General features: G+C 33.6%; 76 protein-coding genes and 1 tRNA gene (2 of these 77 running past the window's edge). 49 read left to right on the top strand and 28 right to left on the bottom strand.

Annotated elements, in window-relative coordinates; translation table 11 throughout:
* Positions 1-131, top strand: partial view of an HIT family protein gene (locus ACQY2P_RS03200; protein WP_428326964.1) — the 3' portion only. Its footprint begins 274 nt before the window's first position; only the last 131 of its 405 coding nucleotides appear in the window; its start codon lies beyond the left edge, outside the window; the stop codon is at positions 129-131.
* Here ACQY2P_RS03200 and prf1 read toward each other — a convergent pair.
* The 3 genes from prf1 to ACQY2P_RS03185 are packed head-to-tail and all read right to left on the bottom strand — an operon-like array spanning position 124 to position 2652.
* Positions 124-1404 (bottom strand): peptide chain release factor aRF-1, encoded by a 1281-nt coding sequence (gene prf1, locus ACQY2P_RS03195; RefSeq protein ID WP_428326963.1) that lies wholly within the window; start codon positions 1402-1404, stop codon positions 124-126. The two genes, ACQY2P_RS03200 and prf1, sit on opposite strands and share 8 nt — an antisense overlap.
* A 58-nt stretch (positions 1405-1462) precedes the next feature.
* On the bottom strand, positions 1463-2107 hold the full coding sequence (locus tag ACQY2P_RS03190) for a DsbA family protein (protein ID WP_428326962.1): 645 nt from the start codon (positions 2105-2107) through the stop codon (positions 1463-1465).
* A 35-nt stretch (positions 2108-2142) separates the two neighbouring features.
* Positions 2143-2652 carry a DUF4443 domain-containing protein gene (locus ACQY2P_RS03185; protein ID WP_428326961.1) on the bottom strand — a complete coding sequence of 170 codons (510 nt, stop codon included), beginning with the start codon at positions 2650-2652 and terminating at the stop codon, positions 2143-2145.
* 203 nt (positions 2653-2855) lie between these two features.
* Here ACQY2P_RS03185 and ACQY2P_RS03180 point away from each other — a divergent pair, with 203 nt between their 5' ends.
* The 7 genes from ACQY2P_RS03180 (at position 2856) to phnE (ending at position 7364) form a co-directional block, all read left to right on the top strand.
* Positions 2856-3071, top strand: a complete 216-nt coding sequence (locus tag ACQY2P_RS03180; protein WP_428326960.1) for a CbtB domain-containing protein — start codon at positions 2856-2858, stop codon at positions 3069-3071.
* Between the two features lie 12 nt (positions 3072-3083).
* A complete protein-coding gene (locus ACQY2P_RS03175; RefSeq protein WP_428326959.1) occupies positions 3084-3812 on the top strand; it encodes a CbtA family protein in 729 nt (242 codons plus the stop codon).
* A 65-nt stretch (positions 3813-3877) separates the two neighbouring features.
* Positions 3878-4210 (top strand): ArsR/SmtB family transcription factor, encoded by a 333-nt coding sequence (locus ACQY2P_RS03170; RefSeq protein WP_428326958.1) that lies wholly within the window; start codon positions 3878-3880, stop codon positions 4208-4210.
* A gap of 4 nt (positions 4211-4214) precedes the next feature.
* The gene (locus tag ACQY2P_RS03165) at positions 4215-4565 is read left to right on the top strand and encodes a helix-turn-helix domain-containing protein (protein ID WP_428326957.1); all 351 of its coding nucleotides are present in this window, start codon (positions 4215-4217) and stop codon (positions 4563-4565) included.
* A gap of 86 nt (positions 4566-4651) precedes the next feature.
* The gene (gene phnD / locus ACQY2P_RS03160; protein ID WP_428326956.1) at positions 4652-5740 is read left to right on the top strand and encodes a phosphate/phosphite/phosphonate ABC transporter substrate-binding protein; all 1089 of its coding nucleotides are present in this window, start codon (positions 4652-4654) and stop codon (positions 5738-5740) included.
* Between the two features lie 18 nt (positions 5741-5758).
* A complete protein-coding gene (locus tag ACQY2P_RS03155; RefSeq protein ID WP_428326955.1) occupies positions 5759-6589 on the top strand; it encodes a phosphonate ABC transporter ATP-binding protein in 831 nt (276 codons plus the stop codon).
* Positions 6573-7364, top strand: a complete 792-nt coding sequence (gene phnE / locus ACQY2P_RS03150; protein WP_428324170.1) for a phosphonate ABC transporter, permease protein PhnE — start codon at positions 6573-6575, stop codon at positions 7362-7364. Before ACQY2P_RS03155 ends, phnE begins: the two co-directional genes overlap by 17 nt.
* A 2-nt stretch (positions 7365-7366) precedes the next feature.
* Here phnE and ACQY2P_RS03145 read toward each other — a convergent pair whose 3' ends face one another.
* The 3 genes from ACQY2P_RS03145 to ACQY2P_RS03135 are packed head-to-tail and all read right to left on the bottom strand — an operon-like array spanning position 7367 to position 8863.
* A complete protein-coding gene (locus ACQY2P_RS03145) occupies positions 7367-8392 on the bottom strand; it encodes a DUF1297 domain-containing protein (protein WP_428326954.1) in 1026 nt (341 codons plus the stop codon).
* Between the two features lie 27 nt (positions 8393-8419).
* Entirely contained in the window at positions 8420-8629 is a 210-nt protein-coding gene (locus ACQY2P_RS03140) for a hypothetical protein (protein ID WP_428326953.1), read from the bottom strand.
* Between the two features lie 48 nt (positions 8630-8677).
* Entirely contained in the window at positions 8678-8863 is a 186-nt protein-coding gene (locus tag ACQY2P_RS03135) for a hypothetical protein (RefSeq protein ID WP_428326952.1), read from the bottom strand.
* Between the two features lie 112 nt (positions 8864-8975).
* Between ACQY2P_RS03135 and aspS the strand changes: the two genes are divergently transcribed.
* The 7 genes from aspS (at position 8976) to ACQY2P_RS03100 (ending at position 17071) form a co-directional block, all read left to right on the top strand.
* Positions 8976-10286 carry an aspartate--tRNA(Asn) ligase gene (gene aspS, locus ACQY2P_RS03130; RefSeq protein WP_428326951.1) on the top strand — a complete coding sequence of 437 codons (1311 nt, stop codon included), beginning with the start codon at positions 8976-8978 and terminating at the stop codon, positions 10284-10286.
* Between the two features lie 10 nt (positions 10287-10296).
* Entirely contained in the window at positions 10297-10563 is a 267-nt protein-coding gene (locus ACQY2P_RS03125; RefSeq protein ID WP_012215253.1) for an Asp-tRNA(Asn)/Glu-tRNA(Gln) amidotransferase subunit GatC, read from the top strand.
* Complete coding sequence (gene gatA / locus ACQY2P_RS03120; RefSeq protein WP_428326950.1) at positions 10563-12008, top strand: Asp-tRNA(Asn)/Glu-tRNA(Gln) amidotransferase subunit GatA; 1446 nt, start codon at positions 10563-10565, stop codon at positions 12006-12008. Before ACQY2P_RS03125 ends, gatA begins: the two co-directional genes overlap by 1 nt.
* Positions 12005-13408 (top strand): Asp-tRNA(Asn)/Glu-tRNA(Gln) amidotransferase subunit GatB, encoded by a 1404-nt coding sequence (gene gatB / locus ACQY2P_RS03115; RefSeq protein ID WP_428326949.1) that lies wholly within the window; start codon positions 12005-12007, stop codon positions 13406-13408. The genes gatA and gatB overlap by 4 nt, the downstream gene beginning before the upstream one ends.
* Positions 13409-13410: 2 nt before the next feature.
* Positions 13411-13674 (top strand): hypothetical protein, encoded by a 264-nt coding sequence (locus ACQY2P_RS03110; RefSeq protein ID WP_428326948.1) that lies wholly within the window; start codon positions 13411-13413, stop codon positions 13672-13674.
* 43 nt (positions 13675-13717) lie between these two features.
* Complete coding sequence (locus ACQY2P_RS03105; RefSeq protein WP_428326947.1) at positions 13718-15643, top strand: AMP-binding protein; 1926 nt, start codon at positions 13718-13720, stop codon at positions 15641-15643.
* A 69-nt stretch (positions 15644-15712) separates the two neighbouring features.
* The gene (locus ACQY2P_RS03100; protein WP_428326946.1) at positions 15713-17071 is read left to right on the top strand and encodes a pyridoxal phosphate-dependent aminotransferase; all 1359 of its coding nucleotides are present in this window, start codon (positions 15713-15715) and stop codon (positions 17069-17071) included.
* Here the strand turns inward: ACQY2P_RS03100 and ACQY2P_RS03095 are convergent.
* The 3 genes from ACQY2P_RS03095 to ACQY2P_RS03085 all read right to left on the bottom strand — a co-directional run bounded on the left by ACQY2P_RS03095 (position 17068) and on the right by ACQY2P_RS03085 (position 19357).
* Positions 17068-17586, bottom strand: coding sequence for a hypothetical protein (locus ACQY2P_RS03095; protein WP_428326945.1), 519 nt, complete (start codon positions 17584-17586; stop codon positions 17068-17070). The two genes, ACQY2P_RS03100 and ACQY2P_RS03095, sit on opposite strands and share 4 nt — an antisense overlap.
* 143 nt (positions 17587-17729) lie before the next feature.
* Positions 17730-18953, bottom strand: coding sequence for a TIGR00300 family protein (locus ACQY2P_RS03090; protein WP_428326944.1), 1224 nt, complete (start codon positions 18951-18953; stop codon positions 17730-17732).
* A gap of 56 nt (positions 18954-19009) precedes the next feature.
* Positions 19010-19357 carry a hypothetical protein gene (locus tag ACQY2P_RS03085; protein WP_428326943.1) on the bottom strand — a complete coding sequence of 116 codons (348 nt, stop codon included), beginning with the start codon at positions 19355-19357 and terminating at the stop codon, positions 19010-19012.
* 77 nt (positions 19358-19434) lie between these two features.
* Here ACQY2P_RS03085 and ACQY2P_RS03080 point away from each other — a divergent pair, with 77 nt between their 5' ends.
* Entirely contained in the window at positions 19435-19734 is a 300-nt protein-coding gene (locus tag ACQY2P_RS03080) for a hypothetical protein (protein WP_428326942.1), read from the top strand.
* Here ACQY2P_RS03080 and ACQY2P_RS03075 read toward each other — a convergent pair.
* A complete protein-coding gene (locus ACQY2P_RS03075; protein ID WP_428326941.1) occupies positions 19731-19955 on the bottom strand; it encodes a hydrolase in 225 nt (74 codons plus the stop codon). The genes ACQY2P_RS03080 and ACQY2P_RS03075 overlap by 4 nt on opposite strands.
* A complete protein-coding gene (locus ACQY2P_RS03070; protein WP_428326940.1) occupies positions 19955-20491 on the bottom strand; it encodes an HD domain-containing protein in 537 nt (178 codons plus the stop codon). The genes ACQY2P_RS03075 and ACQY2P_RS03070 overlap by 1 nt, the downstream gene beginning before the upstream one ends.
* 77 nt (positions 20492-20568) lie before the next feature.
* On the opposite strand from ACQY2P_RS03070, the gene ACQY2P_RS03065 reads away from it, so the two are divergent.
* The gene (locus ACQY2P_RS03065; RefSeq protein ID WP_428326939.1) at positions 20569-21105 is read left to right on the top strand and encodes a cob(I)yrinic acid a,c-diamide adenosyltransferase; all 537 of its coding nucleotides are present in this window, start codon (positions 20569-20571) and stop codon (positions 21103-21105) included.
* 43 nt (positions 21106-21148) lie between these two features.
* Positions 21149-21222, top strand: a tRNA-Phe gene (locus tag ACQY2P_RS03060).
* A 59-nt stretch (positions 21223-21281) separates the two neighbouring features.
* Here ACQY2P_RS03060 and ACQY2P_RS03055 read toward each other — a convergent pair.
* Positions 21282-21569 carry a hypothetical protein gene (locus ACQY2P_RS03055; protein WP_428326938.1) on the bottom strand — a complete coding sequence of 96 codons (288 nt, stop codon included), beginning with the start codon at positions 21567-21569 and terminating at the stop codon, positions 21282-21284.
* A 244-nt stretch (positions 21570-21813) separates the two neighbouring features.
* On the opposite strand from ACQY2P_RS03055, the gene ACQY2P_RS03050 reads away from it, so the two are divergent.
* The 4 genes from ACQY2P_RS03050 to ACQY2P_RS03035 are packed head-to-tail and all read left to right on the top strand — an operon-like array spanning position 21814 to position 23053.
* Complete coding sequence (locus ACQY2P_RS03050) at positions 21814-22122, top strand: hypothetical protein (protein ID WP_428326937.1); 309 nt, start codon at positions 21814-21816, stop codon at positions 22120-22122.
* Between the two features lie 34 nt (positions 22123-22156).
* On the top strand, positions 22157-22396 hold the full coding sequence (locus tag ACQY2P_RS03045) for a hypothetical protein (protein WP_428326936.1): 240 nt from the start codon (positions 22157-22159) through the stop codon (positions 22394-22396).
* On the top strand, positions 22390-22608 hold the full coding sequence (locus ACQY2P_RS03040; RefSeq protein WP_428326935.1) for an Lrp/AsnC ligand binding domain-containing protein: 219 nt from the start codon (positions 22390-22392) through the stop codon (positions 22606-22608). Before ACQY2P_RS03045 ends, ACQY2P_RS03040 begins: the two co-directional genes overlap by 7 nt.
* A 34-nt stretch (positions 22609-22642) precedes the next feature.
* On the top strand, positions 22643-23053 hold the full coding sequence (locus ACQY2P_RS03035; protein WP_428326934.1) for a VOC family protein: 411 nt from the start codon (positions 22643-22645) through the stop codon (positions 23051-23053).
* Here ACQY2P_RS03035 and ACQY2P_RS03030 read toward each other — a convergent pair.
* Positions 23050-23436, bottom strand: a complete 387-nt coding sequence (locus ACQY2P_RS03030) for a hypothetical protein (RefSeq protein WP_428326933.1) — start codon at positions 23434-23436, stop codon at positions 23050-23052. The two genes, ACQY2P_RS03035 and ACQY2P_RS03030, sit on opposite strands and share 4 nt — an antisense overlap.
* Positions 23437-23495: 59 nt before the next feature.
* Entirely contained in the window at positions 23496-23867 is a 372-nt protein-coding gene (locus ACQY2P_RS03025) for a hypothetical protein (RefSeq protein WP_428326932.1), read from the bottom strand.
* A 137-nt stretch (positions 23868-24004) separates the two neighbouring features.
* Between ACQY2P_RS03025 and ACQY2P_RS03020 the strand changes: the two genes are divergently transcribed.
* Positions 24005-24151, top strand: coding sequence for a hypothetical protein (locus ACQY2P_RS03020; RefSeq protein ID WP_428324194.1), 147 nt, complete (start codon positions 24005-24007; stop codon positions 24149-24151).
* Between the two features lie 14 nt (positions 24152-24165).
* Here the strand turns inward: ACQY2P_RS03020 and ACQY2P_RS03015 are convergent, their stop codons facing one another.
* Positions 24166-24957 carry an adenylate/guanylate cyclase domain-containing protein gene (locus ACQY2P_RS03015; RefSeq protein WP_428326931.1) on the bottom strand — a complete coding sequence of 264 codons (792 nt, stop codon included), beginning with the start codon at positions 24955-24957 and terminating at the stop codon, positions 24166-24168.
* Positions 24958-25160: 203 nt separating this feature from the next.
* On the opposite strand from ACQY2P_RS03015, the gene ACQY2P_RS03010 reads away from it, so the two are divergent.
* Together ACQY2P_RS03010 and ilvA are read left to right on the top strand one after the other, a co-directional pair.
* Positions 25161-26000, top strand: a complete 840-nt coding sequence (locus ACQY2P_RS03010) for a hypothetical protein (protein WP_428327264.1) — start codon at positions 25161-25163, stop codon at positions 25998-26000.
* Between the two features lie 183 nt (positions 26001-26183).
* On the top strand, positions 26184-27392 hold the full coding sequence (gene ilvA / locus ACQY2P_RS03005; RefSeq protein WP_428326930.1) for a threonine ammonia-lyase: 1209 nt from the start codon (positions 26184-26186) through the stop codon (positions 27390-27392).
* Here the strand turns inward: ilvA and purE are convergent, their stop codons facing one another.
* Positions 27393-27968 carry a 5-(carboxyamino)imidazole ribonucleotide mutase gene (gene purE, locus ACQY2P_RS03000; RefSeq protein ID WP_428326929.1) on the bottom strand — a complete coding sequence of 192 codons (576 nt, stop codon included), beginning with the start codon at positions 27966-27968 and terminating at the stop codon, positions 27393-27395.
* Positions 27969-28067: 99 nt separating this feature from the next.
* Between purE and ACQY2P_RS02995 the strand changes: the two genes are divergently transcribed.
* The 4 genes from ACQY2P_RS02995 to ACQY2P_RS02980 all read left to right on the top strand — a co-directional run bounded on the left by ACQY2P_RS02995 (position 28068) and on the right by ACQY2P_RS02980 (position 30749).
* Positions 28068-29210, top strand: a complete 1143-nt coding sequence (locus ACQY2P_RS02995; RefSeq protein WP_428326928.1) for a 5-(carboxyamino)imidazole ribonucleotide synthase — start codon at positions 28068-28070, stop codon at positions 29208-29210.
* Positions 29211-29243: 33 nt separating this feature from the next.
* Entirely contained in the window at positions 29244-29633 is a 390-nt protein-coding gene (locus ACQY2P_RS02990; protein WP_428326927.1) for a hypothetical protein, read from the top strand.
* A gap of 138 nt (positions 29634-29771) precedes the next feature.
* Positions 29772-30044 (top strand): hypothetical protein, encoded by a 273-nt coding sequence (locus ACQY2P_RS02985; protein WP_428326926.1) that lies wholly within the window; start codon positions 29772-29774, stop codon positions 30042-30044.
* 36 nt (positions 30045-30080) lie between these two features.
* Positions 30081-30749 carry a nucleotidyltransferase family protein gene (locus ACQY2P_RS02980; RefSeq protein ID WP_428327263.1) on the top strand — a complete coding sequence of 223 codons (669 nt, stop codon included), beginning with the start codon at positions 30081-30083 and terminating at the stop codon, positions 30747-30749.
* A 9-nt stretch (positions 30750-30758) separates the two neighbouring features.
* Here ACQY2P_RS02980 and ACQY2P_RS02975 read toward each other — a convergent pair whose 3' ends face one another.
* Complete coding sequence (locus ACQY2P_RS02975; RefSeq protein WP_428326925.1) at positions 30759-30908, bottom strand: hypothetical protein; 150 nt, start codon at positions 30906-30908, stop codon at positions 30759-30761.
* A gap of 99 nt (positions 30909-31007) precedes the next feature.
* On the opposite strand from ACQY2P_RS02975, the gene ACQY2P_RS02970 reads away from it, so the two are divergent.
* From ACQY2P_RS02970 to ACQY2P_RS02960, 3 genes are read left to right on the top strand one after another with little or no spacing between them, the layout of a single operon-like run.
* Positions 31008-31970 (top strand): LLM class flavin-dependent oxidoreductase, encoded by a 963-nt coding sequence (locus ACQY2P_RS02970; RefSeq protein WP_428326924.1) that lies wholly within the window; start codon positions 31008-31010, stop codon positions 31968-31970.
* A 6-nt stretch (positions 31971-31976) separates the two neighbouring features.
* Positions 31977-33086 (top strand): thiolase family protein, encoded by a 1110-nt coding sequence (locus ACQY2P_RS02965; RefSeq protein ID WP_428326923.1) that lies wholly within the window; start codon positions 31977-31979, stop codon positions 33084-33086.
* On the top strand, positions 33083-33391 hold the full coding sequence (locus tag ACQY2P_RS02960) for a zinc ribbon domain-containing protein (protein WP_428326922.1): 309 nt from the start codon (positions 33083-33085) through the stop codon (positions 33389-33391). Before ACQY2P_RS02965 ends, ACQY2P_RS02960 begins: the two co-directional genes overlap by 4 nt.
* Here the strand turns inward: ACQY2P_RS02960 and ACQY2P_RS02955 are convergent.
* Both ACQY2P_RS02955 and ACQY2P_RS02950 read right to left on the bottom strand, forming a co-directional pair.
* The gene (locus ACQY2P_RS02955; RefSeq protein ID WP_428326921.1) at positions 33384-34211 is read right to left on the bottom strand and encodes a hypothetical protein; all 828 of its coding nucleotides are present in this window, start codon (positions 34209-34211) and stop codon (positions 33384-33386) included. The genes ACQY2P_RS02960 and ACQY2P_RS02955 overlap by 8 nt on opposite strands.
* A gap of 40 nt (positions 34212-34251) precedes the next feature.
* On the bottom strand, positions 34252-34452 hold the full coding sequence (locus tag ACQY2P_RS02950; RefSeq protein WP_428326920.1) for a hypothetical protein: 201 nt from the start codon (positions 34450-34452) through the stop codon (positions 34252-34254).
* A gap of 313 nt (positions 34453-34765) precedes the next feature.
* Here ACQY2P_RS02950 and ACQY2P_RS02945 point away from each other — a divergent pair, with 313 nt between their 5' ends.
* The 3 genes from ACQY2P_RS02945 to ACQY2P_RS02935 are packed head-to-tail and all read left to right on the top strand — an operon-like array spanning position 34766 to position 36348.
* Entirely contained in the window at positions 34766-35314 is a 549-nt protein-coding gene (locus tag ACQY2P_RS02945; protein ID WP_428326919.1) for a resolvase, read from the top strand.
* Positions 35315-35372: 58 nt separating this feature from the next.
* A complete protein-coding gene (locus tag ACQY2P_RS02940; protein ID WP_428326918.1) occupies positions 35373-35975 on the top strand; it encodes a hypothetical protein in 603 nt (200 codons plus the stop codon).
* Between the two features lie 55 nt (positions 35976-36030).
* Entirely contained in the window at positions 36031-36348 is a 318-nt protein-coding gene (locus ACQY2P_RS02935) for a hypothetical protein (protein WP_428326917.1), read from the top strand.
* A 291-nt stretch (positions 36349-36639) separates the two neighbouring features.
* On the opposite strand, the gene ACQY2P_RS02930 is transcribed toward ACQY2P_RS02935, so the two are convergent.
* Positions 36640-37014 carry a hypothetical protein gene (locus ACQY2P_RS02930; RefSeq protein WP_428326916.1) on the bottom strand — a complete coding sequence of 125 codons (375 nt, stop codon included), beginning with the start codon at positions 37012-37014 and terminating at the stop codon, positions 36640-36642.
* 103 nt (positions 37015-37117) lie between these two features.
* Here ACQY2P_RS02930 and ACQY2P_RS02925 point away from each other — a divergent pair, with 103 nt between their 5' ends.
* Both ACQY2P_RS02925 and ACQY2P_RS02920 read left to right on the top strand, forming a co-directional pair.
* The gene (locus ACQY2P_RS02925; protein ID WP_428326915.1) at positions 37118-38455 is read left to right on the top strand and encodes a threonine synthase; all 1338 of its coding nucleotides are present in this window, start codon (positions 37118-37120) and stop codon (positions 38453-38455) included.
* Between the two features lie 153 nt (positions 38456-38608).
* Complete coding sequence (locus ACQY2P_RS02920) at positions 38609-39862, top strand: hemolysin family protein (RefSeq protein WP_428326914.1); 1254 nt, start codon at positions 38609-38611, stop codon at positions 39860-39862.
* Here the strand turns inward: ACQY2P_RS02920 and ACQY2P_RS02915 are convergent.
* Entirely contained in the window at positions 39859-40911 is a 1053-nt protein-coding gene (locus ACQY2P_RS02915; protein WP_428326913.1) for a type II glyceraldehyde-3-phosphate dehydrogenase, read from the bottom strand. The two genes, ACQY2P_RS02920 and ACQY2P_RS02915, sit on opposite strands and share 4 nt — an antisense overlap.
* A 106-nt stretch (positions 40912-41017) precedes the next feature.
* Between ACQY2P_RS02915 and ACQY2P_RS02910 the strand changes: the two genes are divergently transcribed.
* Both ACQY2P_RS02910 and ACQY2P_RS02905 read left to right on the top strand, forming a co-directional pair.
* Positions 41018-41728 (top strand): DsbA family protein, encoded by a 711-nt coding sequence (locus ACQY2P_RS02910; RefSeq protein WP_428326912.1) that lies wholly within the window; start codon positions 41018-41020, stop codon positions 41726-41728.
* 104 nt (positions 41729-41832) lie between these two features.
* On the top strand, positions 41833-43227 hold the full coding sequence (locus tag ACQY2P_RS02905; protein ID WP_428326911.1) for a hydroxymethylglutaryl-CoA synthase family protein: 1395 nt from the start codon (positions 41833-41835) through the stop codon (positions 43225-43227).
* Here the strand turns inward: ACQY2P_RS02905 and ACQY2P_RS02900 are convergent, their stop codons facing one another.
* Positions 43228-43530 (bottom strand): hypothetical protein, encoded by a 303-nt coding sequence (locus ACQY2P_RS02900; RefSeq protein ID WP_428326910.1) that lies wholly within the window; start codon positions 43528-43530, stop codon positions 43228-43230.
* Between the two features lie 89 nt (positions 43531-43619).
* Between ACQY2P_RS02900 and ACQY2P_RS02895 the strand changes: the two genes are divergently transcribed.
* From ACQY2P_RS02895 to ACQY2P_RS02885, 3 genes are all read left to right on the top strand, one after another.
* On the top strand, positions 43620-44168 hold the full coding sequence (locus ACQY2P_RS02895; protein WP_428327262.1) for a hypothetical protein: 549 nt from the start codon (positions 43620-43622) through the stop codon (positions 44166-44168).
* Positions 44169-44210: 42 nt separating this feature from the next.
* Complete coding sequence (locus tag ACQY2P_RS02890; RefSeq protein WP_428326909.1) at positions 44211-44498, top strand: hypothetical protein; 288 nt, start codon at positions 44211-44213, stop codon at positions 44496-44498.
* A gap of 87 nt (positions 44499-44585) precedes the next feature.
* Positions 44586-45152, top strand: coding sequence for an NADPH-dependent FMN reductase (locus tag ACQY2P_RS02885; RefSeq protein WP_428326908.1), 567 nt, complete (start codon positions 44586-44588; stop codon positions 45150-45152).
* A 75-nt stretch (positions 45153-45227) separates the two neighbouring features.
* On the opposite strand, the gene ACQY2P_RS02880 is transcribed toward ACQY2P_RS02885, so the two are convergent.
* From ACQY2P_RS02880 to ACQY2P_RS02865, 4 genes are all read right to left on the bottom strand, one after another.
* Positions 45228-46151, bottom strand: coding sequence for a transcription initiation factor IIB (locus tag ACQY2P_RS02880; protein ID WP_428326907.1), 924 nt, complete (start codon positions 46149-46151; stop codon positions 45228-45230).
* A 9-nt stretch (positions 46152-46160) separates the two neighbouring features.
* On the bottom strand, positions 46161-46406 hold the full coding sequence (locus ACQY2P_RS02875) for a hypothetical protein (RefSeq protein WP_428326906.1): 246 nt from the start codon (positions 46404-46406) through the stop codon (positions 46161-46163).
* Positions 46407-46693: 287 nt separating this feature from the next.
* Positions 46694-46975: a DNA-binding protein gene (locus ACQY2P_RS02870; protein WP_428326905.1), complete on the bottom strand. Its 282-nt coding sequence runs from the start codon at positions 46973-46975 to the stop codon at positions 46694-46696.
* A 142-nt stretch (positions 46976-47117) separates the two neighbouring features.
* A complete protein-coding gene (locus ACQY2P_RS02865; RefSeq protein ID WP_428326904.1) occupies positions 47118-47246 on the bottom strand; it encodes a CxxC-x17-CxxC domain-containing protein in 129 nt (42 codons plus the stop codon).
* 125 nt (positions 47247-47371) lie between these two features.
* Here ACQY2P_RS02865 and ACQY2P_RS02860 point away from each other — a divergent pair, with 125 nt between their 5' ends.
* From ACQY2P_RS02860 to ACQY2P_RS02845, 4 genes are all read left to right on the top strand, one after another.
* Entirely contained in the window at positions 47372-47686 is a 315-nt protein-coding gene (locus tag ACQY2P_RS02860) for a translation initiation factor eIF-1A (protein ID WP_428326903.1), read from the top strand.
* 234 nt (positions 47687-47920) lie between these two features.
* Positions 47921-48055 (top strand): hypothetical protein, encoded by a 135-nt coding sequence (locus tag ACQY2P_RS02855; RefSeq protein ID WP_428326902.1) that lies wholly within the window; start codon positions 47921-47923, stop codon positions 48053-48055.
* Positions 48056-48229: 174 nt separating this feature from the next.
* Positions 48230-49084: a transcription initiation factor IIB gene (locus ACQY2P_RS02850; RefSeq protein ID WP_428326901.1), complete on the top strand. Its 855-nt coding sequence runs from the start codon at positions 48230-48232 to the stop codon at positions 49082-49084.
* A gap of 16 nt (positions 49085-49100) precedes the next feature.
* Positions 49101-49661, top strand: a complete 561-nt coding sequence (locus ACQY2P_RS02845; protein WP_428326900.1) for a TATA-box-binding protein — start codon at positions 49101-49103, stop codon at positions 49659-49661.
* Between the two features lies 1 nt (position 49662).
* Here ACQY2P_RS02845 and ACQY2P_RS02840 read toward each other — a convergent pair whose 3' ends face one another.
* Entirely contained in the window at positions 49663-49836 is a 174-nt protein-coding gene (locus tag ACQY2P_RS02840) for a hypothetical protein (RefSeq protein ID WP_428326899.1), read from the bottom strand.
* A 68-nt stretch (positions 49837-49904) separates the two neighbouring features.
* On the opposite strand from ACQY2P_RS02840, the gene ACQY2P_RS02835 reads away from it, so the two are divergent.
* Entirely contained in the window at positions 49905-50045 is a 141-nt protein-coding gene (locus tag ACQY2P_RS02835) for a hypothetical protein (RefSeq protein WP_428326898.1), read from the top strand.
* 215 nt (positions 50046-50260) lie between these two features.
* Here ACQY2P_RS02835 and ACQY2P_RS02830 read toward each other — a convergent pair whose 3' ends face one another.
* Positions 50261-50641 carry a hypothetical protein gene (locus ACQY2P_RS02830; RefSeq protein ID WP_428326897.1) on the bottom strand — a complete coding sequence of 127 codons (381 nt, stop codon included), beginning with the start codon at positions 50639-50641 and terminating at the stop codon, positions 50261-50263.
* Positions 50642-52189: 1548 nt separating this feature from the next.
* On the opposite strand from ACQY2P_RS02830, the gene ACQY2P_RS02825 reads away from it, so the two are divergent.
* Entirely contained in the window at positions 52190-52477 is a 288-nt protein-coding gene (locus ACQY2P_RS02825) for a hypothetical protein (protein WP_428326896.1), read from the top strand.
* 376 nt (positions 52478-52853) lie between these two features.
* A protein-coding gene (locus tag ACQY2P_RS02820; RefSeq protein ID WP_428326895.1) for a class I SAM-dependent methyltransferase crosses the window boundary here: on the top strand, positions 52854-53007 show its start. It continues 644 nt past the right edge of the window; 154 of the gene's 798 nt are visible here — the first part of the coding sequence; it begins with the start codon at positions 52854-52856; its stop codon lies beyond the right edge, outside the window.

Here is a 53007-nt window from a genome sequence, read left to right as displayed (position 1 = left end):
AGATAATCCCACATGTGCATATCCACATAATTCCAAGATACAACTCCAAAGGAACTATCTGGACTAAACGACAAATTTCAGATGATTCTGAACTTGCAGAACTGGCAAAAAAAATTCGCAGTTTTATTTAGTGTGACCTGGGTTATATCTTAAAATCGCACCAATTTTTCCAAGACTTGCTAGCATGTTTCCGTGCTCTGCACTTCCAGATACCACTTCTAATTTTGAACCCGTTTTTGATGCTATCAACTCTAAATAATCTACAATGTCTTGCTCATTTGCCTCGACTTCCATTGAATTGCATCCTGGACAAGGTTTGCTAGTATATTCTGTTTTTTTTGGAATTACTTGAGGTCTTTCAATAATTTCTTCTTGAACATGTTTGCATCTTTTACATATTCCTTCAACTCTGTGCAAGTTTGTGTTGTCTGTTATGATCAAAGTTTCTACTACGTTGTTTTTTAGAAATTCAACTACCTCTTGCAATCCATATGATCCTTTTCCTGTGTTTCCATTAATCTCTCTGAATAATGCTTCAACAAGCTTCTTTTCTTCAACTAGTCTAAAGTTACCTAAAATATCCGAAGCCTTTGAAAATGCTTCTCTGATACCTTCTGAACCTGAATATGATGAATCAATTGTTGCAATGATGTTATTTTGCAATCTGTACTCTAGATAGTTTCCATTAATGAAATCTTCTTTTGTAGGACCTGGACCTGAAATGACTAATCCTTTAACTGGATAAATGTCGATAAAATATTCTCTTGTTGTTTGAGCTACTCTGTTAAAGTAATACGTTAACTCCATCTCCCTTAATTTTTGAAATCTTTTTGCAGACTGTCCACCTTGTCTGTGTTTTCCTGCAACTCCTGATCCTGTTTGGGATAACACTTCGATTTTGTCTCCGTGTAACAATCCCCATCCTGCATCTTTTGCATCAATTGCCAAAAAGCCAATCAAGTTGTCATCTTTGAGCATGTCTTTTAGAATGTCTACATGGAAGTGATCATCACATCTGTACAGATATTGATTCAAATCTTTTGGTGGATCAATTTCCCAAACTTTGACAACTTCACTTCCCAAAGGACCTCCTTCTTCTGGAGGCAATGCTCCACAAAACATCACAAGTCCTCTTTCGGGAGTTTTCTTGTATAGCTTTAATCTTTGAACTACTTTACCTAGAGAATCTACTACGTGACTTCTAGTCAGATCTGACTTTATGTTGTCTGCAGTACCTTGTTCTTGTTGAAGAGTGCCTATAATCTCGTGAAGTTGTTTTCCTTTTGGAATGTATACTGTGATGAGTTCTGTTCCTCTACCCGATTTTCTTGATAATTCTTCTAATGTTTTTCTGATTTTGTAGATTTTAACAGAATCTTGTTTCTCTACCTCTATTTTTCCCATTTGTGCTTTCTCCAATCTATGCGGATATTAATTTTGATTGATTTGTGTCTGCATCTGATCACAACTCATCAATTGTTTTGAGGAATACTTCTAATGGCTGGTTTCCTCTAATTTTGATAATTTCCTCACCGTTGAATATTAGAAACGAAGGAGTAGCATCAATTCCAATTTCTCTTCCAAATTCATACAGTGCATTAACCTTGTCTTGATACTTGTGTTCATCAAGACATGTGTTGAATGTCTCTAAATCTAAACCAACTGTTGATGCAAAATCGTCTAATGAACTTCTGGTTATCCATCCTGTTCTTTCCCCTCCCCAATTTTTGTAAAGTTCATTATGATACTCCCAATACTTTTTTTGGTCTTCTGCACAATATGATGCCTCAGCTGCTAACACAGAATCTGGACCATTAAGTGGAAAGTCTTTGAAAACTAGTTTTACTTTTCCTGTTTTAATAAAATCCTCATTAATTTTATTTAGTGTGTTTTGATGAAATTTGTAACAATATGTACATTGGTAATCCCCCCATTCTAAAATGGTAATTGGTGCATTACTGTCTCCTGATATTGGAGACCCATTCTCAATGAGTTTTGATGGTGTTAATTTTTTTGTATTGTTTTCTGATTCTGGATAAAAAGCCAGAAATCCTACTGCTATAATGCCTATCACTATTGGGATTACTAAAAGAGAGTACTTTGTCATGTTGGATTTTTTTTGAATGCAAGTAAAAGTCTTGTTTAATTTGTGGCAATGGTCCAAAGTGCAGAGTTTTTTGCTGAGATTTCTGCTACAAACGAATCCTCTGAAGATGAAATAATGATAATGTCTCCTTCAGATGGATTCAGTTTTTCCACAAGGATTTGTTTGGTTTTTTTGTCTTTGTTTAAACAGTCCTTGTCTTCTCCTGGAAAAACAAATTTGTTATTTTTGAACGATAATGTGGTGCATCCTGACGAACCGTACATTATTGCATAATCTCTTTGCTCTAATCCTGTTTTTATCAAAGATGAATATCTTTTCAAAATTATGGCATGGTTGTTTTTACTTTGAGTTAGATTGTTTTTCTCAATTTTACATTCTTTTGGAATTGTCTTCTGTAATTGTGATGTGAATTTTTTTCCCTTTTCTGTAAGAAAATTACCTGATCTTGTCGAGTCTATCATTTTTGCTTCTTTTAGGTGTGAAATCAAGGTCTTTACTGCCCCTTCTCCTAGATGAACCTCTTTTCCCAAAGTTGCCCTACTCACAAATCTCTCCTCTGATAATAATTGAAGAGCCTTGAATACATGCGGAATACTAAATGTCAGTACTTTACTAGATCCTTTTCTTGAAACTATGTTTTGTAGAGTCTGAATATTTTTCTTCAAATTCTGTTTTACGATCTTTTTTTGGTTTTATAAATTGGACAAATCATCCAAGAGCTTAAATACATTCAGCTGGTGCTAACCTCATGTCTGAAACAAGACAAATGAATGTGTCTAAATCACAAGTACCAAAATTAGCAATTATTGCATTAGGTATCATCTTTGCAGCAGGATTGTTTGTTGTAGGATTTGATCAAGGACATATCTTTAGCCTAGTTTATGGCGAGCAAGCATTTACTGATTTGTATCTCCATGAACTTACTCATGATATGAGACATGCAGCAGGCTTTCCATGCCATTAGAGGTTCCTTATCATGAAAACATTTCTTTTTATTGTAATCGTCTTAATCTCAGGTGCGTTTGCTGGACTAATTCATGGTACAGTTAATTTTGCAATTGTAGAACCTTATCTTGATCAAGCAATAGGAATTGAAAACCAAAACTTGTTTGCATCTGGTGAAGAAGAAGACACTCCTGAATTTTGGGTAGAGTATGAAGGTTATAGAACTTGGCAGAAAAGTGGTCAAATTCTTGCCGGTGTAATTTTAGGTACTTCTGTTGGTGCACTGTTTGGTATTGTCTTTGCATTATCCCGAAATGCATTACCTGGAAATAATGACATCAAGAAATCACTAATGTTGGCTGGAATAATGTGGCTTACACTATACATCATTCCATTTTTGAAATATCCTGCAAACCCTCCAACTGTGGGTGATGGTGAAACTGTTGTGTTGAGGGCAATTTTGTATTTGTCATTTATTGCAATATCTGGATTTGGCGCAGTTGGATTTTATCAATTATCAAAGAAACTAAAAAACAACAAAAAACTTGTTGCATTGCTAGGTTATGGGGTTTTTATCTCTGCAGTATTCTTTGTAATGCCTGAAAACCCTGATGAAGTAACTGCTCCTATGGGCTTGGTAAATGAGTTTAGATTCATGTCCGTTCTTGGTGTCACCTCATTTTGGGCATCTATTGGAATTATTCTTGGATTGTTTTGGAAAAAACTGTCTCCTCAACAAGAAACTACTCACTATAGCTGATTCTAAATCTATAGAATGAGAATGAATTATCTAGTTTTAAATACAACAAATAATTTTTGAACAATGTGTCGAGAAAACTCACATTACCTCAACTAAAAAAATATGACATTACTCAAAAAGTAATAGAAGCTCTAGCTGATTCTGAATCTCGTGCAATACTGTTTTCTATAATTAGAAAAGGAAACACTGCTGCAGAGCTTTCTGATAAACTCAAAATCCCTCTTAGTTCTGTATACAAAAAATTGACAGACCTTGAAGAACTTACATTAATTGAAGTTGAAAAATGGATGTTGTCTGACAAAGGAAGAAAATACAAGGTCTATCGAAGTCGAATTAGTAAAGCAGATATCTCGATAAAGAAACCTGAACCTGTCTTAACTTTACTACCAAACAAGTGATTCTATGGCAAAACCAAACATCATTCAATTATCTGAATTTGATATTACTCAGAAAATTATCGAGTCTTTGAGTAATGTATGTACAAGAGCAGTATTGTTTTCAGTGAAAAATGAATCAAAGGATGCAACTCAGATTGCAGAAGAATTGAAAATTTCCATTTCCACAGTTTACAAGACACTTTCAAATCTTGAAGATCTTGCTTTAGCAGAAGTAGACAAGTTTGTAATTTCGCCAGAAGGAAAAAAGATCAAACAATATCGTAGCAGAATTGGAAAAGTGGAGATTACTGTAGATAATCTTGAGCCTAGTTTGAACTTGTATCCTAATACTGCTAATCCAAAATCAAGTTTATAGTTATTCTCATTCTATAGATTTAGAATTAGTCTTTGGAATGAATATCCGGTTTAAATAATTTAGCTTATCCTAATTTTTTAGAAATCATGAAACAAAAAACAACCATGGCAATCATTGTTGCATTTGTAGCTATTGGCATGGCAACAATTCCTTTGAGCCAAACCGCACAAGCACAAAGTTCTCTTCCTGATTGGATTAAGACTAATGCTGGCTGGTGGGCAGAAGGTGCCGTAGATGATTCAACTTTTCTAAATGGAATTGAGTTCCTTATAGAAAATGGAATCATCAATGTTTCATCTGATTCAAAATCTGTCGATGTTGACACCCTAACTATCGGATTTATTCCAGTAGAAAAGGCTGAAGAGTTAACTCCAAAAGCTGAAGCACTAGAACAATTCCTTGAAAGTGAATTAGGTGTTGACATTGAAGTAGTTATTCCAACAAACTATGAGACCATTATTGAAGGAATGAGATTTGGTCACATTGACGCGGCTTTTATGGATACTGGACCTGCATGGATTACTCATGAAAGAACTGGTGCAGAAGCTGTATTGGCAGAACTTGTTAAAGGTAAAGTAAATTACCAAGCAACAGTTTGGACACTAGCAGAAAATGATTCTCTCCAATCAATTGAAGATACTGTTGGTAAAAAAGTTGCATTTACCAGCATGACTGGTTCTTCTGGTTTTGTTAGACCAATGGGAACACTAGTCACTGAAGGACATGTAACAATTGAAGGTGATGATATCATTGCCTTGGAATCTGCATTGGCTGATAACTTTGAGAGTTATACCTTTGCAGGTGGTTACAAAGCAGCATTAACTTTACTTCTAGAAGAAAAAGTTGATGTAGCATTTGGTTCTGATATTGCACCAGCAAAATATCTTGAAATAGAGGATCAAAAGAAATTGCGTCCAGTTACAACTATTGGACCAGTACCATCTCATGTGTTTATGGTAAGTGCTGACATGTCAGACTCTACCAAAAACGCTCTAGTTGATAGCCTTATCAAACTAAATTATGATGAGAATAATGCAATCTTGACAGATTTGTATGGTGCTGAAGCACTAGTTCCAACTACTACTACTATGCACATAGGTGAATTCGGTGAATTCATCAATGCATTGACAGGACTTGATCAGAAGATACTCGACAAATACGACAAGAGCAAATAAAAACAGGAATTCTGAAAAATGAAACAAATTCAGATGACCGCAAACCCTTCTTTTTCTTCAATTGCTACAAAGAAAATTATCCAAATGAATGATGTTTGGACATCATATGATTCCAAAAATTTTGCACTAGATGGAATCAATCTGTCTATTGACAGAGGAACTAATTATGCCATAGTTGGGCAATCTGGCTCAGGAAAATCTACTTTGCTCAAATTAATGAACGGTATGATGATTCCTAGTAAAGGAACAATCAAAATTGATTACGTAACTCCAAACATGAATAATAAAAAATTCAAAAAGATGATGCACACTATTGGTTACATTCCTCAAAATCTTGGATTAGTAAAAAACAGTACCGTTCTTGAAAATATTCTCATTGGTGCTTTACCAAGATTAGGAAAAATTCAATCTCTTTTCAAAAAATTCCCTGAAAATGAAATTACTGAAGCTAAAAAAATAATTTCTCAAGTTGGTCTGTCTGGAAAAGAAGATAGAAAGGCATACATGTTAAGCGGTGGTGAAAAGCGAAGAGTTGCAATTGCTAGAGCATTGATGCAACATCCGACAATATTGCTTGCTGATGAAATTGTTTCAGAACTAGATCATGTAACTGCTCGTGAAATTATGGATTTGATTGCAGATGCTCAAAAAAGGATGAATCTTACTGCAATTATGGTTCATCATGACATGCAACTTGCTTTAGAATATGCAAATCGTGTTGCAGTAATTAAGGAAGGACAAAAAATTCTTGAGATTGGTGTCGAAGGTGAAACTATTGTTGATTTTCAGACTGGTGATATGACTACAGAAGAAATTATGGAGATGTATGCTGATGACGCCAAAAAATAACATTCTGATTGGAATTATTATTGCATTATTGGTTGTAGCATCATACAATGTAGAGGCAAACCCTATTGACTTTATTCAAGGATTACCTAATCTTGGAATTGTAGCTGAAGAGATGCTTTTAGTTGAACCAAAGTATATTCCAACTGCTCTTTGGGCAATGCTTGAAACAATTCAGATGGCATTTATTGGAACGATAGTTGGTGTTGCAATTGCATTACCGCTGAGTATGTTTGCTGCAAGAAACCTCAACAGCAAGTATGTTTATGCACCAATTCGTGCATTATTGGCTGCCATCCGTACATTCCCTTCGATTCTATGGGCAATTCTGTTTGTAATAATGGTCGGATTGGGCCCCTTTGCAGGTGTTCTCGCAATTATCATGTATACAATAGGTTTTGTTGCAAAATTACAGTATGAATCAATAGAGACAATTGACTCTGATCCTATGGATGCTGTAAGTTCTATTGGTGTATCAAAATGGCAATTAATCAGATACGTTGTAATTCCTGAATCAGCTTCTCATTTGCTAAGTCAGATGCTTTACATGTTTGATTACAATGTACGTCAAACTAGCATCCTTGGATTAGTAGGTGCGGGTGGAATTGGTTTCTACATTATTAATTACATCAAATTCTTTGAGTATGGAAAGGCGGCTGTCTTTATGCTAGTAGTTTTGGCAGTAGTATTGGTAATTGATTGGGTTAGTGTCAAAATTAGAGACAAATACATCATAAAATCTCAGCACGGAATGGAAGTTACTGCAAAAAATAATTGATTTTATGTTGTAACTTTATCTAATTGATTTGATTCTGTAGCAGTCTTTATTTCTCTTGCAATTCTTTTCCCCATACTCATGGTTTCATTGAATAATAGAGAGTAATATGGAGAACCATCCATGTAGATGTTTGAACCTGCAACAATTCTAGCTGAAAATTCAAATGATGTGAATTTTGCATTCTCATCATAGACTCCTTCTATACAAAACGGACCGTTCATTCCAGGTGCTACAACTCTTTTTGCAGCTTCAACAAAATTTTCACCCATTGTATACACTTCATCCAATAATGATTCTCGTAAAACTAGTGGACTATTCCCTATAACATTGAATGATGGTACTTTGTCTGATTTTAATTGCTGCTCTGCAGGAATTCTTCCCAATCCTTCAATGTCTGATTCATGTCTTTGGTCAACCCCATAGAACTCCAATTCTTCTTTTAATGGAGAATAGAAAAATGTCAAGTAAGCTAAAACTCCTGCAGCATATTCTTGAATGTATAATGTTTCATCTTTAGAAATGATTCCTTCTGAAACAAGCTGATTTCTTTTTGTATTGTAATCTTCTTCATTTGCCGCCATAAAGTAACCCTTACCTCCTGCAGCTCCCTGTCTTTTTACAATTGATAATTTTTCAATCTCACTTGGCTTTGTAACTGGTTTTGGCATTGGAAGGGTTGCTTCTCTCATGAGCTTTTCTTTCATTTCTCTGTCTGATTCCCATCTTAGAATCCATTTGTTTCCAAAGATTGGGGTCTTGATTGACTCAATTTCTTCAGAACTCATTTGTGCAATTAATGTTCCATGTGGAATCAATACTGCATTATTTTGTGCTAAGGTTGATTGACATTTCTCATCAAGAACTTCTTTGAATTTGTCTACTATGATTAATTCATCAATAAATGGAAATCTACGGTAAAGCTTCTCTCTTTTCTTCTCACATACTAGAATTGTTTTTAATCCCTCATCTTTTGCACCTTTTAGAACCTGCAGTGAACAATGAGAACCTAATGTTGCAATCGAGGTCATTCTATGCCTAACCTATAATTTTGTACTTTATGAACTATGTGCGGATGTGACATATTGGAATACTTCATCTATCAACTCTACACTGAGTTCGGGTTTAAGATCTTCTGGAATTACTTTTAAAACAAAATCATACATGGTTGTATTTTTTGGAAGTTCTTCTCTTTCTTGCAACAAAGAAAACACAGCTATTCCATTTGAGATCACTGCAACTATCTTTTCTTTGTCTGTTAGAGCCATGAAAATTATGAAAATCACTGGTAATTTAATCTAAATTTTATCTTGAGATCAAGATATTGATTTTATGATTACTTGTTTGAGGGGTTGAATATTTTTGACATCTTCACCAAGTACGTCTAATTTTAGTGAAATGTCATGTCCTCCTACTTCTGGTTCTTGTTGGGATGCATGATATCCTACATATCCGGCAACGATTATGATAAATGCGATAACCACTCCAATTAGAACGTCCATCTTATTTTGGTGTGGAATTGCTACTGGCTATAAGCATTATGAAAATTAATGCAATAGTCCACTATTTTGTATAAAAATTAATTACACCATGAAATATGGAGTACAGTAAATTATGATAGAAACTGAATTAGGAACTTTACGTAGATCTCACTATTCTGATGAAATCAACTCCTCTATGGATGGAACACAGGTTACTGTTATGGGATGGGTTTTGACAATTAGAGGACATGGCAACATCAGTTTTGCTACAATTAGGGACAAAAATGGGGATGTCTCAATTGTTGCAAAAAAGGGCGATTGTCCTGATGAAATTAGAGAAAAAATTTCATCTCTTAAAGCACACTCTTCAATTGCAATCACTGGAAATGTAAAATCCTCTGAGAAAGCCCCAAGTGGATATGAGATTGTTCCAACTGAACTTCGAGTATTTTCTGAGGTTGAAAAAATTCCTCCCTTTGAGCCTATTGCCAAGACTGTCAAAAATATTGATACTAGATTAGAGGTAAGGCCAATTGATCTTAGACGAAAAGTACTGCAACATATCTTCAATACTAGAAGTCTAGTTCTAAAATCAATTCGTAGTTACTTTAATGATCAAAACTTTGTTGAAATTAACACTCCAAAAATGATAGCAACTGCTACTGAAGGTGGAGCTGCATTGTTTCCAATATTTTATTACAACAAAGAAGCATTTCTAGCTCAAAGTCCCCAATTGTACAAAGAGCAACTCACAATGAGTTTTGAAAAAGTCTTTGAGATTGCACCAATCTTTAGAGCAGAACCTTCAAGAACTAATCGTCATCTTGCTGAAGCAATCTCAATTGATTTGGAAGAAGCATTTGTAGATTACAATGACGTCATGAGTCGTATTGAAGAAATTATCAAAGTTTCAATTAAAACTGTACAAGAATATGCAAAAGATAATCATGATACCGAATTTGTAATCCCTGAAGTCCCTGAAACTATCCCTCAATACTCTTATGATGATTTAGTAGACAAGATGCAAAAGGCTGGCGCAAAAACTGAATGGGGAGATGACTTGTATCCATCTAATCTTAAAAAAATTGGTCTTGAAGGATTTTACTTTATCAAAGATTGGCCTTTGGCTCCAAAACCATTCTATGTTAAGGATAGTAAATCTAATCCAAAAATTTCTGAATCATTTGATTTGATGTTTGGTGATTTGGAATTATCTTCTGGAAGTACAAGAATTGAAAAACGTGATGAGTTAGCTGAACGAATGAAAAACAAAGGCATGAACACTGATGCATTTGAATACCATCTTGGTGCATTTGATTATGGTGTTCCTCCTCATGCTGGATGTGGTATTGGTCTTGAGAGGCTGATTATGGCTCTTACAGGCACAGAAAACATACGTGATGTAACATTTTATCCAAGAGATGTTGATAGACTAACACCATAGGTGTAGTAAGATGGTTACAGAAGAAGAGATTGAGAAAGTTGCAAAATTAATGAAAATTGAGGTAGATGACCATAAAGAGTATGTCGACAAGGTCCATGCTATGATTGATTATTTTGATATTTTAGATTCTGCTGGAGTTGAAGATGAAGAAATATCCATGCAGGAAATTCCTATTACTGCTTTACGTGAGGATAAACACATTCCATTTGATGAAAAACTAATTGAAAAACTAAATCACTACAAAGGAACCTATGTTAGAGCCCCCAAGATGTCATAATGAATCTCAAAATCTCTGCTCTAGATTATGTACAAGAAGTACAAAATGGAAATATTTCTGCTGAAGATTTCACTGCGGCAACTTTAGAGAGAATTCACAATGTTGATGAAAAACTACATGCCTTTTTGTCTGTTAATGATGATGCAGTTAATCAAGCAAGAGAGATTGATAAGAAAATTAAATCTGGCCAAAAAGTTGGTGCTTGTTTTGGAATGCCAATATCAATCAAAGACAACATGTGTATCAAAAACAGTAAAACAACATGTGCATCAAAGATGCTTGAAAATTTTGTTGCCCCATATGATGCAACAGTAATTTCAAAACTCAAAGAACAGGATGCAATTTTTATTGGAAAAGCAAACATGGATGAATTTGCAATGGGATTGACAACTGAATTTAGTGCATTTGGACCAAGCAAAAATCCATGGAATGTTGATTATATTCCTGGTGGTTCTTCTGGAGGCAGTGCTGTTTCTGTAAGCGCATTTGAGTGTATAGCATCATTAGGTTCTGACACTGGGGGTTCTGTTAGAAACCCTGCAAGTTTTTGTTCAGCAGTTGGTTACAAACCAACGTATGGTTTGATTAGCAGATATGGCCTCATCTCTTATGCAAATAGTATTGAACAGATTGGACCTGTAACTAGAACTGTAAAAGATACTGCCTTTTTGCTAAACATGATTACGGGACTTGATCCTAATGACAATACTACTGTAGATAACAAAAATGAAGACTATCTTTCAGGCATAGAAGTGGGTATTGAAGGCAAGAAAATAGGCATAATCAAAGAGATGATGGCTGAAGGCACAGACCCTGCAGTACTTTCAGCAACAAAAGATGCCATTTCAAAACTTGAAGGCCTTGGTGCAATATGTGAAGAAATCTCACTTGATATGGTCAAATATTCTGTTGCAGCATATTACACCATTACTGCAACAGAAGCTGGAAGCAATCTTGCAAGATATGATAACTTGAGATATGGCTATGATTTTCCTGTTGAAGGATACGAGTTTAATTCTTACATTCAAAAAGCAAGAAAGAATTTTGGACCTGAAGTAACAAGAAGAATGATTATTGGTGGATTTGTTCCATCTGCGGGGCATGCTGGAAAATATTTCCTCAAAGCACTCAAAGTAAAAAGTAAACTTACCAAAGAAGTCAATGAAGCATTTAAAAAATATGATTTGTTAGTTGCTCCAACAGTTCCTATTTTACCATTTAAGATTGGAGAAAAGATTGATGATCCTGTTGCATTATTCCTAGTAGACATAAACACTGTTACTGCAAATCTTACTGGAAAACCTGCAATCTCTGTTCCATTTGCTGTTTCACATGGATTACCAATTGGAATGCAATTGTTATCTGATTCAATGAACGATAAATTATTGCTTCAAGCAGCACATGCATTAGAGAATACTGTGAAATTACCGGAGGTACCACTTTGACTAAGATGGGTTTAGAGATTCACTGTCAATTGACAAACCTTGAAAGTAAGTTATTTTGTTCATGCAAAGCAAATTATCGTCAATTTGAAATCAATGAAAATATCTGTCCTGTATGTATGGGATTACCAGGAAGTTTGCCCAGATTAAATCAAGAAGCAGTAAAAAAAGCAACAATGATTGCAATGGCTCTAAATTGTTCTACTCCTGAGAAAATTGCATTTTTTAGAAAAAATTACTTTTACCCAGATTTGCCAAAAAACTTCCAAATTACTCAACTAAACATCTATGGGGATACCAGCGTAGGCGGTCCTGGATCTATTATGGTCGGGGATAAAGAAATCCGAATTACCAGAATCCAACTTGAAGAAGACCCTGGAAGGCTGATTTATGAGGGAAGTTCGTCAAAAAACCAAATTACACTTGTTGATTACAATCGTGCAGGCACACCACTAGTTGAAATTGTGACAGAACCTGACTTTGAGAACCCAAAACAAGTACGAGAATTCCTTAACATTTTATCTGATTTGCTAGAGAATCTGGGGGTATCTGATCCTAGTTTGGAAGGTGCAATGAGGGCAGATGCAAATGTCTCAATTGAAGGTGGAAAGAAAGTTGAGATAAAAAATATTGGCTCATTTCATGATTTAGAAAAGGCAGTTCATTTTGAAATTACAAGACAAGAGAGTCTACATTCACGTGATATAGAAATTGCACAAGAGACTCGACATTGGGATGATAAAAGAAAGATAACAATATCTTCTCGTTCTAAAGAAGAAGCATTAGACTATCGTTATTTCTTAGAAGGAGATATTCCCTGGGTTACAATTGATCCTACAATTCAAGAAAACCTAAAATCTGAAATGCCTGAAAGTATTATCTCCAAAAAAGAAAGATATGTTTCAAAATATAATATTCCAAATCAAGTTGCAGATGTTTTGTCTTCAGACAAGTTTTATTCAGATTTGTTTGAAGATTCTCATACTGAATCAAATGCAAAAGAGATTGCAAACATCATTACAACTGATTTAATGGGATTAGTGGATACTAGAGAAAAACGTGAATCCTCAAAAATTACTGCAACTCATTTACGAGATTTGGCTGATGCTATACAAACAGGAAAAATTTCCAGAAATTCTGCAAAAAATGCATTATATGAAATTGTAAAAACTGGTAAAGTATTATCTCAAGTAATGTCTGATTTGGATTTGGGGAATGTTTCTGATGAATCAGAATTGCTCACAATTATCAAAGATGTAATCTCTGAGGAACCTCAAGCAGTAGAGCAAGCAAAATCTAATCCTCAAACAATTAACTATCTTGTAGGTAAAGTTATGCAAAAAACAAAAGGAAAGGCAGATCCTAAACTTACCCTGGATTTGTTAAAAAAACAGATAGAGTAAACATGCCTGAACTCACACTTGAGGACATAGAATTTATCAAAATTCTAGCAACATCTGATGCCACAATACTTCAAGCAGGCATGAATGAGGTGACTCGTAAGAGATTAGATGATCAAATAGGCGTAATTTTAAGAGAATATTATCATGAAAACACAACATTTTCAGGTACAAAACGAACAGAAGAATTTCAAAAAGCAGGAATTGATGAAGAACATGGAAAGGCAGCAATTGCATGTGCCCGACGTCTTGGAATTGACATATCGTAATCTAAAATCTTTTTACAGTCTATCTGATTTTAAAAATTGAATATTGTCTAATTTTGAATTTGTTCCAACACAAAACCAAGTTGAAAAATCTAACATTTTTCGTTTTATGAAAAAACATGGATTGTCATCACTATCTGAATTATCTAATAAAGCAAAAAATGAATTAGAATGGTTTTGGAGTGAAGTTGACAAGGATATTGGAATTGTTTGGGATTCTCCATACTCTCAAACATTAGATTTATCAAAAGGAATTGCACAATCAAAATGGTTTGTTAATGGTAAAACAAACATCTACAAATCCACAGTTGAAAAATTTGTAAAACTTACTCCAAATAAAATAGCATATCACTTTGTTTCTGAAGATGGAATAACTTCTAAACTATCTTATGCACAATTAGATGATAGAGTTTCAAAACTTGCTACTGGACTAAAATCATTGGGTGTCAGAAAAGGAGATGTTGTAGCAATTTACCTTCCCATGATTGAAGAGGCAATTTTAGCAATTTTAGCATCTGCAAAAATCGGTGCAATACAAACTGTAATTTTTTCAGGTTATAGTACTGAATCACTTCATGTTAGATTACAAGATTGCAATGCCAAAGTTCTTTTTGTTTCTGATGGTTTTTTGAGAAAAGGTAAATCTATATCTCAAAAAGATACAATGGAAAAAGCAATTCAGCAAACCAGAGTAGAAAAAACAATCATTGTAAAATACAAAGGAGTAGACAAGTATGAAAAATCTGAAAACATTGTATTTTATGATGAATTGACAGAATCTCAAAATTCTGATTGCCCTACTGAGATAATGGATTCTGAAGATCCTCTCTTTATTTTGTATACTTCAGGTACCACTGGAAAACCCAAAGGAGTTGTACATGTTCATGGGGGATTTTCTGTATTTGCTGGGCATCAGGCAGCATATTTGATTGATTTACAGGCACAAGATGTACTATTTTGGCCTGCGGATATTGGATGGATAACGGGTCTTGTCTGGAATGTCTATGGCTTGTTAATCATGGGTGCAAGCTCTGTAATCTATGATGGAGCGTTGGATTACCCAAGGTCTGATAGGGTATGGACAATTTTGTCAGAATACGATGCAACAATATTTGGAATTTCTCCTACTGCTACAAGATTGTTCAAAAAGAATAATGAAGAACCTCTGAAGAATTTTTCACTTGATAAAATTAAAAACATTCCAACTACTGGTGAACCCCTTGATGAAGATTCTTGGTGGTGGTTATTTGAAAAAGTTGGAAACAAAAAAATCCCAATAATGAATTTGTCTGGAGGAACTGAAATTGGGGGTGCAATGCTGTCTGTTTTTCCTGGAATGAAACTAAAACCCTCTACTGTTGGAATACCTGTACCTGGAATGAATCTTGATGTTGTTGATGATGATGGTAATTCTATCAAAAATGAAAATGGTTATCTGATAATAAAAGCCCCTTGGCCTGGAATGACTCGGGGATTGTTAAATGATCATGAACGATTTATTGAAACCTATTGGTCTAGATTTGAAAATATTTGGTTTCATGGTGATTATGTATTTGTTGATGAAGATGATCTTTGGTATATGCGTGGAAGAACAGATGATGTGATAAATGTCTCAGGTCATAGAATGAGTACTGCTGAAATTGAGCATACTGTAATTTCTCATGAAAAGATTTCTGATGCTGCATCTATTGCAATTCCTGATAATTTGACTGGTGAGGCAATTGTTGTATTCTTTGTTGCAGATAACAAAAATGATTCTAATTTGGAATCTACTGTATCTAATTTTATTAGTGAAAAAATTGGCAAAGTTGCAAAACCAAAATTTGTTTTCCAACTAACTGATTTACCAAAGACTAGAACTGGAAAGATTATGAGACGACTGTTAAAATCAAAATTATTGGGAAAAGAATTGGGTGATTTATCCTCGTTGGAAAATCCTCAAATTTTAGATGAAGTTCCAAAAATTGGTTAACATTTACTAACTTTTTGATACTTTCTATTTCACGTTTTATGTAATAATCAAAATGGCTGATACTGAGCATTGAAATTTGTAGTTGATCAACAAGTTGAAGACATTGAGATGCCTGAAAATCTCAAATTAAACACATTTTTGCAGGAATTTCATTCAGATTGTACTCATCCTGAGTGTGGATTTGGTTTCTATGGATTTGCATTTGGACAATCCCCATTTCCTGTGCCTAGACTAATCCAAGAGGCATTAATCAAAAACGTGAACAAGGGCGAATATGCAGCAGTACCTGGTATTCCTGAATTAAGAAATGCAATTTCAAAATATAACAAACACTATTTTGGAATGGATGTTTCTCCTGATAGAATCTATGTTGGACCTGGAACAAAAGAACTAATTTTTAATCTTTTAGAAATTTTACATGGAACAGTAATTTTACCTACTCCTGCATGGTTAGGATATCTTCCACAAATTAGATTTTTAAAGAAAAATTATCATATGTTGCCAACACGTGCAAATAAGAAAATTGCACCAAATGATCTTAAACGTCTTGCATTAAGATTACAAGACAGACAGAAAATTTTGATATTAAATAATCCTCATAACCCAACAGGATTACTTTACAATCGTTTAGAACTTGAAGAGATTGCAGATGTCTGTAGAGAATTAAACATAACTGTAATTTCAGATGAAATTTATGCACAGACAACTTATGATTTTGAAAAATTCACCAGTATGGGGAAAATTTACCCTGAAGGAACATTTGTCACAAACGGATTATCAAAATCCCATGCTGCAGGTGGATATCGTTTAGGATATGTAATTTTCCCACAACATGCAACTGATCTTAGAGCTCAATTCAAAAAAATTCTCGCAACAGAATACACTGCGGTATCAACCCCTATCCAACATGCAGCAATTCCTGGATTTGAGATTAGTCATGAAATGGATGAGTATTTTGAAATCACGAGAAATATCCATAAGATAATGGGAGAATACACTTATCATCGATTAACTTCAATTGATGGAATTAAATCGACAAGACCCGAAGCGACATTTTACTTGTTAGCTGATTTTAATGCATATGCTCCTGAATTACAGAAAGCAAAAATTACAACTTCACAAAAACTATCTGAAGCATTCATTGTACATCCATATCATACTGCAATAGTTGGTGGAGATAGTCTGGTTCTTGAAAGAACGGACTTTAGTGCAAGAATTGCATATGTTGATTATGATGGTGCCGCGGTTTACCAAAGCTATCAGGAAAACAAGCCCAAAACTCATTCAGAAAGAACAGAATTTGTGACTAAAAATGCCCCAAAAATAGTATCTGGATTAGACATGATTGAAAAATTCTTTGGTGTGCTCAAAAAAGATGCAGTTGATGAATTAGTGTTGTTGAAAAATAACGTAAAGATTCCAAATTAAGATTTTAATTTCTTTTCTAGTGTTTCAAACTCTTCTATTGTTATCTCTCCTTTTGCCAATCTGATTTGAAGAATTTCTAAAGGATTTGTTCTTGTAATTGGTTTGATAATTTTATTTTTGATAGTCTCTTTGTTAATTGAAATTTGTCTTGTATTGTCATTTACTTTTCTTTTTACCCCATATACTGCTCCAAAGAGTATTCCTAACCCTCCAATTGCTAGTGCCATATGTGCCATTTCAGAATTGTTTGTTTCTATTGGTTCTTGATGAACTAGTGTTGCATCTGCTTCTTGTATGAGTTCTTTTTTGAGAATTGAATCTATCATTGAATCTTCATTGTTAATTCCCACTGCTTCTTCTATTGTAATTCCAGGATAATTTCTATCAAACCATGATTTGTATGTTGGTTCATTGTAATATCTGTCCAAATAATATTGTTGACCTTTATTCGGATCTACAAAATCTGCTAGTGTAGTTTCTGCAAACACTTTATCGGATACTGGAATTAGAATCATTGAAAAAATCCCAAACAAGAGTATGGTCCGTATTGTCTTTTTCAACAATGATTATTAGTCATTTTTTCATTTAAAACACGCGTACCATTCCTTCATATGAAAAAATAGCAAGTTTTATTACAATTAGAAATTTTGTACCTAAATTACTTCTTTTTTCTAATTTGCTGTGCGACCATTGGTAAGAATGCTCCCACATCTGAAACAATTCCTAATGCTTGCCAGGTGCCCCTATCCATAAGTTTTGTAACTGTTGGCTGATTGATATCTACAACAATCACTTTGACATTTGCAGGTAACATATTTCCTGTCGCAATAGAGTGAAGCATAGTTGAAATCATAATCACCATCTTTGCATCTTTTAGAACTTTTTTGTATTCTCTTTGAGCTTGGGCAACATCAGTAATTACATCTGGTAATGGACCATCATCTCGGATAGAGCCTGCCAACACAAATGGAACTTTATTTTTTACACATTCATACATGATTCCTTTGGTGAGTTTTTTTGTTTTTACCATGTTTGCAATAGAACCAGCCTTGAAGACAGAATTGATAGCATCCATGTGATTTCTATGGCCATGATATGCCAATGTTGCATCATGAACATTCATTCCCAATGATGTACCTATGGTTGCATATTCTATATCGTGTACTGCTAGAGCATTACCAGCTAAAACACCATCTATGTATCCTGATCTAATTAATTCTGATACTGCATCTGAAGCTCCAGTGTGAACTATTGCTGGACCTCCAACAATGACAATTTTTCCACCTTTCTTTTTTGTATTGTAAATGTCATCTGCAACTTTCTTTGCAATATGTTGAGTTGGTCTCTCACTAGAACTTGAACTTCCCATAAACTCAAAGACGTTAGAACCTTCTCTTGGCCTTTCAGGAGGATTGATTTTAACTCCACCTTCCCCAACAATGATTTGGTCCCCCTTCTTTACATCTCTTACCGGAACACAAAATGCTCTGTTTCCCTTTACTACAATACACTTATCCATCATCATATTTTCTACCTGAATCCATTTCCCTTTATGAAAAATTTGAGTGTGGTTGTTTGTAGTGCTGTAGAACTGATCTGGCATTACATTATTTTTTGGGGATTTTTTTAGAATAATCTCTTTTTGAATTTTGGATACTGCACCTTCTCTGTAAATTGTTTGTAAAATCTCATCTAGATGTTTTTGATTTTTACCTTTAACTAATAGTCTAGCATATGATTGATCTTTTTTTCTTTTACCGATATTGATTTCTTCTACTTGAAACTCTCCTTGTAAATCCATAATTTTATCAAAGATCTTAGTCAAAATCAAAGAGTCAATTAAATGACCACTAACTTCGATCTCTTGAGAAAATTTACTCATTTTACTACTCTCCACCTAATCATAACTAAAGTTTTACGTTTTCTTTGAGGCTAGTTCTATACTGGAAGAATTACCTTTCCTTCGAATTTTGGAATGTTGTCTGTTTCAAATGCTTTTTCTAATTTTTCTTTTTGCTCTTTTGTCACACCTTGAACAATTGTTTTGGATGCACCACTATTGTCTACTAAAGCAAGGATGTATCCGCTATTGTCTGTCAAAACAAATCCTGCCGATTCGTCAACAAATGCATATAGGTTTTCTTCCCCCACAGGTTTCCAAACGTTTGATTTTGTATCAGTTAAGGCCAATGCAGGCATTGCTTTACCATCTGTTAATTTATTGAGATATTCTCGGGCATCTGCTACTCTTTTTTGACCAAGTTTTAATGCTTGAAAATATTGCATGTATGACAAATTATCTGATTGTTATAAAAACAATATTGCCTCAAAAGATAGTTATACAATATTGTTCTAAAAATTTCATGCCTCTTACAAATAATGTGATAATCAAACTAAACGAAATTACTACAATGGTTGAAGATAAATCAAAATTATCTGAATCCGAAGTTAATGAAATAAAATCAATATTCAAAGAATTGGTGGAAAATGGAGAAAGATATGATGTTGATGAGATAGAGTTTTGGTTTGAAAATGAAGGTAGTTGGAAAACTAGAGAATCTCGAATAAGAATTGCAAATCTTTCAAACTACATTCAAGACAAGCATCAGCAAACAGCTCATCTTAAAATAATTTCTGATGATGATTGTAGTTGTGGACACTAGGTCTCTAATTGCTCTAATAATCTACCTACAATCTTAGCATTTTCTTTTCTTTCAGTTAAAATTTCATCTAATCTTTCTTCATTTTTTTCTTCTTTTGTAATTATTTCAAAATATTCCTCATCTAAATCACTATTAGCTTGTAATCTTTTAATGACTTCAAATAAAATTCCTATTACTTGTTTTTGTGCATCAATTAACTCATCTTTTTCTGCTTCAGACATTAATTTTCATCAGTTATCTTTGTAAATAATTCTTTTAATTTTGGATGGGTTATGGTTTGTTTTGCAGATTCCAAGAATGTTTCTAATTTTTCTTTAGGGTATCCTTGAGATTGGTAAATCTTTGCTTGAAGTGTCATCTCTAATTTGTCAATTTGGTGTACTATTTGGCTTTCAAGGGAATTGTTTTCTTGGTATTCGTTCCAAATTTCAGCATATTTTTTCATTAATGATTCTGGTAATATCCCAATAATTTTTTCAAATGCAGAATTTTCCAATCTTTGTTTTTCTTTAACAGTCATTTTGTCTGGAACAATGTCTCCAATCTTAGACTCTGCCAAGTCGTGCAACAAAATCATTTTTAGGATTTTTTCTGAATTCAGATTTTCTAAATCTGAGATTATCATTCCAATCACTGCCATTGAAAATGTATGATCTGCAACTGATTCCGGATTCTCAATAGCTAGTTTATCAATCCAACCTTGACGTGAAATATTTTTTAGATTTGCAGCGATTTTAAAAAAATCTTCTGTCATCATACAACAATTAACACATTCTCCTAAAGAGTTTTGAGATTTTCGAACAACATAATAGTTGAAACAGACTCTATAATTTCATGAAAATATATACCAAAACAGGGGATGATGGAAATACAGGTCTCCAAGGAAATTTACGTATCTCAAAATCCCATCCACGAATATTTGCATATGGTGCAGTAGATGAAGCAAATGCGGCATTAGGAATTGTTTTGACAAATCAATTAGATGAAGATATTTTTGAAATACTCAGAAAAATTCAAAACAATTTGTTTGTTGTAGGTTCTGATTTATCTAATCCCAATCTAAACGATGTAAAAAATAGGGTTACATTAGAGATGATTCAAGAATTAGAACAATATATTGATAAATTTGAATCAGAATTGCCACCATTAACAAATTTTATTCTGCCTGGAGGCTCAATTTCCGCATCACAATTGCATTTTACTCGTACTATAATACGTAGAGCCGAAACATTGACTGTACAACTTGCTGAAAAAGACGAAATTAATTCAAATTGTATAATTTACCTTAATCGATTATCTGATCTATTTTTTGTTATGGGTCGTTTAATCAACAAAAGAAATGGTAAAGAAGACATTATCTGGAAAATCTAAAAAGACACACTTTAATTCCTCAATAAAATAATTTTTTTCAAGTGCCGTGGTAGCTCAGCCTGGGAGAGCACTCGGCTGAAGACCGGGCTGTCGCGCGTTCAAATCCCGCCCGCGGCACTTTTAATAATTTTAAAAAATATTGGATGTTTTTGAGAATCATACTCAAAAAAAATTCCTTACGCATCTACTAAATTATAGAAGCTTTTTCCAGAGGCTGATTTCTCAGAGACACATTTTACTGGACCTAATGAATTTCCATTTTTGACATCAGAACGTAATTTTTCATTACTGAATTTTTTTACAATTGCCACTCTAGTTGTATGAAATTTATTTACAAAATTCCCTTCGATTTCAAAAGTTTCTTTGGTTGTGATCTTTACTCCTTTTGTGGTCAATTCCCCTTGAGTGTAATCTGAATCTTCAATGTATGTAATTGTAAATGCCTTATCGCCAATTTTTGCCAAGCTGACTGAATCGCCTACTGTTGCATAATCTGCTAATGTTGCTATCTTGTTTCACCTCCCAACAATTAATCAAAAAACTATTTTTTTGATAAGTTGAACTCAGAGTAAATTATTGACTCAGATGGCTACTTTGATCTATTATTTTTAGAAAAAATGAGTTGATCGGATGATCTTTAAGTAAATTTTCTAAAAAACCAATTCTACAAAATCTTTAAAAATAAGGCGACCTCTAGTTTTTCGATTCATGGCTGAAAAAAAATCTGCAAAGAAAACCACAAAATCAAAAGATACTAAGGCTAAAACTGCAAAATCAAAGACAACTAAAGCAAAGACAACCAAGGCAAAAACCACTAAATCTAAAGCAAAGACAACCAAGGCAAAAACCACTAAATCTAAGGCTAAAACTGCAAAATCAAAGAACAAAAAAGATGAACCTGTAGGAGATATGGGAATAGTCATAGTAGATGATGATATAGAAATTGACCAAGAAAAAGTCAACGAAGAAAGACGTGCTTACTTAGAAGAAGCAAGATCTCAGGAAGCATTTGACTAGGAATCTTTATCCGATCCGATAACATAGTACTAGTATGCGTGCGTTATGTCTAATTACTGTCAAACCTGGCAAGGTTGATACTGTTGTTCAAATTCTAAAAAAGAAACGCAAGGTAGTAAAACAGGTCATGGTGGTTACTGGCAGAGCAGACATCAGTGTTCTTTTGCAAGGCGGATTTGATGATATCAACAACATGGTAATTGATTTTAAAAAAATCAAAGATATTGTAACTACTGAAACTCTCATTGAAGTGGAGGTTAATCTAGGATGGTAAGGGCCATTATCTTGGTAAAATCTCCAAAAAAATTAATCGCTGCAAGATTACGGAAGGTTTCTTCAGTGGCAGATTCATTTCCTACTAGTGGTCAATTTGATGCAGTGGCAATAATTGATGTTGAACAACTATCTGAAATCAAAGAAGTTGCCAATCAGATTCAAAAAATCAATGGTGTTGAACGAACTGAAACCATGGTTGAAGTTCAATAACAATTAATTTAAACAACTTCGAGGTAGATCTCTTGTGAATATCAAAAAAGTCGGAAATGTGATTTTGGCCGTAAAAGACCTAGACAAATCAATCCAGTTCTATAATGAAATTATTGGCCTTCCAATAAAGAATCAAAGAAGAACATGGGTAGATTTGGGCACTTCTGGAGCTTTATTGAGTCTTCATCCTGCTTCATTAACTGAACAGCATGGAAATGCTCTTGAGAGTGGAATCACAATCGGTTTTCTAGTTGGAGATGTAAAATCTGCAGTTGAAGAACTACGAGAAAAAGGAGTTAAAATTCATCGTGAAATTGTCGAAAAAGACGCAGGAAAAAATGCTGTAATTTCTGACCCTGATGATTATTTGATTTCCTTGTTTGAACCAAGTTTCTCAGACAAAGCTGAGCAAACTGGCGGATACCACGGATTTACACCTGCTTAGACTATCTTCTTTATTGAAGAAATAATTTTCTCCAAGCCTTTTTCTTTTCTATTGATTGAAACATAGTATGTGATGTCATTTTTTTGTAAAATAACAATTGTTACTTTTTGATGTTGCAGTACTACATGTTCTAGTTTTCCAACAGTACTAGCAGTATTTTTTCTCAAAGACATTAATGTTGAAATTATGAAAAATTCGTTTTTTACTTGTTCAGATTTTAATAATGGTTTTAGATTTGGTTGAACAATCCCTGCCAATGTTCTACCATAAACATTGATCACACCAGCATATCTTACACTCTTTGAAACTCCTAGAATTTTTTGACATTGTTTTCGATATTTGACTATGGTATCTTTCCATTTGTCTGCAGGGGTTTTAACCATACTAAAAATTGGATTTGGAATTAATAAAGATACTTGTCTGAAAAATCATCTACAGATTTTCAATTTTGTTTTTTAGATTCTTTTTCTAATTTTTTCTTCAACTCTGTATTTTCTTTTAACAATTTGTCGTTTTCTGCTTGAAGTGTTTGAACAGAATTCTGTCTAGTGTATAATGGATGACCTGGAGGAACTACTTGATTTCCTGTGAGCAATCCTGCTGCATATTGCTGATACATGTGTTGAAATCCTTGAAGTTTTTGACTAACTGTTTCAACGTCTCGTGAGAATTGTTCTTTTACGGGATTTTGATGAATCCCGAACATTGGATGTGTCAATCCGGGTGGCAATCTAGGAAATTGTAGTGCCATATGAGGAATGTTTGGATTCAATCCATAGATGTCTTGTAGGTGTTTATGTACATGGTTTTCCACGAATTTAGTCTAATTTTGCTATATTTCTGCCTTGCTTTACGCATTTGATATACTGTTTAGTAAAATCTGAGTCATTTTTGCTCAATTTGAGTTGATCGCAGATCCTTATAGATTCCCAGTTTAGATCGCTGGTACGCATGGCAGAAACAAAAAAGACATGTCTTAGATGTAAAAAAGACATTGCAGAACAAGATCTACATAAAATTGTAATCTATGTTGTTCAGGAAAAATTCACAGAACATCATTATGAACATGTAGAATGTCCTGACAAATTTACCGTGTAATCAAAACTTTTGATTTATCCTTTAAACTCGTAAACTTTGTAAATTTCACCAGTAACTCTGGAACGATATTTCCATTCATCTTTTTTCCACACAACTTCAACAAAGTCTCTTTGAAAATTAGGATGAAGTCTTTGGTAGACGTCTTGCCCAATCAAAATTTGATTGGGTTTTGCCATGTTTTGGATTTTTGCTGCAATGTTCATTGCAGGTCCCATTACATCTACATGAGATTGTTGTTCATCTGCCCCATATCTAACTACGATGTTTTTTCCAAAATCCACTCCAATCTTTACCATCAAGTCTGGATAGTCATATTGATTTAAAATTGGATTAATTCCTTTTTGGATAACAGTAATCATTGATTTTGCACAATTTACTGCATTGTCTGATGCAAGTAAGCCATTATTTTGTGCATCAAAATATCCAATTACTGCATCTCCTACAAATTTGAGTACATATCCTTCATATTGTCTGATAACTGCTGCCATTTCTTGTGCAAACGAGCTGATAATGATTGCAATCTTTTCTTCAGGCATTTCTAATGTCATGGTGGTTGAACCGACCAAATCAACATAAAGTACAACTAAATCTAATTTCGAAAATACATTTTTTCTCAAAAATATATCTGACTCATCAGCTACTCCTGAATACTGATACCCTTTCTTTAATGCGCCCCATACTCGTTTTTGAGTTTCTAAAATCATTGATTCAGAATCTAAGGTCTTCTCAGATGCTGAGCTAAGCAGCATATCTACAACTTTGTCTTGACTAGAATCTGATTCTTTTTCTACATTATTTTCTGCCATATTTTTCTCCTATTCTAAAGGGAATTCATGCCCACATTGGACACATTTTCCTCTTTTCCCCTTGTATCCCTCATGATAATACTCTAAAATCTCACCTTCACAATCATTGCAGGTAAAACTAGAATCTTCCATGCCTAGAATTCCTTGATTACATATTTAGATATTGATGAAGGTTTAAGGCGAGCAATAATTTGGTAATTCTTGTGCGTTTAGGTACAAGATCTCCCAATGAATTCATTCAACTTTTGAACAAAAAAAATGATCTCATTCAACAATCATTTCTCTCAAAAATTACTGACATGACAAAAATGATCGATGCCAAAGTTATGTTGGGGGATGCAACAGTATCAGAACAAAAAACATTTGACCCAAAATTGATAATGGATTATTTTCAAAATATTGGCAAAAATCTTAATGATTGGTCCATTCAAGATGTGACAATAACAAACAATGAGGATATTAGAAGAATCTTCATGAAGTTTGAAATCAGGGAAGGCAATTACTTGATTTCAGGACATGTCTCAATACAGTTCCATGTGTTGTTATACTACAAGCCTGTTCAACGAGTAATTGATTGTCAGAAAGAACTGGCTGAAATTATTGATGTGACAAAAAACAAAGAAGATGAACTTTCTAACAATAGTGATCAATATGTTTTAGACAAACTAAAAGAAATGGGATACAAAGACTTTGATCATCAGAAACTCTTCGAGGTATTTTATGAAAATGATGAGTTTAGAGAAAAAGTATTTTCAGAAATCGAAAAACAGTCTGGAGTTGATTTTCAAAAACTATCTGAAAAAAAAACACAGTTGTTTAACGAATTAGATTCGCTTTTAGTTGAAACTTATCAAACCTCTCCAACATTAATTGATGATTCAAAACTTGTTACTGGCGAAGAAGGTTGTTTGTGTACATTTGATTTGGAATTTATAAAAAATAACACTCGAGAAGGGTTATTTGATCCTAGAAAGATGTCTGATACCACAAAAGAAAATATTGTAAAACGATTAGATGATTTTACAAATATCATTAACTCATAAATTAAGATCAAGGAACCAGATATGAGAAAATTTCTCAAAGGGGAGTTCTGATTCCTCGATATGATATAAACGGGATTTGCTAACTATTTAGGGGTTCCTAGAATTTTACGCATAAAATTTGACTAAAAAAATAATTTTTGTATAGAAGAAGTCAAATACATCGTTTTCTTAGCAACATTTCCAATGAATCCAACATTTGATGAGATACAAAAAGCAAACTCAATGCGAGGAAATGAAATAAAGAGGACACCGTTAATTCATTCACCTACTTTTAGTGAGCTTACAAAATCTGAAGTTTATCTTAAAGCAGAATTTCGACAAAAAACTGGTTCGTTTAAAATTCGTGGGGCTTACTATAAAATCAAATCACTATCTGAAGATGAAAAGAAACATGGCGTAGTTGCTGCATCTGCAGGAAATCATGCACAAGGTGTTGCATTAGCTTCGGCTCTTGAAGAAATTCCATGTACAATTGTTATGCCAAAAAATGCATCTCCTGCAAAAGTTGCTGCAACAAGAGGATATGGTGCAAATGTTATCTTAGAGGGCATAAATTATGATGAATCATCTGCCAAAGCAAAAGAAATAGCAAAAGAAACAGGGGCAACTATGATACATGCTTTTGATGATCCTCAAATTATAGCTGCTCAAGGAGTTATTGGTTTAGAGATCCTAGAGGATTTGCCAGATGTTGAAGAAGTTTATCTTCCAATAGGTGGAGGGGGATTGGCAGCAGGTACGTTAATTGCAATAAAAGAAAAAAATCCAAATGTCAAGGTTATTGGTGTACAATCAAGATCTTTTCCATCTATGTATGAGTCTGTGAAACAGGGTGCAATTACTGCAAGTGGTGGTGCAAGAACAATTGCAGATGGTATTTCCGTAAAAGTTCCAGGACAGTTAACATTCAGTGTAATTAATGAACTCATAGATGAAGTTGTTCTAGTAGACGATACTGAAATTACAAAAGCTATGTTTTTGTTAATGGAAAGAATGAAATTTGTAGTAGAACCAGCTGGTGCTGCAAGTTTAGCATATTTGATTTCAAAAAAACCTGCTCCAGGAAAAAAGATTGTTGCAATATTGGCAGGTGGAAATGTAGACATGTATCTATTGGGTCAAATAGTAGACAAAGGGTTAGCTGCTATGGGTAGATTACTAAAACTATCAATATTGCTGCCTGATAGACCTGGTGCTTTCAAAGAAATTGTAGATGAAATTACCCTTGCCAATGCCAACATTGTTGAAGTTGTTCATGATAGATTGAGCTCAAATGTCAATGCAGGTTCTGCTGCAGTTACTATGAATTTAGAAACTCAGGGAAAAGAACAAGCAGATACATTAATTGAAACATTGCGAAAGAAAAATGTTCAATTCACATTATTGACATGATTATTTGAATTTCTTTTTAGCAAAAGAAGATAATCCTTGCTTCTTCATCATTTCTGATTCTTTAACAACTGATTCATGTTGATTAGATTTGTGTTGTTTTAGTTTCTTTTTGAGTTCTGGGAATTTATTTGCTAAAATTTTCATTGCATAAATTCCTGCATTACCTGCTTTGTTTACTCCTACTGCAACTACAGGAGAACCTGATGGCATTTCAGTAATAGACAACAATGAATCCAATCCTCCAAATGCTGAAAATTTTTCAGTATCTGTTTTTTTGTGGTGTTTGTCATTGTAAACTAGTATTGGCACACCAATTACTGGAATAACTGTGTGTGATGCAATCATACCTGGAAGATGTGCTGCACCTCCAGCACCTGCAATAATTATATCAAAACCCATCTTTTCTGCATGTTGGGCATATTCTGCCAATCTAGCTGGAGTTCTGTGTGCTGAAATGATTTGATCTTCATGTTTTACTTTAAACTCATCAAGAATTTCAGCTGCTCCTTTCATTATTCTAGAGTCTGAACTAGAACCCATTATGATTCCAACAAGAGGGTTTTTTGAATATGTCACGATATTAGAAATAACTAGTTAGTAATTAATGATAACGATTTAGATTTTTGATGAATCTGTAGCATTAGCTATTTTTATTCCATAGATATTGGGTGTAATATGACCAAAATTTTAGGGATCATAGGCGGAGGACAGCTTGGTATGATGATAACAGAAGCTGCCAAAAAGATGCCTGAAAATGTTTCAAAAATTATAGTATTGGATCCTACTGAAAATTGTCCTGCGGCACAAGTAGGTGCAGAACAAATTGTTGCAGATTTCAAAGACAAAGATGCCATAATTGAACTCTCAGAAAAATCAGACATTATTACATATGAAATTGAATCAGGAGACAGTGATGTGTTAAAATCTGTTGAAAAGAATGCAGAGATTAACCCTTCTCCTGAAACATTACATACAATTCAAGACAAATTTTTACAAAAAACATTTCTTAAAGAACACAACATTCCTGTTCCAGAATTCATAGAGATTTCAAACATTGATGATGTTAAAGAAGGTTTGAAAAAATTTGGATATCCTGCATTACTGAAAGCAAGACGTGATGCATATGATGGACGAGGAAACTTTAAGGTAGACTCGGAAGATATGGTCCAAACAGCACATGATTATTTCAAAGGTCAAAAATTAATGTTAGAAAAATTTGTTCCATTCAAAATGGAAGTATCTGTAATTGCAGCTAGAAACACTAAAGGTGAAATCAAAACATTTCCTCTTGTAGAAAATATTCATGAAGAAAATATCTTGCGTGAAACAATTGCTCCTGCAAGAGTTTCTGAAGAAATAACAAAGAATGCTGAAAAAATTGCCAGTCAAACTATGGCTGTACTAAAAGGGGCAGGAGTATTTGGAATTGAAATGTTTGTAACTCAAGATGATCAGATTGTAATTAACGAAATTGCCCCTAGAGTTCACAATTCAGGACACCATACTTTGGAATCCAGTGAAACATCACAGTTTGAACAACATTTGCGCGCAATTTTAGGGTTAGAACTTGGAAGTACCAAACTTTTACGTCCTACCATAATGTACAACATACTTGGAACAAAAACATTTGAGGGAGAATACAAGCCATTAGAAATCCCTGAAGAAAATCTATTTCTCAAAATGTATGGAAAGAAAATTTCTAAACCCATGAGAAAACTAGGTCATTTTAATCTAATATCTACAAACAATGAATCAATTGAAGATCTATTGAATAAATTAGAATCCATAAAACCTAGGGCAGCAGTTCAATCTATCTGATAAGTATATTAGTTGTGAGGAAAAAAAATTATCATGGCACTAACTGCAGCACTAGTCATTACAGGAATTGCAATAGGATTGCTATTGATTTATGCTGCAGATGTTGCAGTTGCAATGTCTTCGGATAGCGACTATGGATTTTTGCCCCTTGATCATATGCAAAGAGGTATGGGATTGGGAGCACCTGCATTAATTTTACCAATTATCGCATTTTTCATCTCTCTAAAAGAACCATCCAAAGGATTGGGAGTTATGATTATCATCACAGGTATTTTGATCATCCTTGGAGGAATTGTAGTGATGGTTAACCCTGCACCTTCAGCAGAAACTTCAGATAGAGATCCTATGGCTTCAATGGCTATGATGTTGGTTCCAGCTATCATACAATTAGCTTTAGGTGGAATCAAGATAGCAAAATCATAACCTCGATTATCATGCCAATTTGTGTAAAATGTAGTAATGATGTAAAAAAAGTGTATGATTGCGATCATACTGATTATGAAGATTATTGTGTAGAATGTTACACGGAATTACACTACTATATGACAGAAAGTGAGAACAATGCTAACTGAACGCGAGATAGCTATCTATGCTCTAGGGAAAACTGAAGGAGTTCATTCAATAGCTGAAACCCTGGGAAAAGGCCTTGATGATGAAAAATACATTGAATCTTGGAATAAAACTATGAAATTACTGGGAATTGAACTATCTTTAAAAGAACTGGAAAAAATTTACAAGGAATTTGCTCAAAAGATGGAGCAAGTAGTAGATGAATCAGAATCAGAATCAAAAAACAAAGATAGTATAGGTGAAAAAACTCAAAAAACAAAATAGAAAATTTTGATATACTCTAGAAAATAGATGAATTCATTGAAAGCAATAATTTTAGCTGGAGGACGTGGAAAAAGACTAAAACCTGTTACAGATTATGTTCCAAAACCTCTTGTTCCGATAAAGAATATACCAATAATAGAATGGCAAATTAGATATTTGAAAAAATTTGGAATTAAAGAAGTCATTATTTGTACAGGCTACAAAACAGAAATGATTGAAAATCATTTGAATATGAAAGATATTGGAATTAAAATAAAATTTTCAATTGAAAAATCACCATTGGGTACTGGAGGAGCTATTAAGAAAGCAGGAAAAATGATCAAAGAAAAATCTTTCTTTGTATTAAACGGAGATACAATTACAAATATTGATTTGAAAAAACTAGAGAAAAAGAAAAACACAGTTGCGGCTATTGAATTGAGAACAAAGTATGGAATCTTAGAAACAGAAGATGATAAAATTTTGAATTTTCGAGAAAAAAAAGAAATTTCAGATACATGGATGAATGCCGGGATTTATCATCTAGAAAAAACAATTCTAAAAGAGCTTCCTGACAAAGGAGATATTGAAAAAACAGTTTTTCCAAAATATGCAAAAAAAGGTATTCTAAATACAATAAAATTCAAAAATGCAAAATGGTATTCTGTAGATTCATTCAAAGATATGGAAGAATGTGCTTTAGAAATAGAGAAAATAATAAAATAGATTTTTGATTTATGCGCCAGTTCTATGAAGGGTCACCATCATATATGCTACTTCTTCAACAAAAGACTCGTCTTTGCTAGCAGAAGCATATTTTGTAGCATCATTCCAAAAAGTAGATTCTTGGGATGGTTCATGTGCAAATATTTGTTCGCTCAACATCTGATAGTTTACAGATTTTCTGATAATACGCCGCCTCAAGGAAAATTAACCCAATACTAAAACAGATACACTAGAATATCCAATCTGTATAGAAAATTCATGCGTATTGCATGCAGTTTAGGCTCAATGCTTTCAGTAAATGATGTTCTAAATTGTGCTGAAAAGATAGCAAAAACCCAAACAGACACAATTTGGGTACCTGAAACATGGGGAATGGAGAATTTCTCTATGCTAAGTGCTGTTTCAAACAGAACATCCAGTCAGAAAATAGGCTCATCAATAATTAACATCTATTCTCGTAGTCCTGCAACAATTGCGATGGGTGCAGCAACTGTGGACACCATATCTAAGGGAAGGATGATTCTAGGTCTTGGAACTAGTAGTTTACCTATTGTAGAGACTTTTCATGGATACAAATTTGAAAAACCATTACAAAGAATGAAAGAGTATATAGAAATAATTAAACTGATAACTTCTGGAAAATCAATTAATTATTCAGGAGATATTTTTAATTTGAAAAATTTTACATTATTGATCAAGCCTCAAAGAAAATTAATTCCAATATACATTGCAGCAGTTAATCAAAAGATGGTTAATTTGACATGGGAAATTGGAGATGGAGTTATCTTTTATCTTAGACCTAAAAATGAAATGAAAGAAACAATCCAAAAAATGCAATCAAAAAGAAAAATTGATGTAACTTGTCAAATTATTACCTGTGTTTCAGAAAATTCTGATGAAGCCATTGAACGTGTAAAAAAGACATTGGCATTTTACATTTCTGTTGGAAAAATTTACAGAGAATTTTTAGCAAAAAATGGATTTGAAAATGAAACATCAAATATATTTGAAGAATTTAAAAAATCAGGATTCAAATCAAATCATGAATTAGTTACTGATTCAATATTAAAAGAATTAACCATATGTGGAACCCCTGATGATTGCAAGAAACAACTTGATAATTTTAAACAAACAGGAATTGATTTGCCAATAATACAATTCAATCCAGTTGGAGACACGATGAATTCATTTGAGCTATTACAAAAAACATTTTTGGATTAGATAAAAATGAAGAAAGTAGGAATTGCGGCATACGGAATTACACCATTTACCAAAGATGATAAAAAAATAGAATCTATACTTTTAGAGTCTGCCAAAAATCTTTTTGAGACAAATCAAAATATACAAAAAAATGAAATCGATGCAGTACTGGTATCTACCAATAACAATTCAAAATATCTGGCACCTGTTTTGTCAGAAACCCTGGGAATCCAGCCAAAAACAGCCCACTCTATAGAAAATCTGTGCAATTCAGGCACAAATTCCATAGTTTCTGCGTATTCTTACATTGCGTCAGGCCTAGCAGACATGGTGTTAGTAAGTGGGGCTGAAAGATATGACAGTCCTGGTCAGATATTAGAATGGGATAATTCCCGAGGAGAATTCAAACATCCGATATTTTGGGCATCAATCTTTACAAGTTCTTACAAACGAAAATTCAATGTAACTGATGAACAGTTAGCAATAGTCCCAGTAAAAAATCACAATCAAGCTCAAAACAACCCAAATGCATTTTCAAAAAAGACCTACTCAATACAAGATGTAATTGATTCTAAAAAAATTACGGATGATCTTAGACTGCTTGATTGTTCAAGATCTTGTACAGGAAGTGCATCAATAGTTTTGGCATCGGAAAACATTATGAAAAGAATTACTGATCAACCAACATGGATTTCCGGAATAGGTCAAAAAACAATTTCTGCAGGATTTACAAAAAATGAATCATTTTATTCCATGGAATCTACCAAAGCAGCAGCTCAAACAGCATTACAAATGGCCAATAAAAAAATTCAAGATGTAGATGTGGCAGAAATACATGATGCATTTTCTGTGTGTGAACCTATGGCATTAGAAGCACTTGGTTTATCTAATCCTGGAGAAGGTTTGATGCTTGTCAAAGATCTTTATGAGACAAAAAATCCCAAGATTAATCCTAGAGGGGGTTTGATAGGTTGCGGACATCCACTTGGAGCAACAGGTATAGCACAAACCATAGAAATTACACAACAATTACATTCTAATGCAAAAAATAGACAAGTAGAAAGTGCACAGGTGGGTCTAATACATAACATGTCTGCAGCAGCAACATCTTCAACAATTTTGGTGTTAGAAAAATGAGTTTTGAATCAGAAATTTCTAAAGGAAATTTTTTGATTCCTGAGTGTACTGCTTGTAAGAAAATTGTATGGCCACCTACAGAATTTTGTAGTCATTGTATGGGTAAAACATCCCTAAGAGAAGGGGATTTCAAAGGTAAAATTGTTGAATTTTCCCGGCAGAATGAAGATTATTTTTGTATTGTAGAGATTGAAAATTCGTTTAAAATCATGGCAAAAATGTCTACTGAGCCACATATTGATCAAATAGTAAAAATCTCAAAATGTGGAATTAATGAAAACAATTACTATTTTGAAGTTAGTTGAATTTTGTGTAAATGTATGGAGTTTCAGTTGTTTGATCAAATGTCCAGACAGTAGGAAGTGAAACTGTTTCCATTACTTGCAAATCATGATTTTGAATTAATGAACTCCATCCTCCATCAGTCAAGTTTCCAGACAAATGACGTTTTGAATGAGTTCCAGCAAATACTATACCTGTAGAATTTTTGAGTTGATCAAGAGAATTTATTTTATCAATGATATTTGTTGCCAACATATCACCACCCATTTGAGGTAGACCTCCAATGAAAAACACTGGGTGTTTTAATTGAAATTTTGAATAATCATACTCTAATGCATCATCACAATGAGGATCAAAATTTTGTTGTGTCTCATTACAAATTAATTTCTGTAATTCCACAAGACCATCATCAATTTCAATACTGTGTGGAGTAAATCCTAAAATTTTTCCACAAAATGCAATTCGTCCATCTCCTGAACCAATATCTACCAATTCTTCATACCCTAATTCTTTTGCAATCATTGTCATCAAGTATGCGGAAATCATCCAAGTAGGATAAAATGGCTGACAACTTGTACCGTGTTTGATACTGTTTAACCAATAATCGTTAATGTCTCCTTCATAGATTACACAGTCAGTTCCCAAAATTTTTTCTTCAAAAGAATTAGAATAGATTGGATTTTTTTCTGCAAATTTATGAATAGATTGTAAATGATTTTCTGCCAATGGGAACTTGTCAGATCTTGAAGCAGGCACTACTTCTTGAATATGGGCATTTCCTGAATAATTTTTAGCAAAATCTTGTTTTATTAAAATAAGATTCTGGATAATCTCATCAAACATAAAATTTGTAAAAATAAGGGTTTGATAAACTCATTGTAAATTAAGATGATTTTTTGGATGTAAGATATGCAATTTCTTGTTCTACTTTTTTTAATTGATCAACAGTAGTTGTTTGTAATTTTTCAATTTCTTTGAGTTCATTTTCTGAAGGATCCATGATGGATTGAAATTCTAACTGTTTTAGAGTATTAAGATAAAAATCGCGTTGTTCTAACAATTTTTCAATTATAATTTCAGACACAAATTATTTGAAATCTTGTTGTATTTAGACAAAGTGTTAGAAAATCTAATGGAAATCAAATTTCAATAAGATACATCATCATTTTGACAATCCTCGCAAGGACAATGCCAATGACATTGAAGATTTTGGCGTTCTTTCAAATCCTTTTTCTTTCGTGTCATAATTCATATTTTTTCTGAAGACTATTATTATTTTACCGGTATTCTTTCACAGTTTCATATTCTATCACAAATATGAAACGAAAAACTCAATGAATTTTAACGGGTATTATGTAATTACCCACCTTACTATATCTAAAAAGAGGAATCAGAGTATGCGTTCAAGGACATTAACGGTATCAAAAATATCAAAAAAAACTAAAACAAATAACCAAAAAGCTGCAAAAACACGAAGACAGAGAGGATACCAATGGGAAGACACATTGGTAAAACGATTCAATACATCTTCAGACTGGAAAGCATTTCGATTAGGTTCCCCCAGTATTGCATTACCCGATGTTTTGGCAGTAAACACTAAGAATAGTACGATTTTTACCATCGAGGCAAAATCTGGAACAAGCACTTCACTTCCAGTACCATTTGATCAGATTGAAAGATGTTTGGAGTGGGTAAAGACGTTTGATATTTACAAAAAAAGGCAGGTATTGCTGGCATTCAAATTCCTATCAAAGAAAAGAATAGGGCTAGGCAAGTATGAAAGCCGAGAACTAAGGGAGTTTTACAAGATATGGGATGAAAAATTGGAGATTACTGATTGCGTGTGTACATATGAAGGGAAAATCTATGCAAAGATAGACGGTTCGCGTAAAGAGATCAATCTCAAAGAATGCGACATGCCCTTTAAAACAAAACAGCGCAAATAGTGCCTAATTTTGTAGAATTTACAAATCGTTTTTAAAGAATAAACAAGAATCAAAGATATTGTCTGAATTAAACAAAGATGAAGAAGCCCAATCGCAATGGGAATTAGAATCTAAACGAATTCAAGAAATTAAAAATCCTACAGAATCTAATGTAGAAGTTCCTGAACCAGTTGTAGAGTCTACTCCAGAACCGGAATTGCCAGAAATTAGTATCAATACAAGTTATGAAGAAAGACCCTCTGTAGAGCTTAACTCTGCAGCACTTTTAGAAACTGCTTCTGATGCAGAAGTGAACTCCAGAATAAGTTTTGAGGAATTTACAGACGAAAAGACTCTGATTAGCCATGACGCACTTGGAAATAAACAAATGAAAATCAAAGTGTTAGAAGTATCAGATGAAAATCCTCCCATGAAATGGAAATTTGGAGATAGAGTAAAAGTAACTAAAATTCTCATCACCATAAAACATCTTACAACACAAGAAGTAGAAGAAGGAGAATTTGATGTAGAGGCAATAGAGAGAGAATTGCAAGAAAAGAGGCACTATACATCCACCAACAGATGGATTCCTGCAGAAGATATCAAAAATGGCTATGTTGTAGGTTCAAAACACACCAGATTGATCAGTGATGCTGCAGCATTAGATTACATAGTGTTCTAATTGTTCATCATTTTTACTTGAAAAACATTATAAACATAAGAATTCGAAAAATGATATGAGTTCAAAAGAATTCGACGTAAATGGTACTGATTACAGAATTGTAATAACAGATCAAGTAGTAGGACATGTAAACAACCTCAAAAATCTATACAATTCAACATATGAAGATCCTGAGAGTTTTGAAGATGTTAGTGCAGAAATTTCAAACACTATAAATGAAATTGCTGCTACAGTAGAGCCTGAAGTTGAAGACAGTGATCTTGATGGATTAATTCAAGAAGTTATCAAAGCAGTCGATACCAAAGCAGAAGAAATTGAGAAGGAATTAGAAGGAAAAGAAACCCCTAAGAAAAAATCAAAATCTAAAAAATAATCTCATTTGACCTTAAACTCATAAAAATTTGGGGGATAAATTATATTCTAAATAAGACAACAACTTACATGTCTGGAAGTTGTGAATGTGGGATTTGTGGTCATCATTCGGAATCAGAATGTCTCGAAAAAGAATGCAAATGTTGCTTAAATTTTCATGAAAGATCTGGACCTAAACGAAAATAATTTAATTAAATTTCTTCTTTAAAACAACTACATTTCTTAGACATGTGTCTGTTGCAACCAAATAATTTATGATCTTTACAGCCACATAACACACATTTTTTCTCACTCAAATCTTATCTATCAACTCCTTAACATCTTCCATCATCTTGTTATCTTCAAGAGATTCTAAAATTTTTAGTCGCATATTTTTTACTCTGTGAACATCATCTTGATAAAGAGGGGCCATTGTCTCAATTTCTTGTTCAAAATAATAATTTTCTAAATAATTTTTGAATTTTGATTTTAAAGGTTTGAAATCAGAGTGAGGGATTTTTTTATCTTCAATTTTATTTGAGATCACTTTCAAAAATCCATTTATTTTGAGTAATTCTTTTCTGATAAGTTCTAGATCCCCCGGTTTATCTTGAATTTCTTTAAGATGTTCATGGGATTCAAGAATTTGTGATAAAATACTTTTCAAATATTCGCTGTAGGTAACCACAACTAATTTCCAAACACATCCAATCTAAAGTTTAGGAAAAATAGCTTGAGCTGTCTAAAAATTACACATTTGCTTTAAATTATCATAATTTTTTGTAATGACTATGCAGGGAGACGCATATCTCAAATGTGTTGATCCACATTGTGGATTAGAATATCCAATTGAGAGTACAAATGTTCAATGTGAAAAAGGACATCTCCTTGATGTAAAATACAAACATGCTCCCTCAGAAAATCTAAAAGAAGTCTTTTACAATAGAAGAAATTCTCAAGGAAATATCTTCAATGAAAGTGGGGTTTGGAGATTTAGAGAATTACTAAACTTTTGTCAAATTGATACTGAAGATATTGAAGAATGCTCAAAATATTTGGTCTCACTTGATGGTGCGGAAGGAAGACTCTCAAAACCTTACCATATGGCAAAAGCCTCAGAACTCGTAGGAATCTCAAATGATAATTTATGGTTACAACCTGAGGGGTACAACCCAAGTGGTTCTTTCAAAGATAATGGCATGGCAACTGCCGTAACTCATGCAAAAATGGTAGATGCAAAAAAGATTGTATGTGCATCTACTGGAAACACTTCTGCATCTGCAGGTATGTTTGCAGCAAATGAAGGAATAAACTGCGATGTATACATCCCAGCAGGACAGATTGCACCAGGAAAACTAAGTCAAGCATATCAATTTGGAGCTCAAATTTTGGAGATTGATGGAAATTTTGATGATGCATTAAAACAATCATTAGATGATGCACAAAATCATGATGGATACACTGTAAACTCTGTTAATCCATTTAGAATAGAAGGACAAAAAACAATTCCATTTAGAGCGTTAGAATATTTGAATTGGGAAGTTCCTGATTGGATTGTGTATCCTGGAGGAGCTTTGGGCAATACATCTAGTTGTGGAAAAGCATTGATGGAGCTTTATGAATGGGGTTGGATTAAAAAAATTCCAAGAATTGCAGTAATCAATTCTGAAGGTGCAAGTACACTATCTGATTTGTATAATGGTAAATTTGAAGGAGAGGAATTAAGATGGAATAAAGGAAAACCAAATACAGAATTAATCACAAGATATTATGATCATTTGGACAAAGAAGGAATCAGACCAAAAACTAAAGCTACTGCAATACAAATAGGACGACCTGCAAATATTTTGAAAGGTTTACGTGCACTCGAATTTACAAACGGTGTTGCAACAACAGTATCTGATTCAGATATGCTTGATGGAATGTCAGTAGTTGGTCTTAATGGTTTTGACTGTGAGATGGCATCCGGTGCATCAGTGGTAGGAGTTAAGAAATTAATGAATGAAGGAGTAATAAAGAAAGATGACACAGTAGTTGGAATTCTTACAGGTAGACAAAAAGATGCAATGCTTCCTGTAGATTATCACAATAATCCTCAAAACAAATTTGCAAAACCTCCAAAAAATTAGCCTCAGTTTTCAGGCTCGAAGTATTTAGAATATGTTTGACATCTTAAAGGTTAAATCTGAGCTTTTTTGAATTATCCATAACCAAGAGATGGTGCAAAAAAACTAAATGAAAAAACAACGTAGTTGTTCTAAGAAAATTTTCGGGAGGATATCATGGTAGATTTATGGGTTGAAATTACAGCGTTAGCTGTACTTATTGGATTATCCGGATTCTTCAGTGGATTAGAAGTAGCACTTGTTGGAGTAAGAAAATCTAAGGTCGTTCAATTATTTAATGAAGGAAAGAAAGGTTCTAAGGCTCTTCACAAATTAAAAACAAATCCTAGTTGGATGATGTCCAGTGTTAATCTAGGCAACAACTTGGTAAATGTTGGAGCTTCTGCATTAGCTACTAGCATTGCAATCAGAATGTTTGGAGATGAAGGGTTGGGAATTGCAGTAGGAATAATGACATTTTTGATTCTAATCTTTGGAGAGATTACCCCAAAAACGTACTGTAATGCAAATTCAACCAAGATTGCACTAAGATATGCACCAGTATTATTGGGATTTAGTTATGCGTTCTATCCGGTTGTAAAATTCTTTGAAATCATTACAAAAGGAGTTGTCAAGATGACTGGAAGTAGTTATGCTCCTCCACCGATTACTGAAGAAGAAATCAAAGGAGTTATTGATCAAGGTTTGGAAGAAAAAGCCCTTGAAAAAGACGAAATGGAATTAGTTCACGGGGCTTTGAAATTTGATGACACAGTAATTCGTTCAGTAATGACTCCCAGAACAAAGATGTTTACACTAAATTCAAAAATGCTACTTTTTGAAGCATTACCACAAATCAATCAAAGCGGTCACTCTAGGATTCCAATTTACGGAGATACAAGTGATGATATCGTAGGTTTCATTCATGCTAGAGACGTCTTAAAAGAATTAGAAAAAGACAACAAAGTTGTTAGTTTAGAACAAATTGCAAGAAAACCAGTATTTGCATCTCAAGAAAAGATGGTTAGTTCATTACTAAAAGAGATGAAAGGAAGAAAAACACACATGGCAATAGTTGTTGATGAACACGGAGGAGTTGAAGGATTAGTTACCCTAGAAGACTTGTTAGAAGAAATTGTTGGAGAGATAGAAGATGAAACGGATCTTAGTAGAAGTACAGGCTATGAAAGAATTGATCAAGATACGATTGTCACAAATGGAGATATTGAAATTGATATTGTTAATGAAATTTTCAAAACCAGAGTGCCTGAAGGTGATGATTATGCATCATTGAGCGGTTTGTTACACGAAAGACTACAAGACATTCCACAAGAAGGTGACAAAATAGAGATAGAGGATCTCAGAATAGTAGTAGAAAAAGTATCAAAAAACATTCCTAAAAAAATTAGAATTGAGAGAATTAGAACCTAATCAGATTTTGCAAAGTGTTCTTGCAGTTTTTGTTTCTTTTCAACCATGTGGAATATAGATTCTGTATGAGCAAATGCGTCAGCATATGACTTTTCAAACAACATTGCTTGCATCAACATATGGTTTTCCGGAATTACTATTCCTGTTTGATCATCTGAATACATCATTTGTACAGTATCTCCAATAGACGTAGTCATGTTTGCATGAATATGGATCATGTTGGTATCTGTAAAGTTAAAGCCCATATTTTGAGCATAATCTCGAACATCTTTTGTTCCATTTGCACTCCAAAGTATTGCAACACCAAATTCATTTGTAAATATCTCATGAATTTCTGAAGGTTTTGGTGCAGTATCTTTGAATCTAATATCCATAATATGCAAATGCATTTGTCTTGTTGGAACTTTGATTGCTCTAACGTAAAGTGGTGCATCTTTTCCAAAGTATAGTTTTACATCATCACCATGATGAGGTTTTTCAGTCATTTCAATTGTGTCTGAAAGTTTTTTCTCAGTTTGTTCAATATCTGCCCATCTTCGAACAAGGGTAACATCAAACCTAACTAAATTATCTCCAAACCTGTCTCTTAATGGTTCAAGGATTCTGCCCATTCCAGTAACATTACAACTCCCTTGCATGACATGGTGTTTGCCTATTGCAAGATCATAATTTGCTCTAGAGTTAAACAGTAAATCAGAAACTGCATCATCACCTATTGTTGATTCACCGCCTTGGTAAATAGCAGGAAGATTACGTGGCTCGTACAAATTTTTTTTATTTTTGTATCCATGTCCTCCAGGGGCTGCATCAATTACAAGATCAGATTGATCTAATGCAGATTCTATGGAACCAGAAATTTTGAAATCTTTAAAATCATCTAGTTTCTTTTCAGGAACATAAACATTCAATCCTCTAGAAATTGCAACATTGACATCATCATCGGGAGAATATTTTCCTACTCCAACAACTGAAATTTCATTATCATCTTTGAGAAAAGCAGTGATTCTACTTCCAATGGAACCATATCCATTAACAAAGACTTTTTTCATAAAATTTCTATTCACATCCCATTTATTTAGATTAGTAAGGTGCAAAACCAAACAATAGTTCCTCTTAACACAAACACTAAATGAGCTGGAAAAATTATCAAACTCATTGATACATGGTCCATCTTTGGCAATAGGCGCTGGTATTTCTGCAGTAGTTTTGGTTATTGTGTTTTTGAGTTTTGATGGCATATCAAATGAGCCAGAACTAGTAATGCAACCCACCCCCACAATCCAACCAGAAGGGCCCGCAAAAGTGACAATGGAGACGTTTTTGGCTAATGGTTCTCCTATATTGGGGGATTCTAATGCTCCAGTAACCCTAGTAGAGTTTGGAGATTATCAATGTCATTTTTGTAATGTCTTTTTCCATTCAACTGAAGGAGATATTTTGAAGAATTATGTTGAAACAGGAAAAGTTCGAATGATCTTCAAGGATTACAACATTATTGGCACTGATTCGGTTAATGCATCACATGGTGCACATTGTGCAAATGATCAAGGAATGTTTTGGGAATATCATGATATTTTGTACAACAACTGGACTGGTGAAAATAACGGATGGGCATCATCAGAAAACCTACTAAGATTTGCACAAGAGATTGGGCTAGATGAGGATAAATGGTCTGAATGCATGATCAGCGGAGATCATTCACAAACAATTGTTGGAAGTAATGATGATGCAAAAGCACTAGAACTTACTGGAACTCCTGCATTTTTTGTAATAGGCCCAGACGGCAAAGTTACAAGATTGTTTGGCGCACAACCTTATGAAACATTTGAGAGAGTCTTTGAGACAGAGTTAGAAAAACACAGTTAGCGATCAGATCAGGCACAATTAGTCAAAAAAAGTGTCAAAGTTTCCTTCCTAGTTATCTAGAATTTACCCGCTAACCTTATTAGTGAATTATCGGAGCCAAGCTTATGGCAGCTGGAATTGATGATATTGCAATATACATCCCCAGATTATACATTGATGCTGCAGATTTTGCAAATGCTAGAGGTCTAGACCCAGTAAAATTACAAAAAGGTCTAGGAGTTTCTCAAATGGCAATAGTTGATGCCAATCAAGACCCCGCAATACTAGCTGCAAATGCTTGTTTGAAGATTATGCAAAAAAACAAGTTATCTCCTGAAGATATTGGCAGATTATACGTTTCAACAGAATCATCATTTGATGAATCTAAAGCAATGAATTCTTACGTTATTGGAATGCTTGAACAGGTTTACGGTCAAGGTGCATTTGAGCACTGTGGTGGTGTTGAAACCAAGTTTGCATGTGTTAGTGGCTCTTATGCCCTTTATGACAATACAAACTGGATTAGGGCAGGGGAGGCAGAAGGAAAACATGCACTTGTGGTGGTATCAGACATTGCAAAGTATGACATGGGTTCTAGCGGTGAGATGACACAGGGTGCAGGAGCAGTAGTAATGCTTCTCAATGATGAACCACGATTATTGGCATTTGACCCAAGAGTAACATCTACATCAATTAAAGATGAATATGACTTTTACAGACCATTTGGAAAAGAGACCCCTATTGTTCATGGTCAATATTCTAACATGTTATACATGATTCAAGTAAGAAAAGCACTTGAAGCATACAAGAAAAAAGTAATTTCCTCAAAACTAATCAACATAGAACCTGGAGAGACAATTCTTGATCATATGGATTACATTAACATGCATTTGCCATATAGCAACATGGGCAAAAAAGCATTAGCATATTTGGTAAGACATGAATGGCGTCAACTCCCAAGATGGAAGAAAGTCTTGCAAGAAATTGGAATGGACGAACCAATTCCAAAAGATCCTCGTGGAACTATAGAATCAGTATTAGGAGATGAAGAGTTTATGGCAAAAGATCATGAGTTTACTAAACTATTTACAAAAACTCCCGAGTATCAAGAAGTATACGAATCAAAACTTGCAAGCTCACTAATTGCATCTAGTATGATTGGTAATTTGTACACCGCATCATTGTATCTTGGTTTTAGAAGCAGTTTAGAATTTGAATATCAAAAAGGAATTCATTTGGAAGGAAAGAGAATTGGATTTGGTTCCTATGGTAGTGGAAGTAGCGCAATGGTGTTTAGTGGAGTAGTTCAACCAGAGTTTGAAGAGATTGTAAAGAACATGAACTTGGAGGCTGAAATTGGAGATAGAAGGCGATTAACATGGGAAGAATACGAAGAACTACATGAGAACAAACTGTCCCCTGAAGAATCAATGCTTCACTCAAAGAAAGAATTTAGTTTGGTAAATGTAAAAACTGAAACTGAATCTAGAGGCGAAAGACGTTACGTCTATAACGAATAATCATCTAGCTTTACGTTTGTATCCTTGTTCTATTTTGCAGTGCGATAATGAAGAGTTTTGAGCTTTACTTGTTGTCTTTTTCTTTTTTGACACACCAGAACTACCTTCAATTTTAAAAATTCTGTGAGTATCAGATTGGGTTTTTGGATCTTTAGTTAAGATGATGTTTGTTGGAGAAATTTGTTTTTTCTTTTTCTTTTTTGGTTTATCAGGATCTGAAGTATTCTTTTTTGTCCATTTGATATTTTTGATATCAGTAGAAGAAGATTGTTCAATATTGTAATCCATTAAGGATTTGCCCATGTCAATCATACATAACAGAGAGTTTAAGCGTATTGAATCAAAAATGGCGTGAATTATTCATATATGGTATGCCAAAAGTTGGAACAGGAATGGATGAAGAAGTAAATCCCATAAAGGATTACCTGTTTGAATATGTCAAAAGTTCACAAACAATACCCGAGTTAATTTCTCAGAAAAAATTTGATGCAGTAATTGATGAGATCATTACAAATTGTTATGATAAAGTAATTTCCATGGATGAAAAAGATGTTGCATTAGGAATATTTGCCACAGGAATATTGCATTATTTACTTACTAATGCATTGTTGAACAGTCAAAGAAAAGTAGAGTATGATGGAATAGAGGTAGATATTGTAGTACCTGACATCAAGACTTTGGAAAAAGACTCTAAGATGAGCCTCGTAATTTGTATTCCAAAATCTTCAGACAAACAAGTGATAGAAGAGAAAATCACACAACTAGAAAAGATTCAACCAACAAAAGAGAACATATGGATAATTCTGTCTGAAAATGTACCATTAGACAAGAAAACGTTTGTGTTATCAAAAGAAAACTCATCTTTTTCAAAAATTATCTTTGAGATAGCACAGTTTAGCAATGTCATCGGGGCAAACAAGTTCAAAATTTTACGAATATGATACAAAAAAGAGAATAAATATCAAAAATACTATACCTAAATCATGGCATCAATTATTGTAATTCCAATAATTATCGTGGCAATAGTAGGACTGACAGGGTATTTGGTGTACAAATATGGAATGTATGACTATTTTTGTAAAAGATCAGTGAATCAAACACTACAAAAATACAATATCCAAAAAACACCTTCTCAAATAATCAAAGAGTATTACGAAGACAAAGGTGAGAAGAAATCCCATAAAGAAATTCAAAATTTGGAGAAACACTATAGGCAAAAAGAGCCTGATCAGTTCCTTGCAATGTATGATGCAATTAGAGAGAGAAAATAATACATATTTTACAAACCAAAAATTTGCATTCTACTATGAAGTTACTTTTGGAGAAAACTTTATCACATAATTTTGAAGTTTTTTGGTATGAATATATCAGTAATTTTAGGTTCAGTGAGAAGCGATAGAAATGGTGAAAAAGTTGGTCATTATATTACAAAAAAGATTCAAGATAGAGGACATGATGTATCATTAATTGATCCAATACAATTGGACTTACCACTTTTAGATAGAATGTATAAAGAAATGGAAAATCCTGAACCTAAATTTCAAAAATTACAAAACATGATAGTTTCTGCTGACGGATATGTTCCAATTACTCCAGAATACAATCACACGATATCTGCAGCATTAAAGAATACTCTTGATTATTGTCTTGAAGAATATTTTTTCAAACCTTCTGCCATAGTGTCTTATTCTGTGGGTTCTTTTGGAGGAATAAATGCCGCACAACATTTACGACATATTTTTGCAGAATTAGGTTCTCCCTCAATTCCATCTTCACTACAAATTTCCAAAGTACATGAAGCATTTGATGAAAATGGAAATCTTTTACATCAAGAATATGAAAAAAGAGTTGGGCGTTTTCTTGACGAATTTGAGTGGTATCTTACAGCATTAAAGAGTCAAAGAGAACAAGGAACTCCTTATTGAGGTCATAGATATGTACACGTGATTTGGCCAGTATTATAAGGCCAAAATTAGACGCAAATAAGTTGGAAGAACAGATTAAAGATTACCTAACTTGAGATTTTGTTGTTTCTTCAATCCTTTGAATCTATTTCTTATAGTGACTTCAGTAACATTTGCAGCTTCTGCAAGGTTTCGTTGAGTTATAGAATCACCATTTTTAATACATGATACATACAAGGCAGTTGCAGCAAGTCCCATTGGATCTTTTCCAGCTGATTCTTTATTGTCTTGTGCTTCCTGAAGTACTTTGATTGCATATCGTTTGGTTTTTTCTGAGAGTTCCAACTTACTTGCAATTCTGGAAATACATTGGATGGAGTTTACTACTGGCATTTTTAGTTCCAATTCATGGTGCAACAATCTATAACATCTAGCAATATCTTTTCGTTTTACATTAGCAGCATCAGATATGTCATTTAATGTTCTAGGCGTCTCAGTATCTCTACATGCAGCATAAAGAGATGCGGCAATCATTGCAGAAATGGATCTTCCACGAACTAGTTTTTTCTCTAATGCCTTTCTATACAGATATGCAGCCTTTTCAAGAACATTTGAAGAGAGTGCAATCTTGTCTTTCATTCTAGCTAATTCATTAAGTGCTTGTCGTAGATTCCTGTCTACAGGTTCACTAGATTGGCTTCTGCTATCCCAGGTTCTCAGTCTTTCAATCGTATTTTTCATAGAAGATGAAAGAGGCTTTCCAGTTGCATCTTTGTTAATTGGATTAATTACAGTAGCTAATCCCATATCATGCATCAAAAGCGAAGATGGAGCCCCAGTTCTTGCAGGATTTGCACCGCTTTCTGTTTGAAATGATCTCCATTCAGGACCCGATTCGTTTATTTTTTCAGATACAACATAACCACATTTACTACAAAATTGTTCTCCTGTAACATCATCAGTCAACAGAGAATTTTTTCCGCAACGCAAGCAGTTAGAATCTTTTGTTAAAGTTACCATGAAAGTTGCTTACACCGCCACCTTTTCTATTGAGTTTTTGTCAAGAGACGTGTTTTCATCAGAATTTTGAGACTCTGAATCAATTTCAATATCTCCTAGTACAGTATCTTCAGATATAGTACCATCAAGTGTCAATGCATCACGAAATTTCGTGTACAAAGTTGTATCCATTTTAGTTTTGAAAAATAGAAATTCTAATTCTAATCTCTTTAATCTGTTCATCTCTGCTAGTTCCTCTTCTATTCTTTTTGTCATGATTTTATTTCCAATTCATTGCACTTAAGGGGTAGTATTTTTCTGGAATCAATTACATTCCTTAGATTAGACACACAAGCGTAGCAAATCATTTCTTTGAACAGTCACACCCGCAATCAAACATTCCAGCTTTTCCCATACATTGATCATGATGCTCATTATAGCATTTGTTACAGATCACCATGAGATTTTCCTTTTTTGTGAGTTTTTTCATGTGCTAATACTTTTTCAAAGGTATCAGGGAATCCTTCCCATGTAAATTTACAATATCTACATTGATATTTCATTTACTTTCCTCTCTTTGAGATTGGAATTTCAATAGTAGAAACATCTCTGCGTCTTCCATCTTGAGATTCAAGTGATTCAGAACTAATATTCACACATCCTACTTCAAATGCATCTGTTTTCTTTAAGAGAACTTGAGTGACGTCTACTGCAAGTCCAATACTGTGTCCTCTGGCTTTGATAGTAATGGTATCCAATGTAGCTAATTGAATTATTGCAGAAGTAACGTATGACATTAACGGCTTTTTACCGATAAAAATTGTATCAGTTGTATTATCTAACATACAAACTGGGGATAAAGGCCTCATTTAAACGGGGACACGACATATAGTCGTAAATTTCAATAAATGAAAATAAAAGAGATTTTGAGAATATCTAAAAATAATTCAGTTTAAAATTAATCAAACGAAACTAATCTAAAATTTTCTACTTTCTGTGTTTTGGTAAACATTCTTTACAATATACAGGTCTGTCGGGTTTTGGTTCAAAAGGAACTTCAGAATCTTTTCCACAATCAGAACATGTACATTTGTACATTTTTCTGTCTTCGGACATAATTACTGGGAATTTCTTCCTTATAATAACAAGAGTATTTGAGTGAAAAGGTGAGTGTTAAAAGAGTTTCAAAATTATTGGTGCGCAATACCAACGTTAATAGCATAAACAATTTGTAAAATGCGTTGGGAAAACGTCAAGTAAAAAACGAAAAGGCACTAAAAGAAATCAAACTTCCTGAAACTAATGAAGAGATGTTTGGCAGAGTTATCAAAATGATGGGAGGGGAAAATCTCATGGTAAAATGTCAAGATAAAATTGTAAGAGTAGGTAGAATTAGAGGCAAATTAAAGAGAAGGGTTTGGATTAGAGACAATGATGTAGTAATAATTGCACCTTGGGAATTTGGAAAAGTGGCAAAAGGGGACATACTTTGGAGATACACATTACCACAAGTAGAATGGTTAAAGCAAAACAAACACATTCCATTAGATTTTTAGATTCAAATTGTAAAAATCTGAGTCATTAGTGGGAGTTATTAACAGAGGTTTTATCTAGTAAGTATGGTTGATGTTGTAATTTGCTCAAATTGTGGTTTATCATATTCTACTCAAGAGAATGATTCATGTACTCATTGCAATTTTACCCTTAAAACAAACCAAACCTGATCATACTTGTAAAAAATTATGAGTTATTCAGTTTTTGCTTAAATAGAAACAATTGCATAATAAAATATGGTTCAATTGTACATTTCAAATGAAACAAAGCGAAGAATGGAAAATATTGTTGGAATTACTAACACAAGAGATGGAGACTATTTTGTAAATAGTTTAATCGATATTCTAGAAAAAAAGAATAGACAAAGATAGTGTGCTTAGATACGAAAAATCAGTATAACTTCTAATGATTTTGACAACGATCATAGAAAAGATATGAAATACGCCCCTTCTTATAGGAAACAAACTATTCAATAACGGAATGATTTTTTGGTTTTAGAGATTATCAATGTAGATAGTGTTTGCAAACGTTGTGGGAAAAATTCCATGTTAACTGATAATGATACTGGAGAAAGATTTTGCGGCAAATGTGGTTATGTTATTTCTGAAGAATTACAAGATTCAGGGCCAGAGTGGAGATCTTTTTCAAAAGAAGGAGCTACAGACCCAACTAGAACAGGGCCTCCAACATCACTTGCCATGCATGATAGAGGACTTGCCACAATCATTAGTCCAAGTAACAGGGATTCTTCAGGAAAACCACTCTCATCATCTATGAAAAGTACGATTGAAAGACTGAGAACCTGGGATAGCAGAAGCAAGGTCAATGCATCTGCAGATAGGAATCTCAGACAGGCATTAACTGTATTAGCGATGCTAAAAGACAAACTTTCACTTTCTGATTCAGTAATTGAAAAGGCTGCATATCTGTATAGAAAGGCATTAGAAAAGGGACTCGTTAGAGGCCGTTCAATTACAGGAATAATTGCCGCATCTCTTTATGCTGCATGTAGAGATACTGAGACGCCTAGAAATCTAAAAGATGTTGCAGAAGCTGCAAATGTTAACAGAAAAGATATTTCAAGATGCTACAGAATACTGCACAAAGAATTGGAACTAAAAATGCCAGTTGTTGATCCAATCCAATGTATTTCCAGAATTGCAAGCAAGCTTGGAATTACAGAAAAGTCAAAACGTTATGCATGCAAAATCCTACAAACAGCACAAGAACATGAGGAACTAGCTGGAAAAGATCCAATGGGACTTGCTGCGGCTGCATTATACATGTCATGTGTAAAACATTGTGAAGATAGAACCCAAAGAGATGTTGCAGAAGCTGCAAATGTTACTGAAGTAACAATCAGGAATCGATACAAAGGTCTAAGGATAAATCAAGGTTAAGAAATAAGACAGAGTCATGGCACAAACTAAACCAAAAATCGAAATAGTCAACGTAGTTGCATCTGCAACAATAGAGCAAAGATTAGATCTTTTAGACATAGAAAAAAAATTTCCAGGAGTAGAATATCATCCAGAACAATTTCCAGGGGCAGTTTTTAGACTTCAGGAACCAAAGACTGCCACATTACTCTTTGGTTCAGGAAAGATGGTAAACACTGGAGGCAAATCAGAAGAGATGTCAGTTAAGGCGGTAAACAAAGTTGTTCAGAAATTAAGAAAGGGTAAGATCAAAATAAAAAACAAACCAATAGTTACAATTCAAAATATTGTGTCCTCAATTAATCTAGGAGGTAAAGTTAACTTGGAACAAGCAGCTCGTACTCTTCCGAGAAGTATGTATGAGCCAGAGCAATTTCCAGGATTGATTCACAGGATGCTTGATCCAAAAACAGTAATTCTGATTTTTTCATCAGGAAAATTAGTCTGTGTGGGCGCTAAACTTGAAGCAGAGATACATCGCTCTGTTAATCAAATTCATAGTTTACTTGAAGAAAAAAATTTAATGATGTACGATTGAGTTACTCTTTATAGTGAACCAAAAGTGAATCGCCCATAACAGGCATAACAGCAATTATGTTTTCACCTTTTTCAGATAAGAATTCATTCACTACATCTTGAAGATATACACCCTCAGACAAAGTCTTTGTCTCAAAATAACGAATTTTATGAATCATTGTTGATAGTAAATGCATTAACAAGTCTATTATACTTTGAAGACAAAATCTTGGTTTTCCTAAATACTAGTCTGATGGACAATAGTATGAACTGTAATAAGAAAAGCGAAGCACATGTTTGGAGATATTCTAAACATAACAAAATCCGAAGATGTCTAAAATGCAAAACAAGAATTCCAATTACTGAAAAGGAATATTATCTCAAATGGGGTATGCATGAAAATTAAACAAAAATAAAATTATTCTGTCTTAAATGTGAGATATTTTCTTGAGCATTCAATACTACAAAATTCTCTATTTTTACCCAGTGGTCTTTTACAAATTAAACAAACTCGAGTACCAGACATATTTTCTCAAAGAGTATCATTTAACGCACATTCCGTAGAACAATAATTGCTTGCACGATTAAAGAATTCCTTTCCACAATTCCTGCATTTGAGATTCAAGATTGACTCTCTTCCAAGGCTTGATTTATCCGGTCTTGGTCTATGTTTACTTCTTGTCTTCCAATGATTACCATAGTTTTACTAAATTCATGTAATTTTTCATGTAAGAAATGAGATATTTCAGAGGATTGGGATTTTTCATCCAACACTCCAAAAACCAGTACTATGTCATGTGGTGCATCTTCTTTATTCCTATAGATGTATTCTTTGAGCCTACACTCGATTTCGCCTCCAATTAGAATTGATCTTGAAATTGTAAATTTTGCCTCTTTTGAATTTTCTTCAATATCAAAGATTTTGTAAACTACTGGTATCGGATTTCCAATTACTCTTACAATGATGGGAATTTCTGTGATGTTTATTTTGGATTGATTCATAATATTTTCAAATTTTCTCCATTTTGAAAAAACTATGATTAAAATTTAAACAAAAATAATTCATTCAGTTAGCCTAGACATATTCTGTTTTGTTCTAAATTGAACTAAACTACAAAAAATCATTCCACAATGTAACGTCCTTTCTTACCTATAAACTGGCCTAATTGCTATTATGTTCAACATCAATTGCACATTTTCAAAGTATAATAGACCAGATACAAATAGAGATGAAGAAAAAACTTCTACAACATAGTATTTTGGTGATGTTTTGTTGATTGTAAAAATTACTTTGTCAGGAATTCTGAGGTTCCCTGATTTCCATAAAAGGGGAAATACTAGAAAAGACCTCTGGATGTATGTCTAATCAGTTATACTGTGAAGTATGTCACAAGCTAAAATTTCCAAGACATGCTAAACAAAGTAAGTGTGAGTGTAAAAACTGAAGATGTATGTTTTGGTCAACGTACAAAAAATAGTAAGAATGTTGAAATGATTGTATATTGCCGAATAATTGATGTTTTTTACGACTAATTTAAAAGAATCTTGCATTTTTGCATCATTACGCCGGTATATATCACAGATAAACCATCTAATGTATGTTCGAAAAAATAATTGAAAAACTGAAATTTGGTTCTTGTAAAACAAAAACCGTTAGTGACGCAAATACCTCCAAAGAATTTGAAAAAAAGAAACCAAAGAGTGCAGACAAATAATGACATATCATTGTAAACAATGTAATTTCACTTGGGATGCAGCTGAAGGAGACATACAAAAATTATTTCTTCATGAAAAGACTCATCAAAAGAAGGTTTCATCGTAAATGTTAATTTGTTACAAGTACTATGATGAATCTCACGATCAATGTATGAGAAAAACTAGTGTGTGTGACTGAAATTGTGGGCATTTTAAAAAATGAAATATCGATGCAGTAAATGCGATTTTAGTTGGGAAGGAACTTCGTACACATTTGATAAAGTACGTGAACATGAAAAAACTCACTTGAAAAAAAACTTAGAAAAACAGGATCTAACATAATGTCTATTTCTCCTAAAGGGACAAACATCCCAGGCACATATAGAAAATGCGAAGATACAGACTGTACTAGATTGATCCCATGTCCACATGTCCGATGTCAAGAACATCGCACGGATATGGCAGTCAAAGATTGGGTTGTACAACACAAGGAATCGTAACTAATTTTGGTATACAACACAGCAACACAAGATACATGTCCTCATGATGCCAAAGTCAAACTGGCAGGATATTCTGGAATCTATGAGTGCACTAGATGTCACAAATTCATTCGTATTGCATTATGATGATTGTAATCTATGTTTGTTTCTTATCACAAATCAATCATTCATCGGGTTTATTATCATAGGAACTAACCAGTATTGCCTTCAATAGGTTTGTAGGTAAAACCAAACTAGACACATACGGAAACAAAAACATTCACAATTCTTTGAATTTTCTTCTGGAGTGCAATCTATGTAAGAAAATGTTTTTGCATTATTGTAACTTAATTAACTAGAAGAATCAATATAACATATGTCACTTACATCAAATTCTTTAATTGATATTTTGGATGAAATTGAAAATGAACTGACGAATCAGATTTCATTGGCAAATGGCATCGATAACAAAATAGATACAAAAAAACTTTTACAACAGTCAAAAATTTTGGATGATGTTATTCTGACATCTGAAATTACCAAAGAACACAAATCCATGTTGCAGAAATTTTCGTTGACTCTTCATGACAGTAATACTACGAAAAGTCTCAGATATGAGAGACAAGATCTTGGAAGAGTTATTGACAACTTAAACGGAATCTAGATTTTAGTGTGATTTTTTTAAAAGTTCATTAAAAATACAAATTACTTCATATCAACCACTGGTTTATAGGGACGAACAGTGTTTACACTACAGAATGATTTTTTGGAATTCAGTTCAATTTAGAGTTATGAAAACTCGAGTCTCTCTAGGCTCAATTAATGAATAATTACACTTGTATCTATAATTGCACATATTCAGAGTTAGACAAAAATAATATCCAAATAGAGAATGTAAGAACTTTTTCAAATATTGTGGAAATGGTGTTTTCATAGTTGTTTAGATTAAAATTTCTGAGTCGTGATCAATCATCTAATATCGTAATAGTAATTACATTGTTAGGATTGTCTGTGCTGTTTGTGTATTTTGGGTTAGAACGATGAATATAACAAGAGAAATTGCATTTATTGAAAAAAAGACAGATAGTCATTTTTCAAAGATTGCCTCAACATATAGAAATTTGAGAACAACAGATTCAGAACACATACAATACATAAAAAATAATCTTGAAAAAAAATCAAAAATAAACATAG

Origin of the sequence: Candidatus Nitrosopumilus sp. (assembly GCF_965262695.1) — an archaeon.
GTDB lineage: Archaea > Thermoproteota > Nitrososphaeria > Nitrososphaerales > Nitrosopumilaceae > Nitrosopumilus.
Note: the sequence above shows the minus strand (reverse complement) of the source record. Positions and strands in the feature narration are given on the sequence as shown.

What these genes read in the sequence shown, in the direction of transcription:
- ACQY2P_RS02830 (WP_428326897.1), bottom strand. Translation starts at nt 50,641, where the DNA reads ATGAATCAATCCAAAATAAACATCACAGAAATTCCCATCATTGTAAGA.
- ACQY2P_RS03065 (WP_428326939.1), top strand. Translation starts at nt 20,569, where the DNA reads ATGAAAATATATACCAAAACAGGGGATGATGGAAATACAGGTCTCCAA.
- ACQY2P_RS03090 (WP_428326944.1), bottom strand. Translation starts at nt 18,953, where the DNA reads ATGAGTAAATTTTCTCAAGAGATCGAAGTTAGTGGTCATTTAATTGAC.
- phnD (WP_428326956.1), top strand. Translation starts at nt 4,652, where the DNA reads ATGAAACAAAAAACAACCATGGCAATCATTGTTGCATTTGTAGCTATT.
- ACQY2P_RS03190 (WP_428326962.1), bottom strand. Translation starts at nt 2,107, where the DNA reads ATGACAAAGTACTCTCTTTTAGTAATCCCAATAGTGATAGGCATTATA.
- ACQY2P_RS02990 (WP_428326927.1), top strand. Translation starts at nt 29,244, where the DNA reads ATGGCACTAACTGCAGCACTAGTCATTACAGGAATTGCAATAGGATTG.
- ACQY2P_RS02870 (WP_428326905.1), bottom strand. Translation starts at nt 46,975, where the DNA reads ATGTTAGATAATACAACTGATACAATTTTTATCGGTAAAAAGCCGTTA.
- ACQY2P_RS03015 (WP_428326931.1), bottom strand. Translation starts at nt 24,957, where the DNA reads ATGGCAGAAAATAATGTAGAAAAAGAATCAGATTCTAGTCAAGACAAA.
- ilvA (WP_428326930.1), top strand. Translation starts at nt 26,184, where the DNA reads ATGAATCCAACATTTGATGAGATACAAAAAGCAAACTCAATGCGAGGA.
- ACQY2P_RS02840 (WP_428326899.1), bottom strand. Translation starts at nt 49,836, where the DNA reads ATGCATTTACTATCAACAATGATTCATAAAATTCGTTATTTTGAGACA.
- ACQY2P_RS02890 (WP_428326909.1), top strand. Translation starts at nt 44,211, where the DNA reads ATGGCATCAATTATTGTAATTCCAATAATTATCGTGGCAATAGTAGGA.
- ACQY2P_RS02995 (WP_428326928.1), top strand. Translation starts at nt 28,068, where the DNA reads ATGACCAAAATTTTAGGGATCATAGGCGGAGGACAGCTTGGTATGATG.
- ACQY2P_RS02825 (WP_428326896.1), top strand. Translation starts at nt 52,190, where the DNA reads ATGTCACTTACATCAAATTCTTTAATTGATATTTTGGATGAAATTGAA.
- aspS (WP_428326951.1), top strand. Translation starts at nt 8,976, where the DNA reads ATGATAGAAACTGAATTAGGAACTTTACGTAGATCTCACTATTCTGAT.
- ACQY2P_RS02905 (WP_428326911.1), top strand. Translation starts at nt 41,833, where the DNA reads ATGGCAGCTGGAATTGATGATATTGCAATATACATCCCCAGATTATAC.
- ACQY2P_RS02985 (WP_428326926.1), top strand. Translation starts at nt 29,772, where the DNA reads ATGCTAACTGAACGCGAGATAGCTATCTATGCTCTAGGGAAAACTGAA.
- ACQY2P_RS02975 (WP_428326925.1), bottom strand. Translation starts at nt 30,908, where the DNA reads ATGTTGAGCGAACAAATATTTGCACATGAACCATCCCAAGAATCTACT.
- ACQY2P_RS02920 (WP_428326914.1), top strand. Translation starts at nt 38,609, where the DNA reads ATGGTAGATTTATGGGTTGAAATTACAGCGTTAGCTGTACTTATTGGA.
- ACQY2P_RS03050 (WP_428326937.1), top strand. Translation starts at nt 21,814, where the DNA reads ATGGCTGAAAAAAAATCTGCAAAGAAAACCACAAAATCAAAAGATACT.
- ACQY2P_RS02835 (WP_428326898.1), top strand. Translation starts at nt 49,905, where the DNA reads ATGAACTGTAATAAGAAAAGCGAAGCACATGTTTGGAGATATTCTAAA.
- ACQY2P_RS03155 (WP_428326955.1), top strand. Translation starts at nt 5,759, where the DNA reads ATGAAACAAATTCAGATGACCGCAAACCCTTCTTTTTCTTCAATTGCT.
- ACQY2P_RS02935 (WP_428326917.1), top strand. Translation starts at nt 36,031, where the DNA reads ATGAGTTCAAAAGAATTCGACGTAAATGGTACTGATTACAGAATTGTA.
- ACQY2P_RS03135 (WP_428326952.1), bottom strand. Translation starts at nt 8,863, where the DNA reads ATGGACGTTCTAATTGGAGTGGTTATCGCATTTATCATAATCGTTGCC.
- ACQY2P_RS02850 (WP_428326901.1), top strand. Translation starts at nt 48,230, where the DNA reads ATGTTAACTGATAATGATACTGGAGAAAGATTTTGCGGCAAATGTGGT.
- ACQY2P_RS02845 (WP_428326900.1), top strand. Translation starts at nt 49,101, where the DNA reads ATGGCACAAACTAAACCAAAAATCGAAATAGTCAACGTAGTTGCATCT.
- ACQY2P_RS03140 (WP_428326953.1), bottom strand. Translation starts at nt 8,629, where the DNA reads ATGGCTCTAACAGACAAAGAAAAGATAGTTGCAGTGATCTCAAATGGA.
- phnE (WP_428324170.1), top strand. Translation starts at nt 6,573, where the DNA reads ATGACGCCAAAAAATAACATTCTGATTGGAATTATTATTGCATTATTG.
- ACQY2P_RS03145 (WP_428326954.1), bottom strand. Translation starts at nt 8,392, where the DNA reads ATGACCTCGATTGCAACATTAGGTTCTCATTGTTCACTGCAGGTTCTA.
- ACQY2P_RS03095 (WP_428326945.1), bottom strand. Translation starts at nt 17,586, where the DNA reads ATGATTCTAATTCCAGTATCCGATAAAGTGTTTGCAGAAACTACACTA.
- ACQY2P_RS03045 (WP_428326936.1), top strand. Translation starts at nt 22,157, where the DNA reads ATGCGTGCGTTATGTCTAATTACTGTCAAACCTGGCAAGGTTGATACT.
- ACQY2P_RS02970 (WP_428326924.1), top strand. Translation starts at nt 31,008, where the DNA reads ATGCGTATTGCATGCAGTTTAGGCTCAATGCTTTCAGTAAATGATGTT.
- ACQY2P_RS03030 (WP_428326933.1), bottom strand. Translation starts at nt 23,436, where the DNA reads ATGGTTAAAACCCCTGCAGACAAATGGAAAGATACCATAGTCAAATAT.
- ACQY2P_RS02900 (WP_428326910.1), bottom strand. Translation starts at nt 43,530, where the DNA reads ATGGGCAAATCCTTAATGGATTACAATATTGAACAATCTTCTTCTACT.
- gatA (WP_428326950.1), top strand. Translation starts at nt 10,563, where the DNA reads ATGAATCTCAAAATCTCTGCTCTAGATTATGTACAAGAAGTACAAAAT.
- ACQY2P_RS03080 (WP_428326942.1), top strand. Translation starts at nt 19,435, where the DNA reads ATGCCTCTTACAAATAATGTGATAATCAAACTAAACGAAATTACTACA.
- ACQY2P_RS03070 (WP_428326940.1), bottom strand. Translation starts at nt 20,491, where the DNA reads ATGATGACAGAAGATTTTTTTAAAATCGCTGCAAATCTAAAAAATATT.
- ACQY2P_RS02875 (WP_428326906.1), bottom strand. Translation starts at nt 46,406, where the DNA reads ATGACAAAAAGAATAGAAGAGGAACTAGCAGAGATGAACAGATTAAAG.
- ACQY2P_RS02895 (WP_428327262.1), top strand. Translation starts at nt 43,620, where the DNA reads ATGGATGAAGAAGTAAATCCCATAAAGGATTACCTGTTTGAATATGTC.
- ACQY2P_RS03125 (WP_012215253.1), top strand. Translation starts at nt 10,297, where the DNA reads ATGGTTACAGAAGAAGAGATTGAGAAAGTTGCAAAATTAATGAAAATT.
- ACQY2P_RS02945 (WP_428326919.1), top strand. Translation starts at nt 34,766, where the DNA reads ATGCGTTCAAGGACATTAACGGTATCAAAAATATCAAAAAAAACTAAA.
- ACQY2P_RS02885 (WP_428326908.1), top strand. Translation starts at nt 44,586, where the DNA reads ATGAATATATCAGTAATTTTAGGTTCAGTGAGAAGCGATAGAAATGGT.
- ACQY2P_RS02960 (WP_428326922.1), top strand. Translation starts at nt 33,083, where the DNA reads ATGAGTTTTGAATCAGAAATTTCTAAAGGAAATTTTTTGATTCCTGAG.
- prf1 (WP_428326963.1), bottom strand. Translation starts at nt 1,404, where the DNA reads ATGGGAAAAATAGAGGTAGAGAAACAAGATTCTGTTAAAATCTACAAA.
- ACQY2P_RS02955 (WP_428326921.1), bottom strand. Translation starts at nt 34,211, where the DNA reads ATGTTTGATGAGATTATCCAGAATCTTATTTTAATAAAACAAGATTTT.
- ACQY2P_RS03175 (WP_428326959.1), top strand. Translation starts at nt 3,084, where the DNA reads ATGAAAACATTTCTTTTTATTGTAATCGTCTTAATCTCAGGTGCGTTT.
- ACQY2P_RS02925 (WP_428326915.1), top strand. Translation starts at nt 37,118, where the DNA reads ATGCAGGGAGACGCATATCTCAAATGTGTTGATCCACATTGTGGATTA.
- ACQY2P_RS02855 (WP_428326902.1), top strand. Translation starts at nt 47,921, where the DNA reads ATGGTTCAATTGTACATTTCAAATGAAACAAAGCGAAGAATGGAAAAT.
- ACQY2P_RS03165 (WP_428326957.1), top strand. Translation starts at nt 4,215, where the DNA reads ATGGCAAAACCAAACATCATTCAATTATCTGAATTTGATATTACTCAG.
- ACQY2P_RS02965 (WP_428326923.1), top strand. Translation starts at nt 31,977, where the DNA reads ATGAAGAAAGTAGGAATTGCGGCATACGGAATTACACCATTTACCAAA.
- ACQY2P_RS02865 (WP_428326904.1), bottom strand. Translation starts at nt 47,246, where the DNA reads ATGTCCGAAGACAGAAAAATGTACAAATGTACATGTTCTGATTGTGGA.
- ACQY2P_RS03110 (WP_428326948.1), top strand. Translation starts at nt 13,411, where the DNA reads ATGCCTGAACTCACACTTGAGGACATAGAATTTATCAAAATTCTAGCA.
- ACQY2P_RS03085 (WP_428326943.1), bottom strand. Translation starts at nt 19,357, where the DNA reads ATGCAATATTTTCAAGCATTAAAACTTGGTCAAAAAAGAGTAGCAGAT.
- ACQY2P_RS02880 (WP_428326907.1), bottom strand. Translation starts at nt 46,151, where the DNA reads ATGGTAACTTTAACAAAAGATTCTAACTGCTTGCGTTGCGGAAAAAAT.
- ACQY2P_RS03180 (WP_428326960.1), top strand. Translation starts at nt 2,856, where the DNA reads ATGTCTGAAACAAGACAAATGAATGTGTCTAAATCACAAGTACCAAAA.
- ACQY2P_RS03020 (WP_428324194.1), top strand. Translation starts at nt 24,005, where the DNA reads ATGGCAGAAACAAAAAAGACATGTCTTAGATGTAAAAAAGACATTGCA.
- ACQY2P_RS02915 (WP_428326913.1), bottom strand. Translation starts at nt 40,911, where the DNA reads ATGAAAAAAGTCTTTGTTAATGGATATGGTTCCATTGGAAGTAGAATC.
- ACQY2P_RS03040 (WP_428326935.1), top strand. Translation starts at nt 22,390, where the DNA reads ATGGTAAGGGCCATTATCTTGGTAAAATCTCCAAAAAAATTAATCGCT.
- ACQY2P_RS03075 (WP_428326941.1), bottom strand. Translation starts at nt 19,955, where the DNA reads ATGTCTGAAGCAGAAAAAGATGAGTTAATTGATGCACAAAAACAAGTA.